Annotated in this window: 55 protein-coding genes and 2 tRNA genes (2 of these 57 only partly in view); 31 read left to right on the forward strand and 26 right to left on the reverse strand. The window is 73.0% G+C overall.

From position 1 onward, the window contains the following. The 6 genes from AB0H75_RS36600 to AB0H75_RS36625 form a co-directional block, all read right to left on the reverse strand. Nucleotides 1-627 carry the 5' portion of an urease accessory protein UreD gene (locus AB0H75_RS36600; protein ID WP_367804237.1) on the reverse strand. 186 nt of this gene lie to the left of the window's left edge, so 627 of the gene's 813 nt are visible here — the first part of the coding sequence; its start codon is at nucleotides 625-627; the stop codon falls past the left edge of the window. Continuing rightward, nucleotides 624-1,421 (reverse strand): urease accessory protein UreG, encoded by a 798-nt coding sequence (gene ureG / locus AB0H75_RS36605; RefSeq protein ID WP_367804238.1) that lies wholly within the window; start codon nucleotides 1,419-1,421, stop codon nucleotides 624-626. Before ureG ends, AB0H75_RS36600 begins: the two co-directional genes overlap by 4 nt. Nucleotides 1,422-1,448: 27 nt before the next feature. Then, entirely contained in the window at nucleotides 1,449-2,153 is a 705-nt protein-coding gene (locus AB0H75_RS36610) for an urease accessory protein UreF (protein ID WP_367804239.1), read from the reverse strand. 6 nt (nucleotides 2,154-2,159) lie between these two features. Next, on the reverse strand, nucleotides 2,160-4,070 hold the full coding sequence (locus AB0H75_RS36615; protein ID WP_367804240.1) for an urease subunit alpha: 1,911 nt from the start codon (nucleotides 4,068-4,070) through the stop codon (nucleotides 2,160-2,162). Then, nucleotides 4,063-4,743, reverse strand: coding sequence for an urease subunit gamma (locus AB0H75_RS36620; RefSeq protein ID WP_367804241.1), 681 nt, complete (start codon nucleotides 4,741-4,743; stop codon nucleotides 4,063-4,065). Before AB0H75_RS36620 ends, AB0H75_RS36615 begins: the two co-directional genes overlap by 8 nt. Before the next feature lie 136 nt (nucleotides 4,744-4,879). After that, a complete protein-coding gene (locus AB0H75_RS36625; protein WP_367804242.1) occupies nucleotides 4,880-5,266 on the reverse strand; it encodes a nuclear transport factor 2 family protein in 387 nt (128 codons plus the stop codon). 96 nt (nucleotides 5,267-5,362) lie between these two features. Here AB0H75_RS36625 and AB0H75_RS36630 point away from each other — a divergent pair, with 96 nt between their 5' ends. Continuing rightward, on the forward strand, nucleotides 5,363-6,271 hold the full coding sequence (locus AB0H75_RS36630; protein WP_367804243.1) for a LysR family transcriptional regulator: 909 nt from the start codon (nucleotides 5,363-5,365) through the stop codon (nucleotides 6,269-6,271). A gap of 140 nt (nucleotides 6,272-6,411) precedes the next feature. On the opposite strand, the gene AB0H75_RS36635 is transcribed toward AB0H75_RS36630, so the two are convergent. After that, nucleotides 6,412-9,600: a BTAD domain-containing putative transcriptional regulator gene (locus AB0H75_RS36635; RefSeq protein ID WP_367804244.1), complete on the reverse strand. Its 3,189-nt coding sequence runs from the start codon at nucleotides 9,598-9,600 to the stop codon at nucleotides 6,412-6,414. 78 nt (nucleotides 9,601-9,678) lie between these two features. Continuing rightward, a complete protein-coding gene (locus AB0H75_RS36640; protein ID WP_367804245.1) occupies nucleotides 9,679-10,572 on the reverse strand; it encodes an RNA polymerase sigma-70 factor in 894 nt (297 codons plus the stop codon). A gap of 173 nt (nucleotides 10,573-10,745) precedes the next feature. Here AB0H75_RS36640 and AB0H75_RS36645 point away from each other — a divergent pair, with 173 nt between their 5' ends. Next, entirely contained in the window at nucleotides 10,746-11,603 is an 858-nt protein-coding gene (locus tag AB0H75_RS36645) for an SDR family NAD(P)-dependent oxidoreductase (RefSeq protein ID WP_367804246.1), read from the forward strand. Between the two features lie 42 nt (nucleotides 11,604-11,645). Here AB0H75_RS36645 and AB0H75_RS36650 read toward each other — a convergent pair whose 3' ends face one another. The 3 genes from AB0H75_RS36650 to AB0H75_RS36660 are packed head-to-tail and all read right to left on the reverse strand — an operon-like array spanning nucleotide 11,646 to nucleotide 14,289. Next, nucleotides 11,646-11,840 (reverse strand): ferredoxin, encoded by a 195-nt coding sequence (locus tag AB0H75_RS36650; protein ID WP_367804247.1) that lies wholly within the window; start codon nucleotides 11,838-11,840, stop codon nucleotides 11,646-11,648. 30 nt (nucleotides 11,841-11,870) lie between these two features. Beyond that, the gene (locus tag AB0H75_RS36655; RefSeq protein WP_367804248.1) at nucleotides 11,871-13,082 is read right to left on the reverse strand and encodes a cytochrome P450; all 1,212 of its coding nucleotides are present in this window, start codon (nucleotides 13,080-13,082) and stop codon (nucleotides 11,871-11,873) included. A 37-nt stretch (nucleotides 13,083-13,119) separates the two neighbouring features. Further along, nucleotides 13,120-14,289: an NAD(P)/FAD-dependent oxidoreductase gene (locus AB0H75_RS36660; RefSeq protein ID WP_367804249.1), complete on the reverse strand. Its 1,170-nt coding sequence runs from the start codon at nucleotides 14,287-14,289 to the stop codon at nucleotides 13,120-13,122. 145 nt (nucleotides 14,290-14,434) lie between these two features. On the opposite strand from AB0H75_RS36660, the gene AB0H75_RS36665 reads away from it, so the two are divergent. From AB0H75_RS36665 to AB0H75_RS36675, 3 genes are all read left to right on the forward strand, one after another. Further along, nucleotides 14,435-15,094 (forward strand): TetR/AcrR family transcriptional regulator, encoded by a 660-nt coding sequence (locus AB0H75_RS36665; RefSeq protein ID WP_367804250.1) that lies wholly within the window; start codon nucleotides 14,435-14,437, stop codon nucleotides 15,092-15,094. A 120-nt stretch (nucleotides 15,095-15,214) separates the two neighbouring features. Next, on the forward strand, nucleotides 15,215-17,044 hold the full coding sequence (locus AB0H75_RS36670; protein ID WP_367804251.1) for a trypsin-like peptidase domain-containing protein: 1,830 nt from the start codon (nucleotides 15,215-15,217) through the stop codon (nucleotides 17,042-17,044). Nucleotides 17,045-17,131: 87 nt separating this feature from the next. Then, nucleotides 17,132-17,827, forward strand: coding sequence for a flavin reductase family protein (locus tag AB0H75_RS36675; RefSeq protein WP_367804252.1), 696 nt, complete (start codon nucleotides 17,132-17,134; stop codon nucleotides 17,825-17,827). Here AB0H75_RS36675 and AB0H75_RS36680 read toward each other — a convergent pair. Together AB0H75_RS36680 and AB0H75_RS36685 are read right to left on the reverse strand one after the other, a co-directional pair. Further along, a complete protein-coding gene (locus tag AB0H75_RS36680; protein ID WP_367804253.1) occupies nucleotides 17,803-18,300 on the reverse strand; it encodes an NUDIX hydrolase in 498 nt (165 codons plus the stop codon). The genes AB0H75_RS36675 and AB0H75_RS36680 overlap by 25 nt on opposite strands. A gap of 9 nt (nucleotides 18,301-18,309) precedes the next feature. Further along, nucleotides 18,310-19,194 (reverse strand): aldo/keto reductase family oxidoreductase, encoded by an 885-nt coding sequence (locus AB0H75_RS36685; protein WP_367804254.1) that lies wholly within the window; start codon nucleotides 19,192-19,194, stop codon nucleotides 18,310-18,312. Between the two features lie 150 nt (nucleotides 19,195-19,344). Here AB0H75_RS36685 and AB0H75_RS36690 point away from each other — a divergent pair, with 150 nt between their 5' ends. Continuing rightward, a complete protein-coding gene (locus tag AB0H75_RS36690) occupies nucleotides 19,345-20,229 on the forward strand; it encodes a LysR family transcriptional regulator (RefSeq protein ID WP_367804255.1) in 885 nt (294 codons plus the stop codon). On the opposite strand, the gene AB0H75_RS36695 is transcribed toward AB0H75_RS36690, so the two are convergent. The 3 genes from AB0H75_RS36695 to AB0H75_RS36705 all read right to left on the reverse strand — a co-directional run bounded on the left by AB0H75_RS36695 (nucleotide 20,226) and on the right by AB0H75_RS36705 (nucleotide 22,557). Next, on the reverse strand, nucleotides 20,226-21,512 hold the full coding sequence (locus AB0H75_RS36695) for an SLC13 family permease (protein WP_367804256.1): 1,287 nt from the start codon (nucleotides 21,510-21,512) through the stop codon (nucleotides 20,226-20,228). The two genes, AB0H75_RS36690 and AB0H75_RS36695, sit on opposite strands and share 4 nt — an antisense overlap. A 185-nt stretch (nucleotides 21,513-21,697) precedes the next feature. Continuing rightward, on the reverse strand, nucleotides 21,698-22,216 hold the full coding sequence (locus tag AB0H75_RS36700; protein WP_367804257.1) for a CBS domain-containing protein: 519 nt from the start codon (nucleotides 22,214-22,216) through the stop codon (nucleotides 21,698-21,700). A 71-nt stretch (nucleotides 22,217-22,287) separates the two neighbouring features. Next, nucleotides 22,288-22,557, reverse strand: a complete 270-nt coding sequence (locus AB0H75_RS36705; RefSeq protein ID WP_367804258.1) for a hypothetical protein — start codon at nucleotides 22,555-22,557, stop codon at nucleotides 22,288-22,290. A 164-nt stretch (nucleotides 22,558-22,721) separates the two neighbouring features. On the opposite strand from AB0H75_RS36705, the gene AB0H75_RS36710 reads away from it, so the two are divergent. The 3 genes from AB0H75_RS36710 to AB0H75_RS36720 all read left to right on the forward strand — a co-directional run bounded on the left by AB0H75_RS36710 (nucleotide 22,722) and on the right by AB0H75_RS36720 (nucleotide 25,920). Continuing rightward, entirely contained in the window at nucleotides 22,722-23,792 is a 1,071-nt protein-coding gene (locus AB0H75_RS36710) for a histidine kinase (RefSeq protein ID WP_367804259.1), read from the forward strand. Beyond that, nucleotides 23,783-24,439: a response regulator gene (locus AB0H75_RS36715; RefSeq protein WP_367804344.1), complete on the forward strand. Its 657-nt coding sequence runs from the start codon at nucleotides 23,783-23,785 to the stop codon at nucleotides 24,437-24,439. Before AB0H75_RS36710 ends, AB0H75_RS36715 begins: the two co-directional genes overlap by 10 nt. Nucleotides 24,440-24,522: 83 nt before the next feature. Then, nucleotides 24,523-25,920, forward strand: a complete 1,398-nt coding sequence (locus AB0H75_RS36720; RefSeq protein ID WP_367804260.1) for a PLP-dependent aminotransferase family protein — start codon at nucleotides 24,523-24,525, stop codon at nucleotides 25,918-25,920. A gap of 9 nt (nucleotides 25,921-25,929) precedes the next feature. Here AB0H75_RS36720 and AB0H75_RS36725 read toward each other — a convergent pair whose 3' ends face one another. From AB0H75_RS36725 to AB0H75_RS36735, 3 genes are all read right to left on the reverse strand, one after another. Next, a complete protein-coding gene (locus tag AB0H75_RS36725) occupies nucleotides 25,930-27,303 on the reverse strand; it encodes an FAD-binding oxidoreductase (protein ID WP_367804261.1) in 1,374 nt (457 codons plus the stop codon). Nucleotides 27,304-27,484: 181 nt separating this feature from the next. Next, nucleotides 27,485-28,291: an ABC transporter permease gene (locus tag AB0H75_RS36730; protein ID WP_367804262.1), complete on the reverse strand. Its 807-nt coding sequence runs from the start codon at nucleotides 28,289-28,291 to the stop codon at nucleotides 27,485-27,487. Continuing rightward, complete coding sequence (locus tag AB0H75_RS36735; protein WP_367804263.1) at nucleotides 28,272-29,273, reverse strand: ATP-binding cassette domain-containing protein; 1,002 nt, start codon at nucleotides 29,271-29,273, stop codon at nucleotides 28,272-28,274. Before AB0H75_RS36735 ends, AB0H75_RS36730 begins: the two co-directional genes overlap by 20 nt. A gap of 334 nt (nucleotides 29,274-29,607) precedes the next feature. Here AB0H75_RS36735 and AB0H75_RS36740 point away from each other — a divergent pair, with 334 nt between their 5' ends. The 15 genes from AB0H75_RS36740 to AB0H75_RS36810 all read left to right on the forward strand — a co-directional run bounded on the left by AB0H75_RS36740 (nucleotide 29,608) and on the right by AB0H75_RS36810 (nucleotide 39,322). After that, nucleotides 29,608-30,624 (forward strand): GH25 family lysozyme, encoded by a 1,017-nt coding sequence (locus tag AB0H75_RS36740; RefSeq protein ID WP_367804264.1) that lies wholly within the window; start codon nucleotides 29,608-29,610, stop codon nucleotides 30,622-30,624. A gap of 46 nt (nucleotides 30,625-30,670) precedes the next feature. After that, nucleotides 30,671-31,207, forward strand: a complete 537-nt coding sequence (locus AB0H75_RS36745; RefSeq protein WP_367804265.1) for a C40 family peptidase — start codon at nucleotides 30,671-30,673, stop codon at nucleotides 31,205-31,207. Between the two features lie 64 nt (nucleotides 31,208-31,271). Then, on the forward strand, nucleotides 31,272-31,502 hold the full coding sequence (locus AB0H75_RS36750; RefSeq protein WP_367804266.1) for a transposase: 231 nt from the start codon (nucleotides 31,272-31,274) through the stop codon (nucleotides 31,500-31,502). 39 nt (nucleotides 31,503-31,541) lie between these two features. After that, a tRNA-Thr gene (locus tag AB0H75_RS36755) sits at nucleotides 31,542-31,617 on the forward strand. A gap of 232 nt (nucleotides 31,618-31,849) precedes the next feature. Continuing rightward, nucleotides 31,850-31,923, forward strand: a tRNA-Met gene (locus AB0H75_RS36760). Between the two features lie 71 nt (nucleotides 31,924-31,994). Next, nucleotides 31,995-32,159 carry a 50S ribosomal protein L33 gene (gene rpmG, locus AB0H75_RS36765; RefSeq protein WP_019632658.1) on the forward strand — a complete coding sequence of 55 codons (165 nt, stop codon included), beginning with the start codon at nucleotides 31,995-31,997 and terminating at the stop codon, nucleotides 32,157-32,159. Between the two features lie 203 nt (nucleotides 32,160-32,362). Next, nucleotides 32,363-32,812 (forward strand): MaoC family dehydratase N-terminal domain-containing protein, encoded by a 450-nt coding sequence (locus AB0H75_RS36770; protein WP_367804267.1) that lies wholly within the window; start codon nucleotides 32,363-32,365, stop codon nucleotides 32,810-32,812. Continuing rightward, nucleotides 32,812-33,240, forward strand: a complete 429-nt coding sequence (locus tag AB0H75_RS36775) for a MaoC family dehydratase (protein WP_367804268.1) — start codon at nucleotides 32,812-32,814, stop codon at nucleotides 33,238-33,240. Before AB0H75_RS36770 ends, AB0H75_RS36775 begins: the two co-directional genes overlap by 1 nt. A 101-nt stretch (nucleotides 33,241-33,341) precedes the next feature. Next, a complete protein-coding gene (locus tag AB0H75_RS36780) occupies nucleotides 33,342-34,352 on the forward strand; it encodes a hypothetical protein (protein WP_367804269.1) in 1,011 nt (336 codons plus the stop codon). A 128-nt stretch (nucleotides 34,353-34,480) separates the two neighbouring features. After that, the gene (locus AB0H75_RS36785) at nucleotides 34,481-35,518 is read left to right on the forward strand and encodes a UDP-N-acetylmuramate dehydrogenase (RefSeq protein WP_367804270.1); all 1,038 of its coding nucleotides are present in this window, start codon (nucleotides 34,481-34,483) and stop codon (nucleotides 35,516-35,518) included. A 245-nt stretch (nucleotides 35,519-35,763) separates the two neighbouring features. Then, on the forward strand, nucleotides 35,764-36,330 hold the full coding sequence (locus AB0H75_RS36790; RefSeq protein ID WP_367804271.1) for a TMEM165/GDT1 family protein: 567 nt from the start codon (nucleotides 35,764-35,766) through the stop codon (nucleotides 36,328-36,330). A gap of 209 nt (nucleotides 36,331-36,539) precedes the next feature. Beyond that, on the forward strand, nucleotides 36,540-37,811 hold the full coding sequence (locus AB0H75_RS36795; protein ID WP_367804272.1) for an ATP/GTP-binding protein: 1,272 nt from the start codon (nucleotides 36,540-36,542) through the stop codon (nucleotides 37,809-37,811). Beyond that, entirely contained in the window at nucleotides 37,792-38,391 is a 600-nt protein-coding gene (locus tag AB0H75_RS36800; protein WP_367804273.1) for an RloB family protein, read from the forward strand. The genes AB0H75_RS36795 and AB0H75_RS36800 overlap by 20 nt, the downstream gene beginning before the upstream one ends. Before the next feature lie 49 nt (nucleotides 38,392-38,440). Next, nucleotides 38,441-38,803 carry an arsenate reductase family protein gene (locus AB0H75_RS36805; protein ID WP_367804274.1) on the forward strand — a complete coding sequence of 121 codons (363 nt, stop codon included), beginning with the start codon at nucleotides 38,441-38,443 and terminating at the stop codon, nucleotides 38,801-38,803. Nucleotides 38,804-38,923: 120 nt separating this feature from the next. Further along, nucleotides 38,924-39,322: a hypothetical protein gene (locus AB0H75_RS36810; RefSeq protein ID WP_367804275.1), complete on the forward strand. Its 399-nt coding sequence runs from the start codon at nucleotides 38,924-38,926 to the stop codon at nucleotides 39,320-39,322. A gap of 7 nt (nucleotides 39,323-39,329) precedes the next feature. On the opposite strand, the gene AB0H75_RS36815 is transcribed toward AB0H75_RS36810, so the two are convergent. Then, nucleotides 39,330-42,185, reverse strand: coding sequence for an AAA family ATPase (locus tag AB0H75_RS36815; RefSeq protein WP_367804276.1), 2,856 nt, complete (start codon nucleotides 42,183-42,185; stop codon nucleotides 39,330-39,332). A 192-nt stretch (nucleotides 42,186-42,377) separates the two neighbouring features. Further along, a complete protein-coding gene (locus tag AB0H75_RS36820; protein ID WP_367804277.1) occupies nucleotides 42,378-42,524 on the reverse strand; it encodes a hypothetical protein in 147 nt (48 codons plus the stop codon). Between the two features lie 217 nt (nucleotides 42,525-42,741). On the opposite strand from AB0H75_RS36820, the gene deoC reads away from it, so the two are divergent. Genes deoC through AB0H75_RS36840 form a run of 4 tightly spaced genes read left to right on the forward strand, consistent with a single transcriptional unit; the run spans nucleotide 42,742 to nucleotide 46,135 of the window. After that, nucleotides 42,742-43,671 carry a deoxyribose-phosphate aldolase gene (deoC, locus tag AB0H75_RS36825; RefSeq protein ID WP_367804278.1) on the forward strand — a complete coding sequence of 310 codons (930 nt, stop codon included), beginning with the start codon at nucleotides 42,742-42,744 and terminating at the stop codon, nucleotides 43,669-43,671. A 2-nt stretch (nucleotides 43,672-43,673) separates the two neighbouring features. Further along, nucleotides 43,674-45,098 (forward strand): aldehyde dehydrogenase family protein, encoded by a 1,425-nt coding sequence (locus AB0H75_RS36830; protein ID WP_367804345.1) that lies wholly within the window; start codon nucleotides 43,674-43,676, stop codon nucleotides 45,096-45,098. Then, nucleotides 45,088-45,285 carry a hypothetical protein gene (locus AB0H75_RS36835; protein ID WP_367804279.1) on the forward strand — a complete coding sequence of 66 codons (198 nt, stop codon included), beginning with the start codon at nucleotides 45,088-45,090 and terminating at the stop codon, nucleotides 45,283-45,285. Before AB0H75_RS36830 ends, AB0H75_RS36835 begins: the two co-directional genes overlap by 11 nt. Beyond that, on the forward strand, nucleotides 45,278-46,135 hold the full coding sequence (locus AB0H75_RS36840; protein WP_367804280.1) for an aldehyde dehydrogenase: 858 nt from the start codon (nucleotides 45,278-45,280) through the stop codon (nucleotides 46,133-46,135). The genes AB0H75_RS36835 and AB0H75_RS36840 overlap by 8 nt, the downstream gene beginning before the upstream one ends. 42 nt (nucleotides 46,136-46,177) lie before the next feature. Here the strand turns inward: AB0H75_RS36840 and AB0H75_RS36845 are convergent, their stop codons facing one another. The 4 genes from AB0H75_RS36845 to AB0H75_RS36860 all read right to left on the reverse strand — a co-directional run bounded on the left by AB0H75_RS36845 (nucleotide 46,178) and on the right by AB0H75_RS36860 (nucleotide 51,323). After that, entirely contained in the window at nucleotides 46,178-47,617 is a 1,440-nt protein-coding gene (locus AB0H75_RS36845) for an amidase (protein ID WP_367804281.1), read from the reverse strand. An 87-nt stretch (nucleotides 47,618-47,704) separates the two neighbouring features. Further along, nucleotides 47,705-48,406: a hypothetical protein gene (locus AB0H75_RS36850; protein WP_367804282.1), complete on the reverse strand. Its 702-nt coding sequence runs from the start codon at nucleotides 48,404-48,406 to the stop codon at nucleotides 47,705-47,707. Further along, nucleotides 48,403-51,015 (reverse strand): ATP-dependent helicase HrpB, encoded by a 2,613-nt coding sequence (hrpB, locus tag AB0H75_RS36855; RefSeq protein WP_367804283.1) that lies wholly within the window; start codon nucleotides 51,013-51,015, stop codon nucleotides 48,403-48,405. Before hrpB ends, AB0H75_RS36850 begins: the two co-directional genes overlap by 4 nt. Then, complete coding sequence (locus AB0H75_RS36860; protein WP_367804284.1) at nucleotides 51,012-51,323, reverse strand: ArsR/SmtB family transcription factor; 312 nt, start codon at nucleotides 51,321-51,323, stop codon at nucleotides 51,012-51,014. The genes hrpB and AB0H75_RS36860 overlap by 4 nt, the downstream gene beginning before the upstream one ends. Nucleotides 51,324-51,417: 94 nt before the next feature. Between AB0H75_RS36860 and AB0H75_RS36865 the strand changes: the two genes are divergently transcribed. Next, nucleotides 51,418-52,584: an MFS transporter gene (locus AB0H75_RS36865; protein ID WP_367804285.1), complete on the forward strand. Its 1,167-nt coding sequence runs from the start codon at nucleotides 51,418-51,420 to the stop codon at nucleotides 52,582-52,584. Nucleotides 52,585-52,696: 112 nt separating this feature from the next. Further along, nucleotides 52,697-53,389: a hypothetical protein gene (locus AB0H75_RS36870; RefSeq protein WP_367804286.1), complete on the forward strand. Its 693-nt coding sequence runs from the start codon at nucleotides 52,697-52,699 to the stop codon at nucleotides 53,387-53,389. On the opposite strand, the gene AB0H75_RS36875 is transcribed toward AB0H75_RS36870, so the two are convergent. Then, nucleotides 53,341-54,210: an undecaprenyl-diphosphate phosphatase gene (locus AB0H75_RS36875; RefSeq protein WP_367804287.1), complete on the reverse strand. Its 870-nt coding sequence runs from the start codon at nucleotides 54,208-54,210 to the stop codon at nucleotides 53,341-53,343. The genes AB0H75_RS36870 and AB0H75_RS36875 overlap by 49 nt on opposite strands. Nucleotides 54,211-54,444: 234 nt before the next feature. On the opposite strand from AB0H75_RS36875, the gene AB0H75_RS36880 reads away from it, so the two are divergent. Then, nucleotides 54,445-54,955, forward strand: partial view of an AraC family transcriptional regulator gene (locus AB0H75_RS36880; protein WP_367804288.1) — the 5' portion only. The gene runs 419 nt beyond the window's last position; the window shows 511 of its 930 coding nt (coding positions 1-511); the start codon lies at nucleotides 54,445-54,447; the stop codon falls past the right edge of the window.

Here is a 54,955-nt window from a genome sequence, read left to right on the forward strand (position 1 = left end):
GGCGACGGCGCGGTGGCCGGCCAGGACGGCGGGGCCGTCCCAGCCGGGCGCGCCCGGACCGTACATCGTGTGCTGGTCGAGCAAGGGGTGGCCGTCGCGGTGGACGGTGAGGCGGGTGGCCAGCCGGCCCGGCGGCTCGGCGGTGCGGCCGAGCACGATCTCCTCGCGGAAGTGGAGCCGCGCGGTGAGGGCCAGGTCGATGGTGCAGCTCTGGCGCAGGTTGCTGCGGGCGGCGGAGATCAGGGGCTGGGGCAGCCAGTGCAGCGTGGCCCGCTCGGCGACGGTCAGGTGGACGTCGTAGGTGGCGTGGGCGGTGGTGGGGCCGCGCAGGGCGATGGTGGCGGCGGCGGTGGTGAGGTGCAGGTGGGCGCCGGGCTCGGCGGTGGCCTCGATGCGCAGCCGGTCGCCGCCGAGGGGGGCGCTCATGGTGCCGAGGATGCACACGCGGGCCTGGTCGCCGTACGAGCGGGTGCGGCGCAGGTCGAAGGGGCCGTCACCGGCGAGCGTGGGCAGGGTCGTGGTGCCGCCCGTGCGTACCGCGCGGATGCGGGCGGTGGCGCGCACGCCGGGCACGGGCGGGGCCGGTATCGGCCGGGCGGGGATGGGCGGGACGGAGGCGAGGGTCATGAGGGGTCCGAGGTCCAGGTGGCGAGCCGCTCGCGGATCCAGTCGGCGACGGGGGTGATGCCGCCCGCGGTCCTGACCGCGGTCAGCACGGTCGGCAGGTCGCCGCGCTGGGCCTTGGCGTCGCGGGCCATGATCTCCAGGTCGGCGCCGACGTAGGGGGCGAGGTCGGCCTTGTTGATGACGAGCAGGTCGGAGGAGGTGACGCCGGGGCCGCCCTTGCGCGGGATGTCGTCGCCGCCGGCGACGTCGATGACGAAGATCTGCGCGTCGGCCAGCCCTCGGGAGAAGGTCGCGGTGAGGTTGTCGCCGCCCGACTCGATGAGGATCACGTCGAGGGGGCCGAGATTGTCCTCCAGGTCCTCGACGGCTTCGAGGTTGGCGGAGATGTCGTCGCGGATGGCGGTGTGCGGGCAGGCGCCGGTCTCGACGGCGGTGATGCGCTCGGCGGGCAGGACGGCCTCGCGCAGCAGGAAGTCGGCGTCCTCGCGGGTGTAGATGTCGTTGGTCACGACGGCGATGGACAGCTCCTCGCGCAGCGTGCGGCACAGGGCGGCGACGGTGGCGGTCTTGCCCGAACCGACCGGCCCGCCCAGGCCGACGCGCAGCGCCCGCCGGCCGCCACGCGGCCGGCCGGCGGAGCCGGCGGGACCGGCGGAACCGGCGGGACCGGGACCATCGGCGCCGGAGCCGGAGCCAGGGCCGGAGCCAGGGCCAGGGCCGGGGCCGGGGCCAGGACCAGGGCCGGGGCCGGCGCCGGGGCCGGGCGGGAGGATGTCGTCGTGGTTGAGGTGCATGGGGCTGCTCCCGGGGTGCGGTGGTGGTCAGGAGGCGAACAGGCGGGCGGAGCGGGCGGCGTGCTGCTCGGCGGTGATGTCGAGCAGCGGCGCCGAGGCCGCCGGCAGCACGGCGACCCCGCCGGCGCGGACGCGGTGCGCGGCGCGGGCCCCCCGCCCGGCGACGTGGTCGATGCCGGCGGCCAGGCGGGCCAGGAGTGCGGTGGCGTCGAAGGGGTCCAGCCTGAGCAGGCGCACGGCCGCGGTGACCGGGCCGCTGACGCTCTCGTACGCCGCCACGTGCGCGGCGTCCAGCTCCGTCAGCCCCGCGCAGCGGGCGGTCAGGCCGAGCACCACCGGCTGGTGCGCGCCGCGCGGCCGGGCCGCGGCCAGGGCGTCGAGCTCGGTACGCGGCCAGGCGGCGCGGGCGGCCCGCAGCAGTTGGCGGCCGAGCCTGCGCGAGGTGTGCCGCAGGGCGGGGGCGGGGGTGCGGGCGTCGGCCGCCTGGTCCAGCAGCAGCGGGTCGTACCCGCCGGCGGCGGCGGCCGCGAGACCCGCCGCCACCAGGCCGCTGGTGTACAGCCGGCCGCGGCAGAAGCTCTCCAGGCTCGCCACGTCCCGTACGCGCCCGGCCGCGACGGCCGCCTCGGCGCCGCCGGAGTGGGCGTGCCCTCCGGCGGGGAAGCGGCCGTCGGCCAGGACGAGCAGGGCGGCCCGGTTCGCCGTGCGCGGCGCGCCTTCCGTGGTCGTCATGGGTGATCAGAACAGGAAGTAGCGCTGCGCCATGGGCAGCGTGTCGGCGTATCGGGTGCCGTCGACGGGCTGGTCGCCGATCTGGGCCCTGACGTCCTTGGCTTTCGCCCCGCCGATGACGACTTCGAAGGTGTCGGGGTCGATGCCGATGTCGGGGCAGGCGTCGTTCTCGCGCATGTCGGCCTTGAAGACCTTGCGGGTGTCGCGGATGGCCCGGAACTCCTTGCGGACGTTGACGCGCTCGGCCAGGCCGGCGTTGATGGCGTGCTCGCTGACGAAGTTGACCGAGGTGGCGGCGGGCGCCCCGCCGTGCGCGCCCCACATCGGCCGGGGCAGGACGGGCTGCGGGGTGGTGATGGAGGCGTTGGCGTCGCCCACCTGCGCGTACGCGATCTGGCCGCCCTTGATCACCCGGTGCGGCTTGACGCCGAAGAACTTCGGCTCCCACAGCACCAGGTCGGCCAGCTTGCCCGGCTCGACCGAGCCGACCTCGTGGTCGATGCCGTGCGCGACGGCCGGGTTGATGGTGTATTTGGCGACGTAGCGGCGGGCGCGGTGGTTGTCGGCCCCGCCCTGGTCGCCGTCCAGGGGGCCGCGCCGGGCCTTGTTGACGTGCGCGGTCTGCCACGTCCTGATGATCATCTCGCCGATGCGGCCCATCGCCTGAGCGTCCGACGACATGATCGAGATCGCGCCGAGGTCGTGCAGGACGTCCTCGGCGGCCATCGTCGAAGGGCGGATCCGCGACTCGGCGAAGGCGAGGTCCTCCGGCACCAGCGGGTTGAGGTGATGGCAGACCATCACCATGTCAATGTGCTCCTTGACGGTGTTGACGGTCAGGGGGCGGGTGGGGTTGGTGGAGGCGGGCAGGACGTTGGGCAGGCCCGCCATGACGAGCATGTCGGGGGCGTGGCCGCCGCCGGCGCCCTCGACGTGGAAGACGTGGATCGGGTGGTCGCCGATGGCCTCGATGGTGTCGGCGACCGCGCCGGCCTCGTTGAGCGAGTCGGCGTGCAGGGCAAGCTGGACGCCGGTCGCCCGGCACACCTCCAGGCAGCGGCGCAGCACGGCCGGGGTGGCACCCCAGTCCTCGTGGATCTTGAAGCCGAGGACGCCCGCCTCCACCTGGTTGTACAGGGATTCGGTGGACATGGTGCTGCCCTTGCCGAGCAGCCCGACGTTGACCGGGAAGGCGTCCAGCGCCTCGAACAGCCGGGCGAGGTGCCAGGCGCCGGGCGTGACGGTGGTGGCGGTGCTGCCCTCGGCCGGGCCGGTGCCGCCGCCGATCAGGGTGGTGACGCCGGCGGCCAGCGCCTCGTGCACCTGGCCGGGGCAGATGAAGTGCACGTGGGTGTCGATGCCGCCCGCGGTGAGGATCTTGCCGTTGCCGGCGATGATCTCGGTCTCCGGGCCGATCAGGAAGTCGGTGGCCCGCTCGTGCCCGTCGTGCAGCCGGTCCATGGTCTCGTCGTTGTAGGCCTTGCCGAGCGCGACGATCCGGCCGTCGCGCAGGGCCACGTCGGCCTTGACCACGCCCCAGTGATCGAGGACGACCGCGCCGGTGATGACGGTGTCGGGCGGCCGCGGGCCGCCGAACCTCGCGCTGTCGCGCGGCGCGCAGGACTGCCCCATCGACTCGCGGATCACCTTGCCGCCGCCGAAGACGACCTCGTTGCCGCTGCGCCCGGGGCCGCCGGCCCAGTCTTCGGTGATCTCGATCCGCAGGTCGGTGTCGGCCAGCCGGATGCGGTCGCCGGTGGTCGGGCCGTAGCGGTCGGCGTACTCCACGCGGGTCAGGGGACGCTCGATCGGCAGGATCACCGGCCCCGTGCCGCCGTCCGGCGGGGACGCCTCGTCGGCCTGAGGGCGCGCCGGCGGGTCCGCCGTCGTGCCGGGGGTGCCGGGGGCTTCATCCATCGAGCCGCCCTCCTACCTCGCCGCGCAGGCCGGCGACGACGCGCCTGCCCTCGATGGGCACGAGCGCCACCGTACGGGTGCAGCGGGGCTCGAACCGGACGGAGCTGCCGGCGGGGATGTGCAGGCGTTTGCCGTAGGCGTCGGAGCGCTCGAAGTCGAGGAGGGGGTTGGCCTCGTAGAAATGGAAGTGGGAGCCGACCTGGATGGGGCGGTCGTCGGTGTTGGTGACCGTCACCATCGTGATCTCGCGGCCCTCGTTGAAGGCCACCTGCCCGGCGCCCTCGGGATGGTCGATCCTGCCCGGATGGACCGGCTCCCGCTCCGCCGCCTCCGTGGTGGTCCCTGTGCCGGGCTCCGGTGGGGCCTGCGGCTCGGCGAAGGGGTGGCGGATGGTGACCAGCTTGGTGCCGTCGGGGAACGTCGCCTCGATCTGCAGGTCGGGGATCATCTCCGGGACGCCTTCCATGACGTCGTCACGGGAGAGGATCTTCTCCTCGGCGGACATCAGCTCGTGAACCGACCTGCCGTCCCTCGCGGCCTCCAGCACGTACGCGGTGATCAGGGCGACCGCCTCCGGGTGGTTGAGCAGAACGCCACGCTCCCGACGTCTGCGGGCCACGTCCGCGGCCACGTGGATCAGCAGGCGTTCCTGCTCATGCGGAGTCAGGTGCACCCCGCCACCTCGCCTTCGCTCGGCCCCGGGGCACCCCGGGAGCTCACCACTCCCCGTCGGTTGCTTACCGTAACTTTATGTTACTGACTGTGATATCGCGTGGTGGTGAGGCTCGCGTTACCCGGGGCCGGAGGCGTCAGGACGGGGTGACGAACTCGGGCTGGTCCAGGACGCGCAGCCAGCTCCCGTCGGGCTGGCGGCGTACGACCTGGGCCCGGGCGCCGGCGCCGTCCCTGGGCGGGGTGGAGGTGAGCGCGAGGTCGCCGCTGATCAGCGTGGGGAGCGGGGTCTCCGGCTCGAAGTGGGGGCGGTCGGCCAGCACCTTCTCCCACAGTGCCTGGATCGCCGCGCGGCCCACGGTCCGGCTGCCCGGCGGGTAGGCCAGCACCGCGTTCTCCTCGTACAGGGCGGCGACCCCGGCCGCGTCGCCGGCGTTGGAGCGCTCGACGAACAGGCGGGTGATGTCCTCGGGGCGCATGGCCTTCTCGTAGGCGGTCTCGTGCCCGGTCTCGTGCTCGGTCATGGTGTCGGCCTCCTTGTCCTGTTGCGCTTTCCAGCCTGCCGAGCGCCCGTCCAGAAGTCCAACAGATAGATCTTATGAGAGCTAGAATCAGCGGTTATGGAGTTGCGGCAGCTGGAGTACTTCGTGGCGGTCGCCGAGGAGCGCAGCTTCACCCGGGCGGCCGAGCGGGTGCACATCAGCCAGTCCGGGGTCAGCGCGCAGATCCGGCAGCTCGAACGCGAGCTGGGCGCGGAGCTGTTCGACCGGTCGGCCCGGACGGCCACCCTCACCGTCGCCGGCAAGGCCGCGCTCGGCCACGCCCGCGCCGCGCTCGCCGCCGCCGCGGCGGTGGGCCAGGCGGTGGGCGAGGTGACCGCGCTGATCCGCGGCCGGCTCACGGTCGGGATGGTGATCGGCTGCACGATCACGCCGCTGTTCGACGCGCTGGCCGCCTTCCACGCCGCGCACCCCGGCGTGGAGATCACCCTGTTGGAGGACGGCTCCGACCGGCTGATGGAGCAGGTCAGGGCGGGCGCGCTCGACCTGGCGCTGGTCGGCGCCGCCTCCGCCCCCGAGGGGCTGCGGGCGAGGACGATCGTCAGCGATCGGCTCGTGGCGATGGTCCCGCCCGGCCACCCTCTCGCGGCGCGGGACCGGATCACCCTGCGCGACCTGGGCGAGCACCCGATCGTGTGCATGCCGCCGGGCACCGGGCTGCGCGCGGTGCTCGACGGGGCGTGCGCGGCCCGGGGGGTGCGGCCGGTGATCGCGTTGCAGGCCAGCGCCGCCGACGCCGTCGCCGACCTGGCCGCGCGCGGGCTCGGGGTGGCGATCCTCGGCCGGTCCATGGCCGAGGGCTACCGCGACCGGCTCGCCGCCCTGGTCATCGACGACGTCGAGACCCCGGGGCTGCTCGCGCTGGTGTGGCGGGACCCGAGCGGGCCGGCGGTGCGCGAGGCGCTGCGTTGCTGCGAGCGTGCCTTCTTCCCGGGCGGGGACGCCTTCCCGGGCGGGGAGGTGGCCTGACCGGTCCGCGGGCCGGGCCGCCGGGCCGGTTCGCGACGCTCTCACGCCGGCGGCTGGGCGGCGGCTGGGGCGGCGGCTGGACCCGGCGGTGCTCAGGGGCCCAGGGGCTCAAGAGCTCAGGGGCTCAAGAGCTCAAGGGCTCAGGGGCTCAAGGGCTCGGGGGCGAGCGCCGTCTCGGCCAGCTCGCGCCAGTGCTGGTCCCGGCCGGCGCGGGTCGCCTCGGCGAACGCGGCCTCGCCGAGGTGCTTGCCGGCCTCCTCGGCGATCCTGGCGAAGTCCGGCTGCGAGCGGTTCGGCGTGCCGCGTACGACGTCGCTCGCCGCGAGCAGCCGCGCGGCCCGCTCGTGCCGGCCCTGGCGCAGCGCCAGGTCAGCGATCCCGACCAGGAGGTCGGCGACCGACGGCGGGTGCGTGTACACCGCGGCCGCGACCACGCGGAACCCCTCGGCCAGGTACGCGCGGGCCTGCTCGGCGTCCTCGGCCAGGTAGGCGTACAGGTTCATGGCGTGGGCGCGGACGGCGGCGGCCACGTCCGGGCCCTCCAGCACCTCGGCCAGGTACCGGCGGGCCCGGTCCGGCTCGCCGCGCCAGCGCGCCAGCTGGGCCTGCGCCAGGCGCAGCTCGACCAGCGCGTCCGGCCAGGTGATGCCGCTCGCGCACCGCTGCGCCTCCGCCAGGGCGGCGGCGGACGCCCGCTCGTCGCCGAGCAGCCAGTAGAGCTGGGCCTGCTGCGCCCGCATGCCGACGACGTCCTCGGTCGAGCCGACCTCGCTCAGCGCGACGATCGCCTCCTCGTAGTGCTCGCACGCGCGGGCCGGCTCGCCGCGCGCGGCGAGCCGGTCGGCCAGGAAGGTCAGCGCCAGCGACATCCCCATCCGGTCGCCCAGCGCGCGGAACTCGGTGAGGGCGATCCCGGCGTCGAGGTCCACGTCGGTCTCGTCGCCGCCGAGCGTGAGCCGGAACCGGCCACGGGTGAGCCGCGCCTGCGCGCGTACCCACGGGTCGTCGTGCGCGATGAGCGGGTCGATCGTGGGCAGGAACTCCGTCGGCCCCCGCAGCGTCCCCTCCAGCAGCCCGGCGAACCCGAGCAGCGGATGGCGGGACCCGCTGCTCAGGGCGAGCCGGTGCGCCTCCTGGATCCACTCCCGCGCCTGGTACTGGTCGCCGCTCACCCCGGAGGTGAGGAACATCGTCACCACGAGGCACGCCAGCGCCCGCACCTCCTCGGGCACCTCGCCGGGCACCTTGTCGGGCATCGAGGCGGCCGCGAGGCACAGCTCGGCGCCCTCGGCCCGGTGCCCGCCGAGATACCAGCAGTAGCCCACGGCCCCGCTCAGCCGCATCGCCTCCCGGGCCCAGCCCTCGGCGATCGCCCCGCGCAGGGCCGCGCTGATGTTCTCGTGCTCGGCCTCCAGCGCGGCCAGCCACTCCAGCTGCTCGGCCCGGCGCAGGTGCGGATCGGCCGTCTCGGCCAGCTCGGTGAAGTAGGCGAGGTGCGCCCGGCGCGCCGCCTCGTCCTCGCCGGCCTCGGCGAGCCGGTGCGCCGCGTACTCCCTGATGGTGCCGAGCATCCGGTAGCGGGGCGTGTCCTCGCCGTCGGCCAGCAGCAGCGACTTCTCGATCAACGCGGTCAGCACGTCGAGCACCTGCTCGCCGGCGAGCGCCCGCTCCCCGGCGGGCTCCCCGTCCCCGCACACCCGCTCGGCCGCCTCCAGGCTCGCCCCGCCGGAGAACACCGACAGGCGCCGCAGCACGTGCCGCTCGGCCTCGGTCAGCAGGTCCCAGCTCCAGTCCACGACCGCGCGCAGCGTCTTGTGCCGGGGGAGCGCCGTACGGCTGCCGCTGGTCAGCAGCCGGAACCGGTCGTCGAGCCGGTGCGCGAGCTGGTCGACGGACATGGTGCGCAGCCGCGCCGCGGCCAGCTCGATCGCCAGCGGGATCCCGTCCAGCGCCCGGCAGATCCGCGCCATGGCCGACAGGGCGTGCGGGTCGGAGCCGATGTCCTTGCGCACCAGCGCCGCGCGGTCCCGCAGCAGCCGCACCGCGGGCGAGGCCCCGGTCTCGGCGGGGCCGGCTCCGGTCGCGGGCAACGCCAGCGGCTCGACCTGCCACAACACCTCACCGGTGATGCCGAGCGGCTCCCTGCTCGTGGCCAGGATGCGCAGCCTGCGGCACTCGCCGAGCAGCCGGTCGGCGAACGCCGCGGCCGCCTCGATCACGTGCTCGCAGTTGTCCAGGACCAGCAGGATCGCGCGCTCCCGCAGCGCGGTGACGAGCCGGTCCAGCGGCTCGCCGCCGCGCGCGCCGCCCAGCAGCGCCTGGTCGCGCAGGCCGATCGCGGTGAGGGCGGTCTGCGCGAGGTCGCCGCCCGCCGGCACCGAGGCCAGCTCGACCAGCCAGGCGCCGTCCGGCAGCTCGGCGAGCATCGACCGCGCGGTCTCGGCGGCCAGCCGGGTCTTCCCCGAGCCGCCCGGGCCCGTCAGCGTGACCAGCCGGTGGCGGGCGGCCAGCCCGGCGACCGCGGCGAGGTCGTCGTCCCTGCCGACGAAGCTCGTCAGCTCGGCGCGCAGGTTCGTCCGGTGGTTGTCCGCCCGCTCGCCCAGCTCGCCGCGGAGCAGCGCGGTGTGCAGCGCGGACAGCTCGGCCGACGGGTCGGCGCCCAGCTCCTCGGCCAGCCGTTCGCGGGTGCGCTGGTAGAGGGTCAGCGCCTCGGCCGTACGTCCCGCCTCGGCGAGCGCCCGCATCAGCGCCGCCACGAACCCCTCCCGCAGCGGGTACGCGGCGACCAGCTCGGTCAGCTCGGACACCAGCTCCGAGCCGCGGCCGAGCCGGAGGTCGGCGTCCACCCGGTCGCCGAGCGCGGCCACGTGGAGCTCGTCCAGCCGCGCCACCGCGGCGTCGAACACCTCGCTGTCCTGCAACGCGAGGTCCGCCATCGCCTTGCCGCGCCACAGTGCCAGGGCCGAGCGCAGCAGCTCCGCCCGGGTCGCGGGCTCGGCGGCGGCACGGGCCTGGGTGACCAGGCGCTCGAACCGGGACACGTCCACGGCGTCGGGATCGACGGCCAGCCGGTAGCCGCCGGCCTCCGCCTCGATCGCGCCGTCCGGCAGCACCCTGCGCAGCCTGGACACCAGCGCCTGCAGGGCGTTGACCTCGTCCGCCGGGGGCCGCTCCCCCCAGATCCAGTCCACCAGCCTCGACCGGGTGACGATCCTGCCGGGTTCGAGGGCGAGCGCGGCGAGCAGTGCGCGCAGCCGGACCCCCGGCACCTCCACCACGGCCCCATCGCCGTTCCGGACCTCGAACGGCCCGAGCAATCCGACTCGCACCCCAGTAATTGTGCCGAACATGGCGACAACCGACTAATCACCCCTCGTTTCCCGGCGGCCGCCGCCCGCGATCGGCGCTCAGCGCAGGGAAAGCGGCGTCTCGGTCCCGACCCGGGTGAGCTTGTCCGGGTTGCGCACGTAGTAGAGGCCCGAGATGCGGGCGTCCTCGATCCGGACCGCTATGACGCCGTCGATCTCGCCGTCCACCCGGAGGACGAGCGCCGGGTTGCCGTTGACCACGGTGGGCTCGCCGGTGAGCTCGACCCCGGCCCTGCCGACGCCGCCGGTGACGAAGCGGACCACCTTCTCGGCGCCGACGATCGGCCGCGTCGCGGCGCGCCTGACGCCGCCGCCGTCGCTCACCAGGACGACCTCGGGGGCGAGCACGTCCAGCATGCCCTGCGGGTCCCGGGTCTCAAGGGCGCGGCGCAGCGACTCCAGGACCGTGCGGGCCTCGCCCGGCGGGATCGCCCCGCGGGGGCGGCGGGCGTCGACGTGTCCGCGGGCGCGGTGCGCGATCTGGCGTACGGCGGCGGGGCTCTTGCCGACGGTGGCCGCGATCTCGTCGTAGCCGAGGCCGAAGACCTCGCGCAGGACGAAGACCGCGCGTTCGGTCGGCGCCAGCGTCTCCAGGACGACCATGAGCGCCATCGACACGCTCTCGGCGAGCTCGACGTCCTCGGCCACGTCCGGCGTGGTCAGCAGCGGCTCGGGCAGCCAGGGGCCGACGTAGGACTCCTTGCGCCGGCCGAGCGCGCGCAGCCGGGTGAGCGCCTGCCGGGTGGTGATCTTGATCAGGTACGCGCGCGGGTCCAGCACCGCGCCGAGATCGACGCCCGCCCACCGCAGCCAGGTCTCTTGGAGGACGTCCTCGGCGTCGGCCGCCGAGCCGAGCATTTCGTAGGCGACCGTGAACAGCAGGTTGCGGTGGGCGACGAACGCGTCGGTGGCGTGGTCCGTACCGCCGGCCATGAGTGGCTCCTGCCTGTCAGGTTTCGAGTGTTCTGCACACTAGATGGCGGAAAGTGGGATTTTGTGACACCGGTCGCCGGTGTGACGCGTGTCACGGGAACGGGGTGTCACAGGAGCCGGGCCGCCGGCATCTTCTGTTCGGACAAGCCCTACCAGGGAGAACGGAAGAGATCATGAGCAAGGTCTGGTTCGTCACCGGTTCGTCGCGCGGTCTCGGCCGCCACTTCGTCGAGGCCGCGTTGTCGCGGGGCGACCGGGTGGCCGCGACCGCCCGCACCGCCGCGAGCCTGGACGACCTGGCCGTCGCGTACGGCGAGGCGGTGCTGCCGCTGGAGCTGGACGTGACCGACAGGGCCGCCGTCCTCGCGGGCGTGCGGCGGGCCGCCGAGCACTTCGGCCGCCTGGACGTCGTCGTGAACAACGCCGGTTACGCCCAGATCGGCGCGGTCGAGGAGCTGTCGGAGCGGGAGCTGCGCGACCAGATGGAGACCAACCTGTTCGGCGCGGTGTGGGTGGTCCAGGCCGCGCTGCCGTACCTGCGCGAGCAGCGCTCGGGGCACATCGTCCAGCTCTCGTCGGCGGCCGGGCTCATCGCGATGCCGCTCGGCGGCGCCTACCATGCCTCCAAGTGGGCGCTGGAGGGCCTGAACGAGGCGCTGGCCGGCGAGGTCGCCGAGTTCGGGATCAAGGTGACCATCATCGAGCCCGGCGGCTTCGCCACCCGGGACGGCAAGAACCCCGACCCGCTGGCCAACGGGTTCATGGCCACGCCCGACCCGGCCTACGACGAGCTGCGCCGGCGCCTCGGCGCGGTCACCGGCAGGCAGCCCGCCGGCGACCCGGCCGCCGCCGCCCGGGCCCTGCTCAAGCTCGTCGACTCCGACAACCCGCCGCTGCGGGTGCTGTTCGGCCAGGGCTTCCACCCGATGATCGAGCAGGCGTACGCCGACCGGCTGAAGACCTGGGCCGACTGGCGGGACCTGTCGGCCGAGGCGCAGGGCACCCTCGCCCCCGCCCAGGAGGCCCGCTGACCCCGGGCAGGATCGCGCGGGCCGCACGGCCGGGGGAGCGGGTTACTCGCTCACCTCGATGGCGAGCGCCGGGCAGACCGCGGCGGCCTCGCGGACCGCGGCGTGCCGGTCCGCGCCCGGCTCGGGCTCCAGCAGGACGACGATGCCGTCCTCGTCGCGCTGGTCGAAGACCTCCGGCGCGATCAGCACGCACGACCCCGCGCCGCAGCACTTGTCCTCGTCGACGGTCACCTTCATGAGGCTGTCCTCCTTTTTCCGGATCGGTGACTACCAGCGGACCGGCACGGTACGCAGCCCGCCGACGGCCAGCCCCTCCACCCGCTCCAGCTCCGCCACCGGCACGGCCAGCTCCAGCGTGGGCAGCTTGCGCAGCAGCACCTCCAGCACGACCTGCAGCTCGGTGCGGGCCAGCGCCTGCCCCAGGCAGGAGTGGGCGCCCGCGCCGAAGGCCAGGTGCGGGTTGGGGCTGCGGGCCGGGTCGAACGTCCCGGCCGCCTCGAACGCGCTCTCGTCCCGGTTGGCCGCGGCCATGCTGCAGATGACCGTGGTGCCCTTGGGCAGCTCCTCGCCGCCGATCTCGGCGCCCTCCTTGAGGTAGCGCGGCAGGCCGAAGCCGGAGTTGGCGTCCAGGCGCAGCGACTCCTCGACCGTCGAGCGGATCAGCGACGGGTCGGCCAGCAGCGCCTCCCAGCGGCTGCGGTCGGCGAGCAGCATGGAGACCATCTTGCCGATCATGTTGGCGGTGGTCTCGTGCCCGGCGACCAGCAGGGCCATGCCGGTGACCAGGATCTGCAGGTCGTTCAGCCCGCCCTCCTCGGGGCCGCCGGCCGCCAGCAGCTCGCTCAGCAGGTCCTCGCCGGGCTCGGCGCGCTTGGCGGCCAGCAGGTCGGACATGTACTGGAAGAACGCGGCCTGCGCGGCCTCGATCTCGGCCTGCTCGTAGCGGGTGAGGTTGAGCAGGGTGTCCGACCAGTACGAGAAGCGGTCGCGGTCCTCGGCGGGCACGCCGAGCATGTCGCAGATGACGTACACCGGCAGCGGGAAGCCCAGCGACGCCTTCAGGTCGCCGGGGGCGCCGCGCTCGACCATCTCGTCGACGAGGTCCTCGGCGATCCTGGCCATCGCGGGCCGCAGGGCGTTCATCCGCTTGGCGGTGAACCACTTGCTGACCAGCCGCCGCCAGTGCTGGTGCTCCTCGCCGCCGTCGGGGATGATCGTCGCCATCTCGCTGCTGAACACCCCGCCGCCGTCGGCCGACAGCCGGGCCGCGTCGGGCGCGTTGAGCTGGCGGGTGAAGCGCGGGTCGGCCAGCACCTCCTTGACGTCCTCGTAGCGGGTCAGCAGCCGGGCCCGGTCGCCGCTGGGCAGCTCGACGTGCGCGACCGGGCACTTCCCGCGCAGCTCGGCCCACTCGGCGGGCGGCTCCAGGGCCGCGTCGTTCGGGATCGGGTAGGGCAGGACCTGCTCGTTCACGGTCATCAGGCGTCTCCTTGGGAAGGGGTTGGGACGGTCGTCGTCACGCGGGCGCGAGCGGCTGTCCGGCGAGGACCTGCTGGCGCAGCAGGCGGGCCTGCTTGGGCATGTTCCAGCCGAGCACGCCGGTGACCCGGCCGCCCTCGCGGTAGAGGGCGGTGAAGCGGTTCCGCTCCGGGTCGCCCTCGGCGACGGTCACCTCGGCCGCCGGTGACGGCAGGCCGTGGGCCTGGATCTTGATGTCGTACTGGTCGGTCCAGAAGTAGGGGATCGGCGTGTACGGGAGGTCCGCGCCGAGGAGGTTGGCCGCCACCGTCTGGGCCTGCTCGGTGGCGTTGGTGCGGTTCTCCAGCCGCAGCCGCCTGCCGAGCCCTTCGTGGTGGAAGGAGGCCACGTCGCCCACCGCGTAGACGCCCTCGGCGGCGCGGCAGCGGGCGTCGCACTCCACGCCGTCGGCCAGGCCGAGCCCGCTGCCGGCCAGCCAACCGGTGGCCGGGCGGGAGCCGATGGCGACCACGACGGCGTCGGCGGGCAGCAGCTCGCCGGTGGCCAACCGGACGCCGGTGACCCGCCCGTCCGCGCCGGTCAGCCCCTCCACCGCGACGCCGAGCCGCAGCCGGACGCCGCGCTCGGCGTGCGTGCGGGTGAGCAGGCCGGCGATCCGCTCGCCGAGCTGGTCGCCGAGCACGGCCCGTCCCAGGCCGGCGAGGGTGACCTCCAGGCCGAGGCCGCGGGCGGTGGCGGCGATCTCGCCGCCCAGCACGCCCTCGCCGACGACCACCAGCCGGGTGCCGGGGGTGAGGTGGGCGCGCAGGGTCAGGGCGTCGTCGAGGCTGCGCAGCACGTGCACGCCCGCCAGGTCGTCCTGACCGGGCAGCCGGTGCGGGGTCAGGCCGGTGGCGAGGACCACGGCGTCGCCGCGCAGCACGCGGCCGGAGGCGGTGGTGACCGCGCGCCCGGCGACGTCCAGCGCCACGGCGCGCTCGCCCCGGACGAACTCCGCGTCCAGGGCGTCGAGCTGCGGCTGGGCGCGCAGCCGGGCGCGCTCCGGCTCCCAGGCCCCGGCCAGCACCTGCTTCGACAGCGGCGGCCGGTCGTAGGGCGGGTGGAGCTCGGCGTCCAGCAGCGTGAGGCGGCCCTCGTGGCCCAGCCTGCGCAGCGCCTCCGCGGTGCTCAGCCCGGCGGCCGACGCGCCGACGATCAGAACGTCCACGCGACCGCCCCCTGGCCGTGGACGGAGCTTCGAGCCGCACGCACGCACACGTTGTCACGATCCTCTCGCCGGGTTCCGACCCTGACCACAGTAGCTTACAACTGCAAGTTATCTGACAGATGTAAGCCAGCGTAAACTCTGGGACGTGGCCACCACGAAAGACAGCAAGCCCTCGTCCGTAGACCGGCGCGTCCGCCGCACCCAGGCGACCCTCGCGCGTGCCCTGCTGGAGCTCGTCGAGGAGCGGGAGCTGCCCAGGATCAGCGTCTCCGACGTGGCCGAGCGCGCCGGCGTCAGCCGCACCGCCTTCTACGACCACTACCGCGACGTGCACGAGCTGGCCGAGGTCGCCAGCACCGCGATGATCGACGGGCTGATCCGGTCCCTGCCGTCCCCGGGCCCCGGCTCGGCCGACCCCCGGGGAGAGGCCACCCGGTCGCTGGAGGCGTTCTTCGCCAGCCTGGCCGAGCACGCCGGGCTCTACCGCAGCCTGCTCGGCCCGCAGGGCAGCGCGCGGGTGGCCGACCACATCCGGCGCCGCCTCACCGCCGCCGTGCACCACCGCGTCCGCCACGCCTTCGACCCCGCGACGGACGAGCCGCCGGAGATCCCGCTCGACATCCCGCACGACGTGCCGGCGGCGTTCACGGCGGGGGCGATCTTCGGCATCGCGGCCGACTGGTTGCAGCGCGAGTGCCCGGAGCCGCCCGCCAGGATGGCCGCGCTGACCTGGCCGCTCTTCAACGCCCTCTACGGCGTCGTCGCGGTGCCCGGGCAACCGGTGCCCGAGCAGCCGGAGGGCTGACCCGGCGGGTGGGCGTCATGATCGAACAAGCGGTATCCTTCGTCCACTGGTGACGGCTTTGCCCCGTTCCCAAGTCGGCTCCAAGCCATGGACAAGAGCGGTACCTCAGCATGGCCGTTCGTGAGCGGATATTTCAGGACAACTCTGTCGAAGATCGCCGCGGGTGCGGCGGTCGTCCTGGCGGTCGCGCTGCCCGCGGCCCCCGCGGCGGCCGACGACACGCCCGACGAGCGGCCGGACGTGCCCGTCGGCACCTGGCTGGCCGCGCGTACGCAGCCCGCGGTGCAGCTGACCAGCTTCACCTACACCGGCACCGTCGCGGTCCCGACCAGCACGGTCAACGAGAGCGCCTTCCAGCAGCTGACCCAGCAGGCCGTCGTCGCCGTGCAGAACGGCAAGATCGCCTCCGACGAGCGCAGCATCGCCAAGTGGCTCTTCCAGCGCATCGCCGCCGACGTGGACGCCTACCTGACCGAGACCACCCCGGAACGTACGGTCGAGGCCGAGGTCGGCGGCATGTGCACCGGCTGGTGGGTCACCCCGGACGGCTACATGGTGACCGGCGCGCACTGCGTCCAGGTCGGCGACACCGAGCTGAACCAGCTCTTCGCCCGGCAGGCGCTGGCCAAGTTCAACGAGCAGGACGCGAAGGAGATCATCAAGGGTCTCCAGGGCATCGAGGCCGACGAGGAGATCGTCAAGCTCGCCCAGCAGATCTACGTCACCTTCAACAGCACCCACATGCGCCTGCGCGACCTCAAGCAGAGCCTGTCGGTCCTGCAGAGCCTGCCCGGCGGCGGCGTGGACAAGACCGCCAAGGCGGTTCCCGCGGAGCTGGTCTCGGTCGGCGAGAGCTACCCGGGCAAGGACTTCGCGCTGCTCAAGGTCAACGGGCAGCAGAACCTGCCGACCGTGCCGCTCGGCGAGGACGCCGACGTGCGTACCGGTGACACGCTCTACATCAGCGGCTTCCCCGGCCTGGTCACGAACACGCCCTTCTTCAGCCTGGAGTCCAAGCTGGAGCCGGCGATGACCGAGGGCCCGTACAACGCCAAGCGCACCACGCAGACCGGCGTGCCGTACATCCAGACCCAGGCCCCGTCCTACCACGGCAACTCCGGCGGCCCGGTGTTCAGCAAGGACGGCAAGGTCATCGGCATGCTGATCGCGGGCACGGTGAGCGAGGGCGGCGAGGCGTCCGAGAGCGAGAGCTTCGTCCTCCCGGTGAGCATCATCAAGGAGAAGCTCGGCGAGAAGAACATCAAGCCCGCCCAGACCACGACGACGACGCGCTACAACGAGGCGCTCAACGACTACTTCCGCAACTACTACGAGGACGCGCTGCCGAAGTTCCGCGAGGTGCAGGCGCTCTTCCCGAACCACCCGTACGTGGCCAAGTACATCACCGAGTCGCAGGCGGCGATCTCGGCGGGCAAGGACGAGTCGCCCAAGCCGGTCCTGCTGTGGGTGCTGATCGCGGCCGGCGCGGTGGTGGTGCTCGTGCTGGCCGTGGTGCTGGTCAGGGTTCTGGGACGGCGCCGGCGCTCGCGTCCGGCCGGTTCGTACGCGCCGCCCGCGCAGGCGCCCGCCTACGGCGCGGTGCCGCCGCCCCCGTGGCAGCAGCACCAGCTTCCCGCCGGCTCCCGCCCCGGACACGCCTCGCCGCCGGTCCAGCCGGCGCACGGCGGCTACGGGCAGCCCCCCGCCAACGGCTACGGGCCCGACGGCTACGGGCCCGACGGCCGCCACGACTCCGGCCCCCAGTACGGCTCGGGCCCCCAGTACGGCTCGGGCCCCCAGTACGGCTCGGGCCCCCAGTACGGCTCCGGCGGCCAGTACGGGCAGCCCGTGCCGCCCCCGCACGGCCAGGCCAACCCCTACGGCGGCGACCCGACCCGCAACGTCCGCTACGGCCAGTTCGCGCCGCCGCCCGACGGCCACCAGCGGTGACGCCGGCGCCGCTCGCGCGCGGGGGCGCGGATGACAGGTCCGAAGGCCGCCAGCGCCCCGCCGTGACGAGCGGCGACAGTGGGACGTATGAGCAACATGACCACGGTCGGCGAGCACGTCCGCATCGAGCCGAACATCCTCTACTTCGGCACCCCCGTCGTCCTGATCTCCACCGCCAACGAGGACGGCTCGCCGAACCTGGCCCCCATGTCATCCGCCTTCTGGCTGGGCTGGCGCGCCCTGCTGGGGCTCGGGGCGCGGGCCAGGACCGCGCAGAACCTGGTCAGGACCCGGGAGTGCGTGCTGAACCTGCCCTCCGACGCCCTGGCCCCCGCCGTGGACCGGCTGGCGCTGACGACCGGCGCGGACCCGGTGCCCGAGCGCAAGCGGGAGCGGGGCTACCGGCACGTGGCGGACAAGTTCCGGCGGGCCGGGCTGACCCCGGTCCCGTCCGAGACGGTGGTGCCGCCGCGCGTGGCCGAGTGCCCGGTGGCGATGGAGGCCGTGGTGGAGGCGGTGCACCCGATCGGTGAGGACGGCGGCACGCTGGCCTTCGAGGTGCGGGTGCAGCGGGTGTGGGCGCACGAGGAGATCAGGCTGGCCGGCACGGACGACCACATCGACCCCGACGCGTGGCGGCCGCTGATCATGAGCTTCCAGAAGTTCTACGGGCTGGGGCCGCAGGTGCACCCGTCCACCCTGGCCGGCATCCCCGAGCGGATGTACCGCAGCGACGACCTGGATCGGGCCAGGACCGTTCAGAGCAGGGCCAGCCAGGTGTGATCCGGGCACAGCCGCTCGATCTCGGCGCGCGGCAGCCACGCGGCGCGGGTGCTCTCGGAGCCGGCCGGCGGCCGGGCGGGAGCGCCGGGGCCCGGCACGGTGGCGCGGAACATGGCCATGTAGGCCAGCGACGGGTACCGGTAGCCGGCGGGCGGCTCGGCCAGCAGCTCGATGCGCTGCCAGGCGAAGGGGGACAGCGCCGCGGCCGGCAGGCGCAGCCCGGTCTCCTCGCGCAGCTCGCGCACGGCCGCCTCCAGGGCGCTCTCGCCCGGCTCCAGGTGGCCGCCGGGGATGTCCCAGCCCCGGCCCGCCCGGTCCACGCAGGTCATGAGGGTCCTGCCGAGCCCGTCGGAGACGAACGCGAACGCCGACGTCGTGGCCCCGGCGGGCGGCAGATCGCCGGTGAGGATGACCTCCAGGCGGTGTGCCACCGGGATCCAGGGCACGCTCGTCGTCACGATCACTCGGGTCATCCGGCCACTCTAGGGCGTGCCGGACCCGCCGATCTTCTCCAGCTCGGCCAGGTCCTCGTCACCGAGCGGCAGCGCGGCGCCGGCGATGTTCTCGCGCAGGTGCCGTACGGACGAGGTGCCCGGGATCAGCAGGATGTTCGGCGAGCGCCGCAGCAGCCACGCCAGCGCGACGGAGATCGGCGTGGCGTCCAGCCGGGCCGCCACCGCCGAGAGCGCCTCGGACTGGAGCGGGCTGAAGCCGCCGAGCGGGAAGTAGGGCACGTAGGCCACGTTCTCGGCGGCGAGCCGGTCGATCAGCTCGTCGTCGTGGCGGTGGGCGAGGTTGTACATGTTCTGCACGCTCACGATCGGCGCGATGGCCTGGGCCTCCGCGACCTGCTCCGCCGTCGCGTTGCTGACGCCGAGGTGCCGGATCAGGCCCTGCCGTTGCAGCTCGACGAGCGTTTCGAAGGCCCGGGCGAGCGAGCCGGGCCGGGGGCCCGTGGCGTCGCCGAGGCGCAGGTGGACCAGGTCCAGCGTGTCGAGCCCGAGGCTTTCGAGGTTGTCCTCGACCGCGCGGCGGAGCTGGTCGGGCTCGCGGGCCGGCGGCCAGCCGCCCGCCGCGTCCCGGGTGGCGCCGACCTTCGTGACCACGTGCAGCGAGCCGGGGTAGGGGTGCAGCGCCTCGCGGATCAGCTCGTTGGTGACGCGCGGGCCGTAGGCGTCGGCGGTGTCGATGTGCGTGATCCCGAGGGCGACGGCCTCGCGGAGGACGGCGAGGGCCGCCTCGCGGTCCGCGGGCGGACCCATCACCCCGGGCCCGGCGAGCTGCATGGCGCCGTAGCCGAACCGGGTGACGGTCAGGTCGCCCAGGGTCCAGGTGCCGCCGGGGAGGGCAGGAGAGGTGGTGCTCACGTTCTCGTCCTTTCATCGGTACGGGAGGAGGAGCCGGCGGCTCCTCGGCTGTTTCCCGCCTGGGAAAGGATGCGCCAGCGGCGGCAGCGCCGTCCAAGACCGGCTCGATCACCTGTGATACCTCGCCGGTATCACCGGTACGCTGGGACCGTGGACGGGCTGGAGACGCGCGAGCTGCGCTACTTCGTGGCGGTGGCCGAGGAGCGGCACTTCGGCCGGGCCGCCGAGCGCCTGAGCATGGCACAGCCGCCGCTGTCCCGCGCCATCCAGCAGCTGGAGCGCCGGCTGGGGGTCGTGCTGCTGGAACGCAACCGCCGGGGGGTCTCGCTCACCCCCGCGGGCGAGGTCATGCTGGCGCAGGCCCGGCTCGCGCTCGACGCCGTCGACGCGGCCGTCCGCCGTACCCGCCGGGCCGCGGCGGCGCGCTCCACCCTGGTGCTCACCACGAAGGCGGGCGCCTCCCACGAGCTGCTGAAGGAGCTCCTCGACGCCCACGCCGCCCGGCCCGGAGCCGTCGGGATCGACGTGCTGCTGTGCGAGCTCGGCGAGCAGGGGCGGCTCCTGCGCGACGGGCGCGCCGACGTGGCGATCATGCACGCCCCGTTCGACGTGATGACCGGCCTCGACAGCGTGGAGATCCTGACCGAGGGCCAGGTCGCCATCCTGCCGGCGGCGCATCCGCTCGCCCGGCGCTCCAGCCTGACGATGGCCGAGGTGAGCGACGTCCCCGACCTGCCGATCGCCCGGTGGCCGCGCCACGACTACACCTACCCGCCCGGCCCGGGGCCCGAGGTCCGCAGCCAGTCCCAGCTCGCCCAGCTCGTCGCCCTCGGCCGGACGCTGCTGGTCATCCCGGCCTCCAGCCGCGCCTGGCAGTGGCCTGAGCACGTCGCGGTCCCCGTCCTCGACGCCCCTCCGGTCACGACCCTGCTCGCCTGGCCCGCCGGCGCCCGCTCCGAAGCGCTGGCCGGGCTCGTGGAGACGGCCGGGCGGCTGCGGGCGGGCGGGGCGGCGGGGTCCCCGGGCGTTTCCTAGGTGAAGTACCGCAGCCAGACGTACACCCAGGCCATCAGGATGCTCAGGACGGTGACGACGATCCCGTAGCGGGTGAACTGCCAGAAGGTGATCTTGTGGCCGTTGCGCGCGGCGATGCCGAGGGCCACCACGTTGGCGCTGGCCGCGACCGCGGTGCCGTTGCCGCCGAAGTCGGCGCCCAGGGCGAAGGCCCACCACAGCGCCTGCCCGGCCTGCGGGTCGGTGGCCGCGGCGACCACGCCCTCGACGATGGGGGCGGTCGTGGCGACGTACGGGATGTTGTCGAAGAAGGCGCCCAGCGCGCCGGAGCCGAACAGCAGGGCCGTCGCGGCGACGAAGTAGTTGTCGCCCAGCGTCTCCAGCGCCCACGAGCCGATCGACTCGATCACGCCGGTGTGCACGAGGCCGCCGACCATGACGAACAGCCCCATGAAGAACACGAGCGTGGGCCACTCGACCTCGCGTACCACGTCGTCGACGTTCGCGCGGGAGACCAGCAGCATCACCCCGGCGCCCACCAGCGCCACGATCGACGGCTCGACGTGCACCACCGCGTGCAGCCCGAACCCGGCCACCACCGCGCCCAGCACGACCAGGCAGCGCACGAGCAGCCGCATGTCGGTGATGGCCCGCCGCTCCTGCAACGCCATCACCTCGGCCACCCGGTCGGCGTTGTACTGGAACGACCTGCCGAACAACACCCGGGTGAACAACACGAACGCGGCGAAGACCACCACCGTGATCGGCGCCATGTGCACGAGGAAGTCGTTGAAGGTCAGCCCGGCGCGGCTGCCGATGATGATGTTGGGCGGGTCGCCGATGAGCGTGGCCGCGCCGCCGATGTTGGAGGCGAGGACCTCCGCGATCAGGTACGGCTGCGCGGCGATCCCCAGCCGGTTGCAGACCACGATCGTGACCGGCGCGACCAGCATGATCGTGGTGACGTTGTCGAGGAACGGCGAGGCCACGGCGGTGATCACCATCAGCATGACCATCAGCCGGTACGGCCGGCCCTTCGACTTCTTGGCCGCCCAGATGGCGAGGAAGTCGAAGACGCCGGTCTGCTTGATGACGCCCACGATGATCATCATCCCGAGCAGCAGGAAGATGACGTTCCAGTCGATGCCCTCGTGCTCGGAGAAGAACACTCCGGCGCCGGGGATCAGGCCGAGCACGGCCATCAGCCCCGCGGCGACGAGCACCACCTTGACCTTGTCGGCCTTCTCCGTGGCGATGAGGAAGAAGGCCACCAGGAAGATCGCCAGTGCGGCGAGGGCGCTCATCCGGCCCGCCCCGGGGGCCCGGAGGCGACGGCGGCCGAGCAGGCTTGGTCAGGACACAGATGACGGGGGAACATGGCGGGCCTTTCGACGGCGTCCGATGGCGGGCATGCGGCAGCAGGGCGTGGCCGGTGGCGCACGCCCTGACGAACAGGGCTGAAGGGGTGGTCGGCCGGGGTGGGCGGGGCTCAGCCGCCGGAGCCGGCCGGGTCGGGGCCGGACAGGTCAGGGCCGGACAGGTCGGGGCCGGACAGGTCGGGGCCGGACAGGGCCAGGCTGGTCAGCAGCCGCTCCAGGGTGATCGCCCCGGCGAGCACGCCGTCCGCGCCGACGACCGCGACGATCGGGCTGCGCAGCCGCGCCATGAGCGCCGCCACCTCCAGCAGCGTCGCGTCGAGCGGCACCGTCGCGGGCGTGGCGGGCCGGCCCGGCAGGCAGTCGCCCACGCTCAGCTCGCCCAGCTCGCCCCAGAACAGGTCGGCGTGCTCCTCGTCGATCGTCCGGCAGAGCGCCGGGTCCTCCTGGTACGCCCCCGGCACCGCCAGGCGCAGCACCTGCGTCCCCGGCAGCACGCTCGACGGCCTGCCCCGGCCGTCCACGACGATCAGGCCGGGCATCCGGCCCAGCGCCATGATCCGCACGGCCTTGGTGACGGGGTCGCCGGCGGTCACGGTCGGCAGGTTCACGGCGATATCGCTGGCATGCATGAGTCCATCCCGTTCGACGTGCGGTTCGGCGTCCGGCCCGGCGGCGCGGCCGGTGACCGCCGCCGGCGAGGTCACCGCGTCACCTCGGCGAGCTGCCTGACGCGGCGTTCCAGCTCGGCCAGCCGGTCGGGGACGGGCCTGCTGTGCAGCAGGTCGGCGAGCTGGTCGGCCTCGTCCTGGTCGAGGACGAGGCCCCGTGCCGACACCTCCAGGTCGGCGGGGTCGTGGACGAGCTGCCGCCGGCCGTTCCCCTCCACCAGCAGGCCGAAGCGCTGGCCCCTCCTGGTGACGAGGTGGTACAGGGCGCCTCGGCCCGGCACGGTCGTGCGCGTGACGTCCATGTCGCTGTCTCCCCTCCGGCTCCCTTCCAGTCTCCGGGCGGGCACGCCCGGGGACCATCGGGTCCAGCACCCATTTGGGCAGGAAGAGAACATGTAGTGACGCCCCTCCGGATGGGGGACGGACCGTATGGACAACCGCACCGGGTGACGAACAGGCTGAGGGAATGAACGATCGCGCCGACCGGCGGCCCCGCGCGGACGGGCCGGGGGCCTCGCCGCGCCCTCCCGCCCAGGCCCTGTTCCGGCGGCTGGTCGTGATCAACGGGCTGGTGTTCGCGGCGGGCACGCTCGTCCTCGCGGTCTCCCCCGCCACGGTGTCCGCCCCGGTCGTGTGGGCGGAGGTCCCGGTCCTGCTGGTGGGGCTGGCGGTGATGCTGGCCGCCAACGCGCTGCTGCTGCGCCGCAGCCTGGCCCCGCTGGACGCGCTGACCGCGCTGATGCAGCGGGTGGACCTGCTGCGTACCGGCGATCGGCTGCCCGGCGGCGGCAACCGCGACCTGGCCCACCTGATCGACACCTTCAACGCCATGCTGGACCGCCTGGAGGCCGAGCGCAGCGCCAGCAGCGCCCACGCGCTGGCCGCGCAGGAGGGCGAGCGGCAGCGCATCGCCAGGGAGCTGCACGACGAGGTCGGCCAGAGCCTCACGGTGGTGCTGCTCGGGCTCAAGCGCGTGGTGGACCGCGCCCCCGCCGACCTGCGCGAGGAGCTGCACGGCGTGCAGGAGACCGTACGCGCGAGCCTGGACGAGGTACGCCAGGTCGCCCGCCGCCTGCGCCCGGGCGTGCTGGAGGACCTCGGCCTGCACGCCGCGCTCAGCGCCCTGGCCAGCGACGTCGCGCGGTCGAGCGGCGTCCAGGTGACCCGCTCGCTCCAGCACGACCTCCCGGACCTGGGCGCGGACGTCGAGCTGGTGTTGTACCGGATCGCGCAGGAGAGCCTGACCAACATCGCCAGGCACGCCCGCGCCCGCCACGCCGAGCTGTCGCTCGCGGCCGAGGACGGCCGCCTGGTGCTGCGCGTCGCCGACGACGGCGAGGGCGGCGCGCGGCAGGACGGCGCCGGGATCCGGGGCATGCGCGAGCGCGCCCTGCTCATCGGCGCCCGGCTGAGCATCGACTCGCCGCCGGGCCGGGGCACCCGCGTCAGCCTCGTCATCCCGGACCTCCCGGATCTCCGGGACCTCCCGGGCCTCCCGGACCTCCCGGACCTCGCGAATCGGAGCACATCCCCGTGAACAAGACCCGGATCCTGCTCGCCGACGACCACGCGCTCGTCCGCCGGGGGCTGCGGCTGATCCTCGACGCCGAGCCCGACCTGGAGGTGGTCGCCGAGGCCGCCGACGGCGCCGAGGCGGTGGCGGCGGCCTCGGAGGACGAGGTGGACCTGGCCATCCTCGACATCGCGATGCCGCGGATGACCGGGCTGCAGGCGGCCAGAGAGATCTCCCGCAAGGCGCCCGGCATCCGCATCCTGATCCTGTCGATGTACGACAACGAGCAGTACTTCTTCGAGTCGCTCAAGGTCGGGGCGTCCGGTTACGTGCTCAAGTCGGTCGCCGACCAGGACCTGCTGGAGGCGTGCCGGGCCACCATGCGCGGGGAGCCGTTCCTCTACCCGGGCGCGGTCACCGCGCTCATCCGCGACTACCTGCAGCGGGACAAGGAGGGCGAGCGCATCCCCGAGAGCATCCTGACGCCGCGCGAGGAGGAGATCGTCAAGCTGATCGCGGAGGGCAACTCGGCCAAGGAGATCGCCGAGACGCTGTTCATCAGCGTGAAGACGGTCGACCGGCACCGGGCGAACATCCTGCAGAAGCTCGGCATGCGCGACCGCCTGGAGCTGACCAGGTACGCCATCCGCGCCGGCCTGGTCGAGCCCTAGGACCCCTTGGCGGGAATCGGTACACGCCCGTAAGGTCCGGTCCTGTGGGGCGATCGAGGACCAATTCCGGGCCGGCCGAGGACTTGCTCATCGAACTGGACCGCGACGCCGGGGTGCCGCTGCACCGCCAGGTCGAGGCGTCCATCCGCGCGAGCATCCGGGCCGGCCGGTTGCGGGCGGGCGCGTCGCTGCCGCCCACCCGCACCCTCGCGGCCGGGCTCGGGGTCTCCCGCGGGGTGATCGTGGAGGCCTACCAGCAGCTCGTGGCCGAGGGCTACCTCGCCAGCCGATCCGGCGGTTACACCCAGGTCGCCGCGTCGGCGCCGCCGCCCGCCGACCCGCGCTCAGCGGCTTCGACGGTGCGGCCGGCCGCCCCCGGCGCCGGTTCCAGGGTCGACTTCGGGTACGGGCGCACCGACGTGTCGCAGTTCCCGCGGGCCGCCTGGCTGCGCTCGGTCCGTACCGTGCTCACCACCACTCCCAATGACCGGTTCGCCTACCTCGACGGGCGCGGCGTGCCCGAACTGCACCAGGCCCTGTGCGAGTACCTCAACCGGGTGCGCGGCACGCTGGCCGTCCCCGGCCACGTGGTCGTCTGCAACGGCTACGGGCAGGGCATCTCGCTGCTGATCCAGGTGCTCGCGCGGCGCGGCGCCACCCGGATCGCCCTGGAGGACCCGTCGTCCGTCGACGACGCCCGGGTGCTGGCCGGGGCCGCGGGCCTGGACGTGGTCGCCATCCCGGTCGGCCCGGACGGTGTTCAGGTCGCCGCCCTCGACCGGGCCGACGCCGACGCGCTGGTCCTCACCCCGTCGCACCAGTGGCCGACCGGAGGGGTGTTGTCGGCGGCGGCGAGGGCCGAGGTGATCCGCTGGGCGAGGCGCCGCGGCGCGATCGTGGTCGAGGACGACTACGACGCGGAATACCGCTACGACCGGTCCCCGGTGGGTGCCATGCAGGGCCTGGCGCCCGATCACGTCGTCTACTGCGGCACGGCCAGCAAGACGCTCGCGCCGGGGTTGCGGCTCGGCTGGATGGTGGTGCCTCCGCAGCTGGTCGCCGAGGTCACCGCGGCCAAGCTGCTCGCCGATCGCGGCTCGCCGGTCATCGACCAGCTGACGTTCGCCGACTTTCTCGGCCGCGGCGAGTTCGACCGTCACCTGCGCCGGATGCGCCCGGTGTACCGGCGCCGCCGCGACGCGCTGCTGGAGGCGTTGCGCACCCACCTGCCGGATCTGCGACCGGCCGGGATCGCCGCCGGGCAGCACGTGGTCGCCTGGCTCCCGCCCGACCTCGACGAGGCGGCGGTGGTGGCGGCAGCCGCCCGGCACGGGCTCGGCATCCAGGGCGTCGGGCCGTACCGCATCGCGGGTGCCGGACCTGGTGGCCTGATCTTCGGCTACGCCGTCCTCGGCGAGAGCGCCATCGCCGAGGGGGTCGCGCTGCTGGCGGCGGCCGTCCGGGAGGTACGCGGATCCTGACGCGGCCCGTCACGGCGCCGGGCGGACGTCCTGGGCCGGACGGATGTTCTGGTTCAGGTGGAACACGTTCGCCGGGTCGTAGGCGGTCTTCACCGCGGTCAGCCGGACCAGCTTCGCGGCCGAGTACGCCCGCCGCACGCCGCGCCGCCCATCGGCCAGCTCGTCGGCCGTCAGCGAGTTGACGTAGACGCCGCTGGCGTACGGTTCGAGCGAGGCGCCGGCGGCGCGGGCGGCACCCGTCCTGGCGTCATCCTCGGCCGGGTCGTTCCAGCGGGAGCCGGCACCGAACTCGAACATCGTGCCGCGATGGCTGAACGCCGCGTCCGCGTCCGGGACGTCGGCGATCGCGCCGCCGTGCGCCTGCAGGCCGACGCCCGGCAGGTCCGGGCTCGCGCTCAGGTCCCGGCCGCCGCGCAGCAGGAACGCCTCGATCGCGGCGGTGGGCAGGCTCCGCAGGTAGTGCCCCTTGGCGTAGCGGCGGTAGGCGTGACCGCCGGTGGAGTCCTCGCGTCGTTGCAGTTCGAGGTAGGACGGTGTGGTGACGCGGGAGGCGACGGGACGCCCGAGCGCCCGCATCGCGGGGAGCAGCAGGCGCCCCTCGGCCGGGTCGCCGACCCACACGAACCCCAGCGTGGCGATCGGGCCGGAGGGAGCGCTGCTGACACTGGCGGTGAACGTCGCCTGCCGGGGCGCGGCGGCGTTCAGGTCGCGCCAGCCCTCCATCACCGGGACGGCGTCCTCGGCGCGGTAGTCGAACTCGGCGACCAGCGTCCGCGTGCCGGTGTGGTGCAGCTCGAACTCGAACTCGGTCACGATGCCGAAGTTGCCGCCTCCGCCGCGCAACCCCCAGAACAGGTCGGGGTTCTCGGTACGGCTCGCGGTCAGCACGTCGCCCTCGGCGGTGACCACCGTGTAGGAGACGACGTTGTCGCAGGCCAGGCCGTACTGGCGGGCCAGCCAGCCCATGCCGCCGCCGAGCGTGAGCCCGCCGACGCCGGTGTGGGAGACGTTGCCGGCGGTGGTGGCGAGACCGTACGCCTGGGACGCCCGGTCCAGCGCGCCGAGCAGCGCACCGCCCTGCACCCGGGCCCGGCGACGGGCCGGGTCCACCCGGACGCCGCCCATGGGCGTCAGGTCGATCATCAGGCCGCCGTCGGGCACGGCGAAGCCGGCGGCGTTGTGGCCGCCGCAGCGCACGCCGATCTCCAGGTCCAGCTCCCGGCCCATCCGGACGGCGGCGACCACGTCGGCGACACCCGCCGCGCGGACGATCATGCGTGGACGCCGGTCGATCATGGCGTTCCAGACGGTACGGGCGGTGTCGTAGCCGGCGTCGCCGGGCGTGAGGACCTGGCCGCGGAATCGGGTCGCTGTCGTTGTCATGCCACTCAGCCTGACAGGAATCGGTACCCCCGATAAGGGCCGATCCTGCGGTCCGATCGAGGACCAATTCGGCTCCGGCGGCGGCCATGAACGCCGCGAGCGTCACGCGCTGGGCGCGGCCACCGGGCCACCGCCCGGCGTTGCCACTACCAGCGCGGATCGGCACCATGACCGCGCAAGGTCACTGCTGGACGACTCCCTTCCGCATCGCGCTCACGCCCAGGCGCAGGCCGACCGCGGCGATCAGGCAGGCGGACGCGGTGCCGTACAGGACCGAGGGGTCGGCGAGGTCGCCGGCGAACAACGCGCGCTGGGCGTCCACGATGTACGTCACCGGGTTCACCCGCCCGGCCGCCCGCAGCCACGCCGGGGCGCTCTCCAGCGGCAGCAGCACGCCCGACAGCAGCAGCAGCGGGAACATGACCGACTGGCTGACCATGTAGAACAGCGTGCCGTCCGGCGCCGACCTGAGGGCCAGCACGAACGAGAACGCCCCCAGCCCCACCCCGAACACCACGAGCTGGGCCAGCCCCGCCAGCACCCCCGCCACGTGCGGCTCGAAGCCCAGCGGGATCGCCAGCAGGATGATCAGCACGGCCTGGACCAGCAGCAGCACCATCGCCTTCAGCGCCCTGCCGACCAGCATCGCGGTGCGCGAGACCGGCGTGACCAGCATGCGCTCCATCGAGCCGCCGATCAGCTCGACCAGCAGCGAGTAGCCGGCTCCCATCGGCCCGCTCAGGCACATCATCACGAGGATGCCCGGCACGAACCACTGCCACGACGACCCGACCGCCCCGTCCAGCAGCGCGCCGAACAGGAACAGGAACAGCAGCGGCTGCCCCATCTCGAACAGCAGCGCGGCCGGGTTGCGCAGCGCGGGCCGCATCTCCCTGGAGAAGACGGTGGCGGTGTCGCGCAGGAAGGTGCTCCGGCGCGGGGAAAAGCTCTCAGGCGGGGAAGTGCTCTCAGGCGGGAACGTCGTCATGGGCCAGGCTCCTTCCGGTCAGGGTGAGGAAGACGTCGTCGAGGGTGGGGCGGGCGGTCTCCGCCGTGACGACCTCGATCAGCTTCGCGTCGAGCGCGCGCAGGCACGCGGGCAGCGTCGCGGCGGCGTCGGCCACCCGCAGGTGCACGGTGGTGCCCTCCACCGTGCTCTCCGCTGTGCTCTCCGCCCTGCCCTCCGCTGTGCTCTCCGCCGTGCCCTCCGCGAGGCCGCCGAGCGCCGCGGCGGCCCGGCGGGCCTCCTCCGGGGTGGTGGTGGTCAGCGTGATGCGGTCGCCGGCCAGGTCGCTCTTGAGCCGGGCCGGGGTGCCGTCGGCGATGACCCGGCCGTTGTCCACGATCACCACCCGCTCGGCCATGTCGTCGGCCTCCTCCAGGTAGTGGGTGGTGAGGAAGAGCGTCGTCCCGTACGCCTCCCGCAGCCGCAGGATGTGCCGCCAGATCTCGGCGCGGCTCTTCGGGTCCAGGCCGGTCGAGGGCTCGTCCAGGAAGAGCAGGTCGGGACGGTGGACGAGGCCGAGCGCGATGTCCAGGCGGCGGCGCTGGCCGCCGGACAGCGTGCCGGGCGTGCGCCCGGCCAGCGGGGTCAGGTCGAGGAGGTCGAGCAGCTCGTCGGCGCGGGCGGCGGCGTCCCTGGCGGTCAGGCCGTAGCAGCGGCCCTGGGTGACCAGCTCGTCGCGGGCGCGGAACCCCTCGCCCGCGCTGCCGCGCTGGCCGACGTAGCCGATGCGGGAGCGCACGCCCGCGGGGTCGGCGGTCACGTCGTACCCGGCCACCGTGGCGGTGCCGGAGGTCGGGGGCAGGAGGGTGGTGAGGATGCGCAGGGTCGTGGACTTGCCTGCGCCGTTGGGGCCGAGGAAGGCCACGAGCTGCCCGGCCTCGACGTCGAGGTCGAGGCCGCGGACGGCCTGCACGGTCTCCTTCTTGACTTTGAACGTTCGGGTCAGCGCCCGGGCATGGATCATTTCGGTCGGTCTCCTGCGGGCATGGCGAAGAAACCCCCCGGCGGGGGCTCGTTCGGGCGGATTCGGGACCAGTCTGTGCAGGTGAAAGCGGCTTTGGCAAACGCGAATGTCGCGTTCATATACGCTTCTGACCTGCGAGAACACCACAGGGGACAGGTCGTGCGCGACGGCGATTTTCGGGCGTCTGACGTGCGGTTTCACCGGTCGCCGGGAACCGATCCGGCGGCACGCGCGAGGCCGCCGGACCGGGGGGCGGCGCGCGGCTTGACCTGATGCGGTTTATTAATGTTCGCGGACTTGCGGAATTACGCCGCACTTCGGAATGATCAACCGCATGAAACGTCTGGGGATATTATCGGTGATCGCGGCGTTGGGCATCGGCGGGGGCGTCGGGAGCGCGTCCGCGGCCGATGGCGTGACCGGCGTGGACGTCAGTAACTGGACCGGCGAGATCGACTGGCCGAAAGTCGCCTCCGGTGGCGGGAAGTTCGCGTTCGTGCAGGCCACCGAGGGCGTTGACTACCGCAACCCGAGTTTCGACGCGCAGTTCGGCGGCGCCGCCGGGGCCGGGCTGTATCGCGGGGCATATCACCTCGCGCAACCGCATGAATCCGATGGCGCCACCCAGGCCGACCATTTCCTGCAGAATGGCGGCGACTGGCGCGCGGACGGCCTGACCCTCCCCGGCGTGCTCGATATCGAGGACAATCCGTATCAGGACAGGAACGGAAAGAACGCGTGTTACGGCCTGTCCGCGAAGGACATGGTCACCTGGCTGAAGGATTTCACGAAACGCTACAAGGAACGCACCGGCCTGCGCGCGACCATCTACACCACCACGAGCTGGTGGCGCACGTGCACCGGCGACTCGGCGGCGTTCGCGGCCCACCCGCTGTGGCTGGCCCATTGGGGCGCCGATCCCGGCGAGCTGCCGAAGGGGTGGACGGCGTACACGTTCTGGCAGTCGGCCGACAAGGGGCCGCTGGCCGGCGGCGGCGACGTCTTCAACGGCACGGAGGACGACCTCGGGTCCCTGGCCAACCCGCCGGCGGAGGTCTCGGTCGGGGCGGCGGCCAGGAGCCGCAGGACGTACACGGTGACGCTCACGAACACCGGTCCTCACCCGGTCACGAACGTCAAGGTCGCGGCCCGGACGTTCGGCGGGCAGCGGGTGGTCGGGGCCACGGGCAGGTGCAGGTTCAGCGGCACGGCGGTGCGCTGCACGGTCGCCGGGATCGAGCGCGGCGCGAAGGTGACGCTGACGTTCACCACCCGGCCGAGGAAGGCGCGGGGCACGGTGGGCATGAACGTGACCGTCGGAACGGCGAAATTCACGATGAAAGCCCGATAAGGCACCATAAATCCGGAACCTGCACACGCCGGGGGACGGAGACCTGATGGAACGGCGGCACGCGGCCCTCATCGCCGTGACGACAGCGGTGCTGCTGCTGGCCGCCACCGCCTCCGTGCCGGTCTCGACCTGGCTGCGGCCGCGCATCGTCCGCCTCGCGTACGCGATCGAGCAGCGCGGCGTCGTGTACTCGTGGGGCGGCGGCCACGCCGAGCGCCCCGGGCCGTCGAAGGGCACCTGCGTGGGCTACCGGGGCAGCGTCCGGCCCTGCCCGGCCGCCCGTACCCGGGGGCTGGACTGCTCGGGGTTCACCCGGTGGGTGTACGCGATGGCGTACGGCACCGACGTCCTGGGACCGGGGAACACCGACGACCACGTCCGCCGCCTGCGCCGCGTCCGGACCGCGCCGCTCCCCGGCGACCTCGTCTTCTTCGGCACCGTCGCCGGCCGGACCGTCAGGACCCACCACGTCGGCGTCTACCTGGGCGGCGGCCGGATGATGAACGCCCCGGAGACCGGCGCCCGGGTCCGCGTGGACCGGGTCTCCCGGCTGAAGGACTTCGCCGGTTACTACCGCTACTGACTCGGTATGGGGATGAGTCCGGGGTTGCCGGGAAAACTGGGAATCGTGGGGCTACTGTGCCGCTATGGAAAGGCGATGGGTCGGTCCCGGCGGGTACGAGGTCGTGGGCGCCCTCCGGGCCGGGCGGCAGGTGCTCCGGGTGCGCAGGCACGGGTGGCTGGTCGCCGACTGCTCGTCCGTGGCCGAGGTGGCCCGGCACGTGGACCTGGCCGACCTCTGCGAGGTCGTCGTGCTGCCCGCGCCGGAGACCGTGGAGAAGATCGCCGAAGCCCGAACGAGTTCGCGTCATCGCTGAGTGCCGTGTATGGTTACACCTGTCCGCAGCGCCGGACAGGCCCCTATAGCTCAGTCGGCAGAGCGTCTCCATGGTAAGGAGAAGGTCAACGGTTCGATTCCGTTTGGGGGCTCCAGCTCGTAGCGACAGTGCGCCCGATCCGAGATCATCCGGATCGGGCGTTTCCGTTTCCGCAGGGGAGCGATCCTGGCGGTCCCGGATCGCGCAACGGCTCCGGCGGGAATAGGATTTCAGGTAACGGGGGTTCCTGAGGCATACTGGTCGTACCGCTGCACGATCAGGTGGGTTACGACTCTGGTCGTCGCGTCGGGTATCCTCTACGGGGCCGGGGTTCGTACCGGCCCAAAGGCGGAGTAGCTCAGTCTGGCAGAGCAAACGGCTCATAATCGTTGTGTCGCCGGTTCAAGTCCGGCCTCCGCTACTGCCCAGCCCCAGGTCACCTGACCTGGGCATGGGTGTGTCCATATCCCGAACGTAGAAAGGCACTCCCCAGTGGCTGCCACCGACGTTAGGCCGAAGATCACGCTGGCCTGCCAGGAGTGCAAGCACCGCAACTACATCACGCGGAAGAACCGGCGCAACGACCCGGATCGGCTTGAGCTGAAGAAGTACTGCCCCAACTGCCGCTGCCACCGCGCGCACCGCGAGACCCGCTAGCAGCCGGCCAGGGAGCACTTCTCCCATCCTGTGCACCGTACGACCGGCGTCCCGTTCGGGGGCGCCGGTTTGTCGTGTTCGTGGCCTGTTCCGCCGCCCGCGCGGGGTAAAAACCCGGCCAAGCCCCAGCGACAGCCGAACCTTGTTCTGTTACCGTCGGCCTCAGCGGCGCTCGGACGGACCGGACACGCGAGGGAGCACTGATGGCCTTGAACCGTGACTTCGTGGGCAGGACCTACCCGCCCGGCGCGCCCTACGAGGTCAGCCGGGTGAAGATCAGGGAGTTCGCGGCGGCGATCGGTGACGGCAACCCCCTCTACCGGGACAGGGAGGCCGCCCAGGCGGCCGGCTACCCGGATGTGATCGCGCCGCCCACGTTCCCCATCGTCTTCAGCCTGCAGAGCGGCGGGGAGGCGCTGGCCGACCCCGACCTCGGCCTCAACTTCGCCATGGTGGTCCACGGCGAGCAGCGCTTCGAGTACGTCCGCCCGATCTGCGCGGGCGACCAGCTCGTCACCGCCGCCACCATCACCGACATCCGCACCGCCGGGCGCAACGAGCTGCTGACCGTGCGCAGTGAGATCACCACCGTCGAGGGCGAGCCGGTCTGCGTCACCTACAACACGATCGTCGAGCGCGGAGGGGCGAGCTGATGGCGGCCACGGTCACGTACGACGAGGTGAAGGTCGGGCAGGAGATCCCGGCCGTGGACTACAACGTGCGCCGGCTCAACCTGGTCATGTACGCCGGCGCCTCCGGCGACTTCAACCAGATCCACTGGAACGAGCGCTTCGCCAAGATGGTCGGCCTGCCGGACGTGATCGCGCACGGCATGTACACGATGGCGCAGGCCGGGCGGTTCGTCACCGACTGGGCCGGCGATCCGGGCGCGGTGGTGGACTTCGGGGTGCGGTTCTCGTCCATGGTGGTCGTGCCGGACGACGACCAGGGCGCCACGATCTCGGTGAGCGGGGTCGTGGAGGAGAAGCTGGAGGACAAGCGCGTGGTCGTCGCGCTGACCGCCAGGTCGGGGGACGCGAAGGTGCTGTCCAAGGCGCGAGCGGTGGTCCAGCTCGCCTGACTTCCGAGGATAGATCGGGCGGCTCGCGGGTACTTCGTGTGCCTATGACTGAAGCTGCGCGACAGGTATGGCCCACGGTCCGGTCGATCCCCGTCTCCGCCGTGACCGACGCCAAGCCGCCCGGGCGGCTGGCACCGGCGAATCCGGCCCCGTCCCCGTCCTCGGCACCGTCCCCGACGCAGGTGGAGGGCGGTACGGGAACGGGGCGTGACACGGCGGGCGGCGCCGCGACCGGCGGCGGGACGGCCGGTGGGGGGAAGGCCGGTGGTGGAGGGGCGCACGCCCGCCTCAACCCGGCCGCCGAGATGGGCTTCTCCGGCGACCCCGGGCAGCACGGCGACGACGGCGAGGAGCTGCTGCACGCCCAGCGCCTCTGGGACGGCAGCCTGGCCACGAACCGCCTCGACGACGCCGGCGTCAACGCCGAACGCCAGCGCATGGAGACCAAGGACGTCACCGTCGCCGTGGGCCTGCTCGTGGACGGCTGGCCCGCCGACGTGCGCGCCTGCGTCCAGTCGCTGCTGGAGCACACGCGGGCGAAGGTGCTGGCCCTCGACCTCGGCAACGTGGACGGCGCCGGCGACGTGCTGGCCGAGCTGGCCGCCCGGCACCCGGAGCGGATCTCCGTCTGGCACGTGGCCGAGCAGCCGCACTGGCGCGGCGGCACCGCGACCTGGGGCGAGAGCCGGGCCAAGCTCCTGCGGCTGGACGAGTCGGACGTGCACGTCCTGGTGGAGACCTCCGCCGAGCTGCGCGGGGACGCGCTGACCCCGCTGGTCGCGGCCGTCGCCGAGGGCGCGGCCGCCGCCGGCTGGCACGGCGTGGACCTCTACGACGACGGCCCGCACGAGGCCGGCCCCGGCAAGGTCCAGGCGCTGACCGGCGAGCTGGTCGCGGTGCGGCGCGCGGCGGCGCTCGGCGCGCTCCCCGAGGACGCGCGCTACGCCCGCAACGCCGACCTGGCGCTCTCGATCGCCCTGCGCGGCGAGCTGGTGGTCCCGGAGGGCCCGCCGCCGTTCGTGCGGCTGGGCGCCCACGACGCGCCCGCCGGCTACGCCGAGCAGGAGGCCCGCCGCAACTACGACGGCGTGCTGCGCCTGCTGAGCGCGTAACCGGGCCCTGCTGGACGGTCGGGCCGGGCGGTCGGGCCGGGTGGTCGGGCCGGACGGTCGGGCCGGGAGGGGTTGCCGTGGTCGGAGGGGGTGCTGCGCGCGCCGGGCGCCTCATAAGCTAGTGGCTCATGGAGATGCTCGCGCCGTACACCACGCTGGGTCTGGGCGGCCCCGCCCGCGACTTCGCCGAAGCGACGACGGCGGAGGAGCTCGTGTCCCTGGTCGCCGAGGCCGACGCCAGGGCCGTGCCCACCCTGGTGCTCGGCGGCGGCAGCAACCTCGTGGTCGGCGACGCGGGCTTCGACGGGCTCGTGGTGAAGGTGGCCACGCGGGGCGTGTCCGTCTCGCGCGACGGCGAGCAGGTCGTGATCACCGTCGAGGCGGGCGAGGACTGGGACCCGCTGGTGGCGCGCGCCGTGGCGGAGGGCTGGTCCGGCATCGAGTGCATGTCCGGCATCCCGGGCCTGGTCGGCTCCACGCCGATCCAGAACGTCGGGGCGTACGGGCAGGAGGTCGCCCAGACCGTGCGGTGCGTGCGGGCCTACGACCGGCGAACCCGGCACGTGGTCGACCTGGAGGCCCGGCAGTGCGGCTTCGCCTACCGCGACAGCATGTTCAAGCGCGACCCCGGGCGCTACGTCGTGCTCGCGGTGACGTACGCGCTGGACCGCTCCGCGCTGTCCGGGCCCGTACGGTACGAGGAGCTGGCCCGGCGCCTGGGGGTGGAGCCCGGCGACCGGGTGCCGCTGGAGCGCGCCCGCGAGGCCGTCCTGGGCCTGCGGCGCGGCAAGGGCATGGTCCTCGACCCCGGCGACCCCGACACCCGCAGCGCGGGCTCCTTCTTCACCAACCCCGTCCTCACCCCGGAGCAGGCCGCCGAGCTGGCGGTCCGCGCGCCCGGCCACCCCGGCTGGAGCATGCCCGGCGGCTCGCTCAAGGTGCCGGCCGCCTGGCTCATCGAGCAGGCCGGCTTCCCCAAGGGCTACACGCGCGGCCCCGTCCGCATCTCGACCAAGCACACCCTCGCCCTGACCAACCCGTCCGGCACGGCCACCGCCGCCGACCTGCTCGCCCTGGCCCGCGAGGTGCGCGACGGGGTGCACGAGAAGTTCGGCGTCACGCTGGTCAACGAGCCGGTCCTGGTGAGCTGCGCCCTGGAGGAATAGGCACGGCCCCGGGGCTGTTATGGTGAGTCGGAATTACCGAAGGGGAGTAGTCCCAATCGTGTGATCGACATACTGGCGCCGCCTTCGCGCGGCTCCCGGCCACACGGGCCCTCACGCGGGGCGGACGAGACCTTCGGCCTGGCAGTCAGTTCATCTATGAGCAAGACGCTGCCGGGCCGAAGCCGTCGTGCCCGCGATCTCCCCGGGTTCAGCGCCTCCGGTCCGGCTCGCGCGGAAGAGGACCGTTGGAAGCGTTCTGGATCAGCCTCGTCGCCATCTTCGTGGCCGAGCTGGGCGACAAGAGCCAGCTCATGGCCATGACGTTCGCGACCCGTTTCAAGACCTGGACCGTGCTCCTCGGCATCACGGTCGCCACGACCGTCGTCCACCTGCTGAGCGTCGCCGTGGGCGGCCTGCTCGGCAACGCGCTCCCGACGACGGCCATCTCGATCGTCGCCGGCCTGGCGTTCCTCGGCTTCGCGGTGTGGACGCTGCGCGGCGACGAGCTGACCGAGGAGGAGTCCACGAAGGCCCAGCGCACGACCAGGAACGCCCTGATCGCGGTGACGGTGGCGTTCTTCCTGAGCGAGCTGGGCGACAAGACCATGCTGGCCACGATCACGCTGGCCACGCAGCACGGCTGGGTCGGCACCTGGATCGGCTCGACGGTCGGCATGGTGGCCGCCGACGCCCTGGCCATCCTGGTGGGCCGCCTGCTCGGCAGGCACCTCCCCGAGAAGGCCATCCGCTACGGCGCCGCCGCCGCCTTCGCCGTCTTCGGCATCGCCCTCCTGATCGAGGCACTGGGGTAGATCACGAGCGCGGCCCCGTCCGTGAAGCCCCCAGGGTGAGCAGCCGGATCGGCACGGGGACGACCTGGTGCCGGGAGCCGATCCGGCATGTTCACCGGTTCCGGCGAGACAGCGAGAGACCTGGTCACGTAGAGTTGGTCACGTCCTGGGGTGAGGTTCTTCCACGCACGGCAGGGTATGTGCCCCATGAAGAGGAGGACAGCCCGGCAATGCTGCTGAGTTTCCGCGTCAGCAACCATCGCTCGCTCCGCGACGAGCAACAGCTGCTGCTGACCCCGGCTTATCACGACGATGATTCCCGGGACGACCGGCAGGCGGTCCCGGTCGTGGCTGTCTTCGGAGCCAACGCTTCCGGCAAGTCCAACGTGTTGGACGCCCTGGTGTACATGCGCAACATGGTGCGCGGCTCCCTCCGGGAGAGTGAGCCGGGCACCGGCGTCGCGCGCCATCCGTTCGCTTTGGACCCCGCCGCGCGCGATGAGCCGTCCACGTATGTCGTCGATCTCCTCCTGCAAGGAGTCCGATACACCTACGGCTTTGCGGTCGACGACTCGCACGTGGTCGAAGAGTGGATGTTCAGCTACCCGAGGAAGAAGAAGCGGGAGATCTTCCACCGGCGAGGCGACGATTACGCCATCGGCGACCGGTCTCCCGCGTCCATGCACCAGGTGGCCGCGATCACGGAATCGAACGTGCTTTTCCTGTCCGTCGCGGCACGCTCGAAGCAGGATCTGGTGCGACCGGTCTACGGCTGGTTCGCCGAAATACTGTATCGAAACCCCCTGAAGCTTCGGTATCCGCGTCTGAGCGCCGTCGTCGATGCTCTGGAGCGCCCCGGCTACCTCGACAGGATGACCTCCCTGCTACGGGCCGCGGATACGGGCATCGAGTCCGCGGAGATCATCGAGGAGAGCGACGCGGACCTGGCTCAGAGATCCGCGCGCATCAAGGCACTGGACGGGTATGCGCCGGCGCGGCGCAAGGAAATACTCTTCAGGCACCGGGGTGAGCACGGGACGTTCCCGCTCAACCTGAGGGACCAGTCCTTCGGGACGCAGACCCTTTACGACCTCGGGGTCGCTGTCTTCAGGGCGCTGGACGCCGGGTCCGTACTCATCGTGGACGAGCTGGATTCGAGCCTGCATCCTTATCTGACTGCGCAGCTCGTCAGGCTGTTCCGCGATCCCGAGCTCAACACGAACGGCGCACAGTTGATTTTCAGCAGCCATGACGCGTCTCTTCTCGGACGCGTTCAGGGCGAAGAGGTGCTTAAGCGGGATCACGTCTGGTTCACCGAGAAGAACGAGTGCGGTGTCACCGAGCTGTTCTCGCTCGCCGATTTCAAGCCGCGTCGCGAGGACAACCGCGAGCGCCGTTACCTGGCCGGCCGGTACGGCGCCGTCCCGGTCGTCAGGGACCAACTGTTCGCGATGGCGCTGGCCGAACGCCGAGAGGCGGACGATGTCCCCTCGAACTCCTGACCGGAAGAGAACGAAGGTCCGGACGGACACCGATCTCGAACGTAGGAAGGGAACCCGGCAGGAGCGAGCCAGCTTCCTGATCCTTTGCGAGGGGAAGACCGAGAAGGACTACTTCGCGGGAATGCGATCCCGGCGAGGCCCGCACATCGATGTCGACACCCCGAAGGCCGATCACCTTTCCATCGTCCGCGAAGCCGTGGCCAGGCGTTCGGACGAGTACGACGCCGTCTGGTGCGTGTTGGACACAGAGCTGGACGAGACCCTCGTATCAGCGATGACATGCGAGGCGGCCCGAGGCTCGGTCGAGCTCGGTCTGTCAACGCCGTGCTTCGAGGTATGGCTGATGATGCACCACGAGGACTGCACCCGGCCGTTCTCCTCGGCCAACGAGGCGAAGCGCCGGTTGAGGACCCTGGTGCCGGGCTGGAGCGAGGGGAACACGAGACTCCCGGATTTCCTCGACGGTGTGGACGCGGCCTGTGTCAGAGCCCGCCGGCTCGACCCGACCGGAAGGGAACACCTGAAGAACCCCTCGACCAACGTGTGGCAATTAGTGCTGGTCCTCGAGGCTGGAGCCTGACGGCAGCGCGGATCTCGGTGCGACCAGGTGAAAGGGTGACGGAGGCGGTATGGAGATCTGGATCAATCCGCAGTGTTCGAAGTGCCGGGCGGCGCTGTCCGTTCTGGATGCCGAGGGGGCCGGCTACACCGTCCGCCATTATCTCGACGATCCGCCCAGCCAGGACGAGCTGCGCGACGTCCTGGGGCGGCTGGGGCTGGAGCCCTGGGACATCGCCAGGACCGGCGAGCCGGTGGCCGGGGAGATCGGCATGGACGCCTGGCCGAAGGACGGCGGGGCGCGGGAGCGGTGGATCGAGGCGCTGGCCGCCTATCCGGTCCTCATCCAGCGGCCGATCATCACGGCCGACGACGGCTCGGCGGTGGTGGGACGGAGCGAGGAGGCGGTGCGGTCGGTGCTGCCGGAGGGGTGACGCCGCAGGTAGAGGGGCTTTCGCGGAAGTCACGGAGTTGTGTCGTCACTTTGAGTAGTCGAGAGATTATTTTCAGTGATTATATGGGGTTGTAACAATCCCCCACAAGGAAGGTCCGAAATGCTGGCTTCCCGACGCCGGCCCGGCGTCGTCGTGCTCGGTGCCACGGTGCTCCTCTTCCTGCTTCCGGCGGCTCCGGCGCTCGCGGCCAACGGGCTCCTGGTCAACTCCGTCAAGATGGTCGACAACCTCGTCCACATCAACGTCTCCTACAACTGCGACGCGCCGGTCGACAGGATCCTGGGCGTGGCCTTCAAGGACCAGGACAACCTGGCGACCAAGACGGCCGTCCCCAACTGCGACGGCGTCAGGCACACGGCCGACCTCAAGGCCCCGGTCAAGAAGGGCACGATCGCGAAGGGCGACAAGGTCCACGTCGTGGCCGAGCTGTACCGCGAGGTCAACAAGACCACCAAGACGGTCTACGTGCAGAAGCTGCGCACGCTGACCGTGCGGTAGCCGGTGGTCAGGACAGCAGCGAGAGGCGGTGCGCGGCGGCCGCCGCCTCGCCGCGGGTGGTGACGCCGAGCTTGGCCAGGATGTTCGACACGTGCACGCTGACCGTCTTGGCCGAGATGAACAGCTCGGCGGCGATGTCCCGGTTGGTGCGGCCCTGGGTGACCAGGCGCAGCACCTCCAGCTCGCGCGGGGTCAGCAGTTCGGACGCCTCCTGCGGCTGCGGCGCGCCGGCGCCCACCCGGCGCGACAGCGCCTCGATCTCCGTCACCAGCGGCGTGGCGCGCAGGGCGCGGGCCAGCGGCAGGGCCAGCTTGAGCCGGGCCGCCGCCCCCTCCCTGTCGCCCGACCGCGCCGCGACGACGGCGGCCCGCAGCAGGGCCTTGGCCTGGTTGTGGGGGCGGTTGAGCCGTTCCCAGCCGGCCGCCGCGGCGTCGAAGTCCCCGCTGTACGACAGCCGGTACGCCTCCACGACCGGCCCGATGACCGATAGCTCCGAGGCGACCTCGGCGGCCCGCGCCCGTACGGCCGCCGTCCGCTCCGGCTCGGTGCCCTCGGCGGCGTCGCAGACCACGCGCAGCAGGGCCAACAGCCGCCAGCCGAGCATCGCCTTGCTGGAGCGGGTGGGGTGGGCCAGCACCCGCTCGGCCGCGGCCAGCGCCTGCGCCGGCTCGCCGCGCAGCAGGTGCCAGCCGATGCACAGCCGCGCGTTGTTGGTGATGTCCTGGACGAAGTCCTCGGGACGTTCCTTGAACACCCCGACCTCGGACAGGATGCTCTCCACCAGCTCCAGCTCGCCCCGCGCGAGGGCGATGTCGGCGCGCACGCGCAGCAGGGCGAAGCGGGTGCGCAGGGCGGGCCCGTAGGCGAGGGCGGACTCGACGATCTCGATGGCCTCGTCCCAGCGGCCGATGGTCTCCAGCGCCTCGGCCCAGTTGTTCATGATGAACAGGCCGCTGCCGCGCAGCCTGCCCCACTTCCTGGCGGTCTCCCAGCCCTGCTCGGACAGGCGCAGGGCCTCCTCGTGGCGGCCCATCTCGATGAGCGAGTCGATGTTGTTGCCGATCGCCCGCAGGATGATGCGGTGGGACTGCTCCTCGCGGCCGATCTCCAGCGCCTGCTCGTTGAGCGCGATCACGGACTCGGTCTCGCCGTTGAGCGAGTGGCCGAGGGCCAGGTTCATCAGCAGGTCGCTCTCCAGGCAGCGGTCGCCGAGCTGCCTGGCCAGCCGCAGGCCCTCCGCGATCAGCTCGCTGGCCTCGGCGATCTCGCCGCGCAGCATGAGGTGCCGGCTGAGCGGGGCGACGACCTCGGCGTGCTCCAGGCTGTCGCCGGGGACGAGCCGCAGGGCGTCTCTCAGGTCCTCGATGACGTCCACATGGCCCTTGGAGTTCCTGAACGCGGCCCGCCGCGCGATGAGCTGCGCCACCCGGCCGGGCTCGCGGGTCTCGTCGAGCTGCTTCAGCGCCGCCTTGACGAACTTCATGCCCTTGTCGACGTCGCCGCCGGCGTGGGCGGCCTCGGAGGCGCGCTCCAGGACGGCGGTGTGGTCGGCGCCGATGCGCTCGGCGGCGTCGGGCACCCGGTCCCAGAGCATGAGCACGCGTTCGAGCAGCGGCACGGCCTCGGTGTAGGCGAACGCCTTGAACGACTTCTGCGCGGCCTCCCACGCCGAGATCAGCGCCCACAGGTCGTTGCGCGCGCCGTACCAGTGGTGGGCCAGCTCGACCGGGGCGCGGCCGGGCGGGACGAGCGTGCGGTCCTTGGAGATCTCCTCGGCGTAGCGGGCGTGCAGGCGCTGGTGCTCGCCGGGCAGCAGCTCGTCGTGCACGGCCTCCTGGATGAGGGAGTGGCGGAAGACGTACGCGCGGTTGTCGGCGACCTGGAGCACGTTGCCGGCGATGGCGGGACGCAGCGCGGTCTCCAGCTCGACGTCGGACAGGCCGCTCACGGCGGCCAGCAGCGCGTGGCCGACCCGGTTGCCGCCGGCCGCGGCGATGCGCAGCACGCGCTGGGTCTCCTCGGGCAGCCGCTCGACGGAGTTGAGTATCAGGTCCTGCATGGACTCGGGGAAGCCGCAGTCCTCGCCGCTCTCCAGCATGGCCTCGACGAACAGCGGGATGCCCTCGCTGCGCTCGTAGACCTTCTCCACCTTGGCGTAGTCGGGGACGCGGCCGAGGATGCCGGTCATCTGCTGGGCGACCTCGTCGCGCGACAGGCGGGGCAGGTCGAGCCGGTGCACGCCCTGCACCCGGCCGAGCTCGGCCAGGACGGGCCTGAGGGGGTGCTGGCGGTGCAGGTCGTCGCTGCGGTACGTCATGACGATCAGCACCTGCGGGATGTGCAGGTTGCGGGTGAGGAAGGCGATGAGGTCGCGGCTGGACCGGTCGGCCCAGTGGATGTCCTCGATGACCAGGACGGTGGGACGGGCGTCGGCCAGCCGCTCCAGCAGGGTGAGGATCTGCTCGAACAGGCGGGCCCGGCCGGTGTCGGTCTCGCCGTCGCCGACCGGCTCGCCGAACTCGGGCAGCAGCCGGGCCAGGTCGCGCTCGGCGCCCTCGGGCAGCAGCGCGGCGACCGCGGCGGGGCCCTGCTCCCGGACGAGCTGGCGCAGGGCGGCGGTGAAGGGCGCGTACGCCAGGCCCTCGGTGGACAGCTCCACGCAGCCGCCGAGCAGCACCTGTGCCCCGTCGGCCGCGCAGCGCTCGGCGAAGCGCTGGACCAGCCGGGTCTTGCCGACGCCGGCCTCGCCGCCCAGCAGGACCGCTGTCACCTTGCCTTTGAGCGCCTCGTCGAAGCTCTCGAAGAGGGCCGCCAGCTCCTCCTCCCGCCCCACGAAGACGGGACTGACAGATCGTCCCCGCATGTCATCCAGCATGTCATGCCTTATCAAATGCTTTCGACCTGATTTGTGATGTCCCTGGGAGAGGGGGATCGGGTGAGGACCTGATTGGTGATGTCCCTGGAAGAGGGTGAAGGCGGGTCCTGACGGTGCGGTTTCAAGGGGGCGCTGAGGCCCGGCCACGAGGGAGGTGGTGGCCGGGCTCTCGTGGGGTGGTCATGACGAGCGGCGCTTGCCGAAGACCGAGCGGCGCCCGGCCTTGTTGCTCCGCTCCGCCTCGCGTACCCGCCGGTGCTCGGCGGCCGCTCGGCGCAGCTCGCTCGCGTGGCTCTTCATCAGCTCGTACTCGATCTCGGGGTTCATCCCGTGCTCCTGACGTGTGGTGCTTTTTCCTGACACCTTCAAGGTTCGGGCTAAGGTGCCCAGCCGCACATCGGGTGGATGCCTTATCTCCGCGGGCAGATCCGATCATGGATACCTACGCGTACCTACGCCGCATACCTAGGGCCGCCCGGTTATGCCTTAGGCGATCGGTTTGGAGGACGCGGCCCTGGTCGGCGATGCTGTGATGGTGTCAACTATGACGACTTCGCTCGCGGACGTCGCCGCGTCCGGCGCGACGCTGCGGGCCTTCCTGCACGGCCTGCCCGGCGTCGACCGGGTCGGCGCCGACCAGCGGGCGGCCACGCTCGGCACCCGATCCATCAAGACCACCGCCAAGGCCACCGCCATCGACCTGGCCATCTCCATGGTCGACCTGACCACTCTGGAGGGCGCCGACACGGCCGGCAAGGTGCGCGCGATGTGCGCCAAGGCCGTGCGCCCCGGCGGTGACGCGCCCAGGGTCGCGGCCGTCTGCGTCTACCCCGACCTGGTGGCCGTGGCCGCCGAGGCGGTGCGCGGCTCGGGGGTGAAGGTGGCCTCGGTGGCGACCGCGTTCCCGAGCGGCCGTTCGTCGCTGGAGGTCAAGGTGAGCGACACGGCGCTGGCCGTCGCCGCGGGCGCCGACGAGATCGACATGGTGATCGACCGCGGCGCGTTCCTGTCCGGCGACTACCTGAAGGTGTACGAGGAGATCGTCGCGGTGAAGGCCGCCTGCGGCGCGGCGCACCTCAAGGTGATCCTGGAGACCGGCGAGCTGGCCACCTACGACAACGTGCGGCGCGCGTCCTGGCTGGCGATGCTGGCGGGCGCCGACTTCATCAAGACCTCGACGGGCAAGGTCTCCCCGGCCGCGACGCTGCCGGTGACGCTGGTGATGCTGGAGGCGGTACGCGACTTCCGCGACGCGACGGGGCGGCAGGTGGGCGTCAAGCCGGCCGGCGGCATCCGTACGGCGAAGGACGCCATCAAGCACCTGGTGCTGGTCAACGAGACCGCCGGCGACGACTGGCTGAGCCCCGACTGGTTCAGGCTCGGCGCGTCCTCGCTGCTCAACGACCTGCTCATGCAGCGCCAGAAGCTCACCACCGGACGGTACGCCGGCCCCGACTACTTCACGTTGGACTGATGATGGCGATCTTCGAGTACGCACCCGCCCCCGAGTCCCGCGACGTCGTCGATCTCCAGCCGTCCTACGGGCTGTTCATCGACGGCGAGTTCACCGACGGCTCCGGCCCCACGTTCAAGACCGTCAACCCCGCCACCGAGGAGCCGCTGGCCGAGATCGCCACGGCCACCTCCGACGACGTCGATCGCGCGGTGCGGGCCGCCCGCAAGGCGTTCGGCGTGTGGAGCGCGCTGCCGGGCGCCGAGCGCGCCAAATACCTGTTCCGCATCGCCCGCATCATCCAGGAGCGGGCCCGCGAGCTGGCCGTGCTGGAGTCGCTCGACAACGGCAAGCCCATCCGCGAGTCGCGCGACGTGGACGTGCCGCTGGTGGCGGCGCACTTCTTCTACTACGCGGGCTGGGCCGACAAGCTGGAGTACGCCGGGTTCGGCACCAGGCCGCTGGGCGTGGCCGGGCAGGTCATCCCGTGGAACTTCCCGCTGCTCATGCTGGCCTGGAAGATCGCCCCGGCGCTGGCCTGCGGCAACACCGTGGTGCTCAAGCCGGCCGAGACCACGCCGCTGAGCGCGCTCTGGTTCGCCGACATCTGCCGGCAGGCCGACCTGCCGCCGGGCGTGGTCAACATCGTCACCGGCGCGGGCGAGACCGGAGCGGCCGTCGTCGCGCACCCCGACGTCGACAAGGTGGCCTTCACCGGCTCCACCGAGGTCGGCCGGATCATCGCCCGCACGGTCGCGGGCACCGACAAGAAGCTGACGCTGGAGCTGGGCGGCAAGGCCGCCAACATCGTGTTCGAGGACGCCGCGATCGACCAGGCCGTCGAGGGCATCGTCAACGGCATCTTCTTCAACCAGGGCCACGTCTGCTGCGCGGGCTCGCGGCTGCTGGTGCAGGAGTCGGTCCAGGACGAGCTGCTGGAGGCGCTCAAGCGCCGCATGGCCACGCTGCGGGTCGGCGACCCGCTGGACAAGAACACCGACGTCGGCGCGATCAACTCGGCCGAGCAGCTCGCCAAGATCCGCGAGCTGTCGGAGCTGGGCGAGGCCGAGGGGGCCGAGCGCTGGTCGGCGCCGTGCGAGCTGCCCGAGCGCGGCTTCTGGTTCGCGCCGACCGTCTTCACCGGGGTCGCGCAGTCGCACACGATCGCCAGGGACGAGATCTTCGGCCCGGTGCTGTCCGTGCTGACCTTCCGCACCCCGGCCGAGGCCGTGGAGAAGGCCAACAACACGCCGTACGGGCTGTCGGCCGGCATCTGGACCGAGAAGGGCTCGCGCATCCTGTGGATGGCCGACAAGCTGCGCGCCGGCGTGGTGTGGGCCAACACGTTCAACAAGTTCGACCCGGCCTCGCCCTTCGGGGGCTACAAGGAGTCCGGGTACGGCCGGGAGGGCGGCCTGCTCGGGTTGGAGGCCTACCTTGACGTGTGAGCATCGCCGTTCCGGCCGCCGCGAGCGGCGCGCGCAGGCCACCCGCGACCACGCCTTCGCCCGCGCCGGCCGGCCCGTCCGCACCGGCTGGTACGCCCACCGCTGCGGCGTGAGCCGATGCGGCCAGGTCTTCGTGCCGGTCCAGATGTCGCAGGAGTCCACGTGGAGGGGGCGGGGCGATGAGTAGGTTGTCCGTCAGAAAGACCTACAAGCTGTACATCGGAGGGGCGTTCCCGCGCTCGGAGAGTGGGAGGTCCTACCCCGTGACCTCGGCAAAGGGCGACTTCCTCGCCAACGCCTCGCTGGCCTCCCGCAAGGACGCCCGCGACGCGGTGGTGGCCGCGCGCAAGGCGTTCCCCGGCTGGTCGGGGGCGACCGCCTACAACCGGGGGCAGATCCTCTACCGCGTCGCCGAGATGCTGGAGGGGCGGCGCGCGCAGTTCGCCGAGGAGCTGGCCGGCAGCGGGCCGGGCGGCAAGCGGGCGTCCCTGGAGTCTGTTGACGCGGCGATCGACCGGCTGGTCTGGTACGCGGGCTGGTCCGACAAGATCGCCTCGGTCCACGGGGCGGCCAATCCGGTCGCCGGGCCGTACTTCAACCTGTCCGCGCCCGAGCCGACCGGCGTGGTCGCGGTGGTCGCGCCCGCCGATCCGCTGCTCGGGCTGGTGTCGGTGGTCGCGCCGGTGATCGTCACCGGCAACACCTGCGTGGTGGTGGCCTCCGAGCCGGCGCCGCTGGCCGCGATCACCCTGGCCGAGGTGCTGGCCACCTCCGACCTGCCCGGCGGCGTGGTCAACCTGCTCACCGGGCGGCAGGCCGAGCTGGCGCCCTGGCTGGCGGCCCACATGGACGTCAACGGGCTCGACCTGACCGGGGTGACGGACGCCGACCTGGCGCTGCGCTGCGAGCAGGAGGCGGCGGAGAACCTCAAGCGGGTGCTGCGCCCGTCCCAGGAGGACTGGACGGCCGACCCGGGAACCGGGCGGATGACCCGCTTCCTGGAGACCAAGACCGTCTGGCACCCGAAGGGCAGCTGACCCCCGGCCCTCCCTCCGGCCCCGTCCTCCCGCCCGGCGCGATCAGTGGTAGCCGGGCGGGCGGACCGGCGGGTGGGTGGCCTGGAGCTGCGCGGCCAGGCCGAGCAGGTGGGGCTCGCCGCCGGGCGGGGCGACGAGCTGCACGCCGATCGGCAGGCCGCTGGAGTGCGTGGCGACCGGCACGGTGAGCGCGGGCCAGCCGCACATGTTCCACGGCCCGGCTCCCGGGGCGAAGCGCACGTTCAGCAGGACGTTGCGCAGGAAGCCGTGCTCGCCCCACCGCTCCGCGCGCGGCGGCACGGTCCCGAGCACCGGCATGACCAGGGCGTCCGCGTCGCCGAACCACTGGTCGGCCCCGTAGGCCCGCCAGCGGTCCCGGCCACGCGTCCCGTCGGCCCGCAGCGCGGCCAGCGCGCGGCCGACCCGCGCCAGCGCCCGGGTACGCCGCTCCAGGCGGGCGGGGTCCAGGCCGTCGATCGCGGTCGCGGCCTGGCGCAGCCAGGTGGCCACCGTGGCGGGGCCGAGCCAGAGGGGCAGCTTGCGGGCGTGCTCGACCACCGTGTGCCCGGCCACCCGCAGCGACTCCGCCGCCGCGCGGACCGCGGCCTGGAACTCCCGGTCCACGGGCAGGCCGGCCGGCAGCGGCTGCGGCGCGTAGGCCACCCGCAGGTCGAACGGCTCCGGCCCGTCGGGCGGCGGCTGCGGCTGCCACACCTCGGCGTCGTCGGCCCACACCGAGCGCAGCATCGGCAGGCGCGGCGCCACCCGGCGGCCGGTCCGCCACGCCTCGGCCAGCGACGGGTCGGCGGCCAGCACCGACAGCGCCAGGGACAGGTCGGCGGCGGTCGTGGCGATCGGGCCGTTCTCGGTCAGGCCGTTCCAGTCCTGCGCCGGCGCGGGCACCAGCCCCGTGCCCGGCTTGACGGCCAGCACGCCGCAGGCCGCGCCGGGGATGCGCAAGGAGCCCATGCCGTCGTTGCCGAGCGCGATCGGCACCATTCCGGCCGCCACCGCCGCCGCCGCGCCCGAGGAGGAGCCGCCCGGGGTGCGGTCGGGGTTCCACGGGTTGCGGACGATGCCGTACGCGCTGTCGCCGACCCCCACCAGCCCCAGCTCCGGCAGGTTGGTCAGCCCGACCACCACCGCGCCCGCCGCGCGCAGCCGCGCGACCGCCGGATGGTCCTCGGCCGCGGGCGCGCCGGAGGTCGCGGCCGAGCCGAGCCGAGTCTGCTCGCCGGCCACCTCCAGGTTGTCCTTGACCGCCACCGGCACGCCGGCGAGCGGCAGCTCGGCCAGGTCGCGCCGCTTCTGCAGGGCCTGCGCCTCCTCCACGGCCTGCTCGCGCACCAGCCGGAACGCCCCGATCCGCGGATCGTGCCGCGCGATGGCGTGAAGGTGCTCCTCGACCACGGTGACGGCGGTGACCTCGCCCTGCCGGACGGCCGTCGCGATCTCGATGGCGGACCTGCCTGCCCACAACATGTCTAGAGTGTGCAGGTTTTGACTCTTCGTTGCGAGGGGTCGCCGCCGGCCCTCTCAGCTCTCCAGCTCTCCAGCTCCCTCAGCTCTTCAGCTCCTCAGCCAGACGCGTAGCGGGCCGGTGGTGCGGAAGCCGTGGCGCAGGGCGTCGGACGGGTCCCGCTCGTAGCCGACCAGCGGGCGGCCGGGGAACAGGGTGGCCGCCGCCGAGACGACGCCCGCCCACACCTCGTCCGGGCCGCAGCCCGCGTCGAAGACGTTGGAGACGCCGACCACCCGCTCGCGCGGGGTGAGCACGCAGCCGGCCACCAGCTCGCCCCCGATCCCGCCGCACAGGATCGTCGCCTCCTCCAGCAGCGCGGCCGGGAACAGCCCGTCCATCCCGCCGTCGAAGCACGCCTGCTCCCACGCGCCCAGCGTGGCGGGCGTGGCCGGCTCCCACGTGAGGCGGCCCGGCCGCGGCGCGGGGGCGGGGTGGTGGATCCACCGCGCCTCGAAGAGCACGTCGAAGCCGGGCAGGTCGAGCGTGGCGAAGCTGTCCTTGACGGAGGCGCCGGAGCCGGCGTCGATGCCGTCCAGCACGTCGGCGGCGCTCGCGGCGGGGGAGAGCGTCACCGCGTCGGGGTAGTAGGGCGGGGTCCTGGCGGGGCTGGTCCAGGCCCGCTCGGCGAACGTGCCGCCGTCGCCGCCGTGGGCGCGGCACATGGTCGCGCACCACTCGGCGTTGTCGCGGGCCGCCAGGGCGGTCACGGGCAGGGGCGGGGTGACGGGTGGGGGCGCAGGCACGGTCACGGACGGTTCCTGGGGTTCGTACGGCGGGTGGGCGGCGCGGTGAGCGGGTCCTCCGGCCAGGGGTGCCTGGGGTAGCGGCCGCGCAGCTCCGCGCGTACGGCACTGTAGCCGTCGCGCCAGAACGACGCGAGGTCGGCGGTGACCGCCACCGGGCGGCCCGCCGGGGACAGCAGGTGCACCAGCACCGGCACGCCCGCGATCCGCGGCGTCTCCTGCAACCCGAACAGCTCCTGCAGCTTCACCGCCAGCACCGGCTGCTCGCCCGAGTAGTCCACCCGGACCCGCGTCCCGCTCGGCACCTCGATGCGCTCGGGGGCCGCCTGCTCCAGCCGCTCGCTCCACGGGACCAGGCGGTGCAGGGCCTGGGCCACGTCGATGCGTTCGAGGTCGGCGCGGCGGCGGGCGCGCGACAGCTCGGGCTCCAGCCACCGGTCGGCCAGGGCGACGAGGTCGTCCACGGGCGGCCAGGGGTCGCCGATCGCGCGGTGGCAGAAGGCCAGGCGCTCGCGCAGTTCCCTCGCCTGCCTGGTCCAGGTCAGGACGTCCTCGGTACGCAGGCCGTGCAGGACGGCGGGGCGGACGTCGGCGTCCTTGAGCGGGACGGCCGACAGCTCGATCGCGCCCAGGCGTTCCACGGTGCGGGCGGAGACGTCGCCGCGCCGCTCGCCGGGCGGGACCCGCCACCCGATCTCGTCCTCGATCGTGACCGGGTGGGCCAGCCTGGCGGTCTCCTCGTCGATGGCCACCGCCTGGCGGACGCGGGCCGCCGCCGCGCCGGTGGGGCGGTCGGCCACCGCCACGGCCAGCCACTCGGCGCTCTGGAGCCGGGAGCCGGGGGCGAGCTGGGCCTCGGTGCCGGAGGCCATCAGGTAACCGCCGCCGCGCCGCCGCGCCACCCGCTCGGGAAACGCCAACGCCACGACCAGCCCGGCGACCGCGTCATCCGTCCCGGCCACGCCGGCGGACGTCCCCGCTGCGCCGTTGGGCGTCTCCGCCACGCTGTTGGACGTCTCCGCCACGCTGTTGGGCGTCCCTGCCGCGCCGTCGCCTGTCCCTGCTGCGCCGTCGCCCGTCCGGAGCCTGGAGGTCCGGGAGACGGGGGAGGGCGTGGTGCGGCGGAGGCGGCGGGTCTCCTCGCGCCAACGGGCGGCGAAGCCGGTGCCGCCGCGGCGGGCGGCGCGCCAGACCTCCACCAGGTCGTCCCCGGCCTCCCTCGGCAGCTGCTCGCTGAGCAGGGCCACCACCTCGGCGGCGCGCGGCCCGCCGTCGAGCAGCGCGCGGGCCAGGCGCGGATGCACGCCCGCGAGCGCCATCCGCCGCCCCCGCCCGGTCACCTCGCCGCCGGGGCCGAGCGCGCCCAGCTCGCCCAGCGTGCGGGTGGCGGCCGACATGGCGGCCGGCGGCGGCGGGTCCAGCAGCGCCAGGCCGCTCGCGTCCGGGTCGCCCCAGCAGGCCGCCTGGAGCGCGAACCCCGTCAGGTCGGCCAGCGCGATCTCCGGCCTCGGGTGCTCGGCGAGCCGGTCGTGCTCGGCCCGCGCCCAGCACCGGTAGACCGTCCCGGGCGCCTCGCGCCCGGCCCGCCCGGCCCGCTGCCCGGCCGCCGCCTTCGACACCCGGACCGTGGTGAGCGAGCCGAGCCCCCTGGCGTGGTCGGTACGCGGCTCCCTGGCCAGCCCCGAGTCCACGACCACCCGCACCCCGGGCACGGTCAGGCTCGACTCGGCGACGGACGTGGCCAGCACCACGCGGCGCCCCGCGCCGGGCGCCAGGACGGCGTCCTGCACGTGCGCGGGCGCCTGGCCGTGGACCTGGAGGACGTCCACCCCCACGCCCGCCAGCAGCCCGGCGACCCTGGCGATCTCGCCCACGCCGGGCAGGAAGCACAACACGTCGCCCTCGTGCTCGGCCAGGGCGCGGCGGACGACGTCGGCGACGTGCGCGAGCAGGGCGGGATCGACGCGCAGGCCGTGCGGCGGGGCGACCGGCCGCGCGGGCGGGGCCCAGACGGTCTCGACCGGGTACGTCACGCCGCTCGCCGCCACCACCGGCCCGCCGATCAGGCGCGACCAGCGGCCGGCGTCGGCGGTGGCCGAGGTCGCCAGGAGCCGCAGGTCGGGGCGGAGGGTGTCGCGGACGTCGAGCAGGAACGCCAGCGCGGTGTCGGCGTCGAGGTGCCGTTCGTGGCATTCGTCCAGGATGACGGCATCCACCCCGGGCAGTTCCTGGTCGCGCTGGAGGCGCTGAAGCAGCACGCCGGTGGTGACCACCTCGACCCTCGGGTCGGCCCCGGTGTGGCGCTCGCCGCGGATCGTGTAGCTCGCGCCCATGCGCCGGGCCGCGGCGCGTACGGCCAGCCGGCGCGGCTCGGCGACCAGCACCCGCATCCCGGCCTCGGCCAGGGCGAGCGGGACCACGGTCGTCTTGCCGGTGCCGGGCGGCGCGGTCAGCACCGCCGTCCCCGGCCGGCCGGATTCCGATCCGCTGGGCCCTGATCCACTGGGCCCCGATCCACTGGGCCCCGATCCATTGGGCCCCGATCCGCCGAGCACGGACAGCAGCTCCGGCAGGACGTGCCGGATCGGCAGCCCGTCGGCCAGGGGTCCGGTCATGGAAGGGTCGCGTTCAGCACCGAGTCGAGCAGGCCGGGGAAGCGGCTGTCGAGGTCGTCGCGGCGCAGGCTCATGTACTTCAGTCGGCCCACCTGCTTGGTGTGCACCACGCCGGCCTCGCGCAGCGTGCGGTAGTGGTGCGAGGCCGTGGACTTGTGCACGCCGAGGTCGTCGCCGGCGACGCCGCACGTCATCTCGCCGCTCACGGCCAGCCGGACGACGATCTCCAGCCGGACGGGATCGGCCAGCGCCCGCAGGACCTCGGTGAGCTCGATGTCCTCGGTGGCGGGATGCGGCATCAGGCGCATGTGAGGAACCCTACCTCCGGCTAATTGTTTGACAATAATCCAACCATACGTCAGTTTGATGAACGTCCAACTGTTTTTCGTCGCTGGAGGATGCATGAGCTCGCGGCTCTACTCCCTGGCCGTCGGCAACTTCGCCCTCGGCACCGGCATGTTCGTCACCGCCGGGCTGCTCCCGCCCATCTCGGCCGATCTCGGCGTCTCGCGCTCGGCCGCCGGACAGCTCATGACGGTCTTCGCCCTGGCGTACGCGGTGCTGTCACCCGTGCTCGCGGCCCTCACCGCGCGCCTGTCCCGCAAGCGGTTACTGCTGCTCGCCCTGGGCGTCTTCGTGGCCGGCAACGCGCTGACCGCGCTCGCGCCGACGTACCCGCTGGTCCTGGCCACGCGGGTGCTCGCCGCCGCGGGCGCGGCCATGTTCACCCCGACCGCGTCGGGGGTGGCCAGCGCGCTGAGCGCGCCCGAGCGGCGCGGGCGGGCGCTGGCGCTGGTGATAGGCGGCCTGAGTGTGTCCTCGGCGCTCGGCGTGCCGCTCGGCACCTGGCTGGGCGGGGCGGCCGGCTGGCGCGCCACGCTCTGGATGGTGACCGGGCTCGGCGTGGTGGGGCTGGCCTGGGTGGCCGCCTCGGTGCCCGAGGTCAGGATCGCCACGTCCGGGCGGCTGAAGGAGCGCTTCGCGCCGCTGGCGGAGGGGCGGGTGCTAGCCGTGCTGGCGACGCAGCTGCTGATGTTCGCGGCCGGGTTCACCGCCTACACCTACATCGGGTCGCTGTTCGACCTGCCGCTGACGGCCGTGTTGTGGGCGTGGGGGCTCGGCGGCGTCGCCGGCAACCAGCTCGGCGGGCGGCTCACCGACGTCTACGGCCCCCGCAGGATGATCCTCATCGGACTGGGCGCGTCCACCGTCTTCCTGGCCCTCATCCCGGTCGCCAACCTCGCCCTGCCCGTCGCGCTGGTCTGGGCGTTCCTGTGGGGCGCGCTCGGCTGGCTGGTGGCCCCGGCGCAGCAGTTCAGGACGGTGGCCGCGGTGCCGGACAACGTACCGATCGGGCTGGGCCTGCTGTCGTCCGCGCAGTACCTCGGGCTCTTCGTGGCGGGGCTCGCCGGCGGCGTGGCACTCGACCAGTACGGCCGGATCGGCGTCACCGCGCTGTCCGCCGCACTCGCCCTGACGGCCCTGCTGGTCACGCTGGCCACCTACCGCGAGCGGGCGGCGGCGGCGTCCCCGGCGGCCCCGGCCCCCCAGGAGGCCCCGGTCACGTAGGCCGGGACGCCGCCGCTCATCCCGCCGCCTGATCTTCTCACCCGCCCAGGGGAGGGCCGATCGTCCCGCAGGCGGACGACGGTGCGCGGGCCCCGCGCCTACCGTTCGCGCCATGTTCAAGAACCAGGTGACTTTCCGCCGCGTCGCGGCAGGCATCCTGCTGATCGTGGCCCCGCTGCTCCAGGCCGTCGCCGTCGTCGTCGATCCGGGCACCTGGGGCGACGACCGCGAGGCCGTCAGCTTCGGCGACAACCCGGCGCTCGCGCAGACCGAGTCGGCGCTCTACCACTGGAGCTGGCTGCTCATGGCCGTCGCGGCCTTCGGCCTGGTGCACCTCACCAGGCGCAGGGCCACCGTGCTCGGCCACCTCGCCGGCACGGCCACGGTGGTGGGCTACATCTCCACGTCGGCGCTGCTGATGAGCGACCCCGTCGAGTGGTGGCTGGGCCGCCACTACCCGCCCGAGCAGGCCCAGAAGATCCTCGACGAGATGCTGAACCTGCCCGGCGTGGTCATCGGTTTCCAGATGCCGTGGATCTTCTTCGCGCTGCTCGGCCTGCCGCTGCTGACCGTCGCCGTGTGGCGGACCGGCTTCGTCGGCTGGTGGGTGCCGCTGCTGGTGGTCATCGGCTACCTCGTGTCGTTCCCGGTGCCGTACGGGCCGGTGATGGTGGTCTTCTGGGCCCTGCCGGCCATCGCCCTCGGGTACACCGGCGTCAAGGTGCTCAGGATGGGCGACGCCGCCTGGGCCGCCTACTACCCGGCGCCGGTGCCCGCCCCCACCGTGGAGGGCGCGCCGGCCTGAGGGTCGAGCCAGCCCATGGCGACCGCGAAGAGGATGAACAGCCCCAGGAGGATCCGGTAGACCACGAAGCCGGTGAAGCGGTGGGTGCTGATGTAGCGCAGGAACCAGGCCACCGCCGCGTAGCCGACGACGAACGAGATGACCGTGGCCAGCAGGGTCGGCCCCCAGGCGGGGGCCGGCCCTTCGCCGATGTCCTTCAGCTCGAAGACGCCCGACGCCAGCACGGCCGGGATGGCCAGCAGGAACGAGTACTTCGCGGCGTCCTCGCGGCGGTAGTCGAGCAGCAGGCCGGCGGTGACGGTGCCGCCCGAGCGGGACACTCCGGGGATCAGCGCCAGCGACTGGGCGAAGCCGTAGACGACGGCGTGCGTGAAGCTGAGGTGCTTCTCCAGCGTCAGCTTGTTGCGGGCGGTGCGGTCGGCGAACCACAGGATGACCGCGAAGACGATCAGCGTCGTGCTGACCAGGCGCAGGTCACGGAAGACCGTCTCGATCTGGTCCTTCAGCAGCAGGCCGAGCACGCCGATGGGCAGCGTGCCGACGATGACGTACCAGCCCATGCGGGCCGCCCAGTGGCCGCGCAGCTCCTTGTTCCACAGGGATCTGGTCCAGGTGGAGATGATCTCCCAGATCTCGTTGCGGAAGTAGATGAGCACGGCGGTCTCCGTGCCGAGCTGGATGACCGCGGTGAACGCCGCTCCGGGGTCCGGCCAGTCGAGCAGGGCGGAGACCACCCGGATGTGGGCGCTGGAGGAGATCGGCAGGAACTCCGTGAGCCCCTGGACCAACCCCAAGATCACCGCTTCCAGCCAGCCGATCACGTGGACATCCTTCCAGCACGTGCGAAGTGACGAAGGCGAGGCTAGCGGAACCGGTGAGCGTTGGTGCGGGCGAAGCCGGCGAAGTCGTCGGCGTCCAGGAACGGCTCCGGTGCGCCGGCGGCCGGTCTTGCCGGTGCCGCCCAGAATCGGAATCGTCATGGGCCCAGGAAGCCGCCAGACCTGTAAGACTCTCCCTGCTTGAGAAGCGCGAAGGCATATGCGATCGTCTCACCCATGGATCAGCTCGCGGCGCTCCTGGACGGCCCGCGGGCCCGTGGCGCCTTCCTGCTGCGCTGCGTCCTCGACCCGCCGTGGTCCATCCGGGTGCAGGACGAGGCCCCGCTGTCGGTGACCGCGCTGGTGCGCGGCGAGGCGTGGGTGCTGCTCGGCGGCGCCGAGCCGGTACGCCTCGGGCCGGGCGAGGTCGCGGTCAACCGGGGCCCGGAGCCGTACGTGGTGGCCGACCGGCCGGGCACGGCGCCGCAGATCGTCATCCATCCCGGCCAGCGCTGCACCACGCTCGACGGCAGCGCCCTCCACCAGGCCATGGACCTGGGGGTGCGGACGTGGGGCAACGCCGCCGACGGCGGGACCGTGATGCTGACCGGCACGTACACGATGGAGGGCGAGGTCAGCAGGCGGCTGCTGGAGGCGCTGCCGCCGCTCGTCGTGCAGCCGGGCGGCCCGGTCATCACGCTGCTCGGCGCGGAGATCGTCAAGGACGAGCCGGGCCAGGAGGCGGTCC

Source organism: Nonomuraea sp. NPDC050783 (assembly GCF_040802095.1).
Classification (GTDB): domain Bacteria; phylum Actinomycetota; class Actinomycetes; order Streptosporangiales; family Streptosporangiaceae; genus Nonomuraea.

Coding starts and splice junctions, on each gene's coding strand:
- ureG (WP_367804238.1), bottom strand. CDS start 1,421: ATGCACCTCAACCACGACGACATCCTCCCGCCCGGCCCCGGCGCCGGC.
- AB0H75_RS36610 (WP_367804239.1), bottom strand. CDS start 2,153: ATGACGACCACGGAAGGCGCGCCGCGCACGGCGAACCGGGCCGCCCTG.
- AB0H75_RS36615 (WP_367804240.1), bottom strand. CDS start 4,070: ATGGATGAAGCCCCCGGCACCCCCGGCACGACGGCGGACCCGCCGGCG.
- AB0H75_RS36625 (WP_367804242.1), bottom strand. CDS start 5,266: ATGACCGAGCACGAGACCGGGCACGAGACCGCCTACGAGAAGGCCATG.
- AB0H75_RS36630 (WP_367804243.1), top strand. CDS start 5,363: ATGGAGTTGCGGCAGCTGGAGTACTTCGTGGCGGTCGCCGAGGAGCGC.
- AB0H75_RS36640 (WP_367804245.1), bottom strand. CDS start 10,572: ATGGCCGGCGGTACGGACCACGCCACCGACGCGTTCGTCGCCCACCGC.
- AB0H75_RS36645 (WP_367804246.1), top strand. CDS start 10,746: ATGAGCAAGGTCTGGTTCGTCACCGGTTCGTCGCGCGGTCTCGGCCGC.
- AB0H75_RS36650 (WP_367804247.1), bottom strand. CDS start 11,840: ATGAAGGTGACCGTCGACGAGGACAAGTGCTGCGGCGCGGGGTCGTGC.
- AB0H75_RS36655 (WP_367804248.1), bottom strand. CDS start 13,082: ATGACCGTGAACGAGCAGGTCCTGCCCTACCCGATCCCGAACGACGCG.
- AB0H75_RS36675 (WP_367804252.1), top strand. CDS start 17,132: ATGAGCAACATGACCACGGTCGGCGAGCACGTCCGCATCGAGCCGAAC.
- AB0H75_RS36680 (WP_367804253.1), bottom strand. CDS start 18,300: ATGACCCGAGTGATCGTGACGACGAGCGTGCCCTGGATCCCGGTGGCA.
- AB0H75_RS36695 (WP_367804256.1), bottom strand. CDS start 21,512: ATGAGCGCCCTCGCCGCACTGGCGATCTTCCTGGTGGCCTTCTTCCTC.
- AB0H75_RS36700 (WP_367804257.1), bottom strand. CDS start 22,216: ATGCATGCCAGCGATATCGCCGTGAACCTGCCGACCGTGACCGCCGGC.
- AB0H75_RS36705 (WP_367804258.1), bottom strand. CDS start 22,557: ATGGACGTCACGCGCACGACCGTGCCGGGCCGAGGCGCCCTGTACCAC.
- AB0H75_RS36710 (WP_367804259.1), top strand. CDS start 22,722: ATGAACGATCGCGCCGACCGGCGGCCCCGCGCGGACGGGCCGGGGGCC.
- AB0H75_RS36725 (WP_367804261.1), bottom strand. CDS start 27,303: ATGACAACGACAGCGACCCGATTCCGCGGCCAGGTCCTCACGCCCGGC.
- AB0H75_RS36730 (WP_367804262.1), bottom strand. CDS start 28,291: ATGACGACGTTCCCGCCTGAGAGCACTTCCCCGCCTGAGAGCTTTTCC.
- AB0H75_RS36735 (WP_367804263.1), bottom strand. CDS start 29,273: ATGATCCATGCCCGGGCGCTGACCCGAACGTTCAAAGTCAAGAAGGAG.
- AB0H75_RS36740 (WP_367804264.1), top strand. CDS start 29,608: ATGAAACGTCTGGGGATATTATCGGTGATCGCGGCGTTGGGCATCGGC.
- AB0H75_RS36745 (WP_367804265.1), top strand. CDS start 30,671: ATGGAACGGCGGCACGCGGCCCTCATCGCCGTGACGACAGCGGTGCTG.
- AB0H75_RS36750 (WP_367804266.1), top strand. CDS start 31,272: ATGGAAAGGCGATGGGTCGGTCCCGGCGGGTACGAGGTCGTGGGCGCC.
- AB0H75_RS36770 (WP_367804267.1), top strand. CDS start 32,363: ATGGCCTTGAACCGTGACTTCGTGGGCAGGACCTACCCGCCCGGCGCG.
- AB0H75_RS36775 (WP_367804268.1), top strand. CDS start 32,812: ATGGCGGCCACGGTCACGTACGACGAGGTGAAGGTCGGGCAGGAGATC.
- AB0H75_RS36785 (WP_367804270.1), top strand. CDS start 34,481: ATGGAGATGCTCGCGCCGTACACCACGCTGGGTCTGGGCGGCCCCGCC.
- AB0H75_RS36795 (WP_367804272.1), top strand. CDS start 36,540: ATGCTGCTGAGTTTCCGCGTCAGCAACCATCGCTCGCTCCGCGACGAG.
- AB0H75_RS36800 (WP_367804273.1), top strand. CDS start 37,792: ATGTCCCCTCGAACTCCTGACCGGAAGAGAACGAAGGTCCGGACGGAC.
- AB0H75_RS36805 (WP_367804274.1), top strand. CDS start 38,441: ATGGAGATCTGGATCAATCCGCAGTGTTCGAAGTGCCGGGCGGCGCTG.
- AB0H75_RS36810 (WP_367804275.1), top strand. CDS start 38,924: ATGCTGGCTTCCCGACGCCGGCCCGGCGTCGTCGTGCTCGGTGCCACG.
- AB0H75_RS36815 (WP_367804276.1), bottom strand. CDS start 42,185: ATGCGGGGACGATCTGTCAGTCCCGTCTTCGTGGGGCGGGAGGAGGAG.
- AB0H75_RS36820 (WP_367804277.1), bottom strand. CDS start 42,524: ATGAACCCCGAGATCGAGTACGAGCTGATGAAGAGCCACGCGAGCGAG.
- deoC (WP_367804278.1), top strand. CDS start 42,742: ATGACGACTTCGCTCGCGGACGTCGCCGCGTCCGGCGCGACGCTGCGG.
- AB0H75_RS36830 (WP_367804345.1), top strand. CDS start 43,674: ATGGCGATCTTCGAGTACGCACCCGCCCCCGAGTCCCGCGACGTCGTC.
- AB0H75_RS36840 (WP_367804280.1), top strand. CDS start 45,278: ATGAGTAGGTTGTCCGTCAGAAAGACCTACAAGCTGTACATCGGAGGG.
- AB0H75_RS36845 (WP_367804281.1), bottom strand. CDS start 47,617: ATGTTGTGGGCAGGCAGGTCCGCCATCGAGATCGCGACGGCCGTCCGG.
- hrpB (WP_367804283.1), bottom strand. CDS start 51,015: ATGACCGGACCCCTGGCCGACGGGCTGCCGATCCGGCACGTCCTGCCG.
- AB0H75_RS36860 (WP_367804284.1), bottom strand. CDS start 51,323: ATGCGCCTGATGCCGCATCCCGCCACCGAGGACATCGAGCTCACCGAG.
- AB0H75_RS36865 (WP_367804285.1), top strand. CDS start 51,418: ATGAGCTCGCGGCTCTACTCCCTGGCCGTCGGCAACTTCGCCCTCGGC.
- AB0H75_RS36870 (WP_367804286.1), top strand. CDS start 52,697: ATGTTCAAGAACCAGGTGACTTTCCGCCGCGTCGCGGCAGGCATCCTG.